The organism is Rhodococcus sp. IEGM 27, from assembly GCF_033142305.1.
In the GTDB taxonomy this organism is placed as follows: Bacteria; Actinomycetota; Actinomycetes; order Mycobacteriales; family Mycobacteriaceae; genus Rhodococcus_F; species Rhodococcus_F oxybenzonivorans.
In genome coordinates, this window is record NZ_JAWLSG010000008.1 from 115,013 (window position 1) to 170,083 (window position 55,071).

Annotated in this window: 64 protein-coding genes and 2 pseudogenes (2 of these 66 only partly in view); 16 read left to right on the forward strand and 50 right to left on the reverse strand. The window is 65.7% G+C overall.

Annotated elements, in window-relative coordinates; translation table 11 throughout:
* The 6 genes in view from tsaD to R4P95_RS25180 are tightly spaced (at most 50 nt apart) and all read right to left on the reverse strand, a layout consistent with a single transcriptional unit that may run on beyond the window.
* Positions 1-405 carry the 5' end (the start) of a tRNA (adenosine(37)-N6)-threonylcarbamoyltransferase complex transferase subunit TsaD gene (gene tsaD, locus R4P95_RS25155; protein ID WP_317746909.1) on the reverse strand. The gene continues 633 nt to the left of window position 1, outside the view, so 405 of the gene's 1,038 nt are visible here — the first part of the coding sequence; its start codon is at positions 403-405; its stop codon lies off the left edge, out of view.
* Positions 402-881 carry a ribosomal protein S18-alanine N-acetyltransferase gene (gene rimI / locus R4P95_RS25160; RefSeq protein WP_159925677.1) on the reverse strand — a complete coding sequence of 160 codons (480 nt, stop codon included), beginning with the start codon at positions 879-881 and terminating at the stop codon, positions 402-404. Before rimI ends, tsaD begins: the two co-directional genes overlap by 4 nt.
* Positions 878-1,537, reverse strand: coding sequence for a tRNA (adenosine(37)-N6)-threonylcarbamoyltransferase complex dimerization subunit type 1 TsaB (tsaB, locus tag R4P95_RS25165; protein WP_213577192.1), 660 nt, complete (start codon positions 1,535-1,537; stop codon positions 878-880). The genes rimI and tsaB overlap by 4 nt, the downstream gene beginning before the upstream one ends.
* Positions 1,538-1,587: 50 nt before the next feature.
* Positions 1,588-2,076 (reverse strand): tRNA (adenosine(37)-N6)-threonylcarbamoyltransferase complex ATPase subunit type 1 TsaE, encoded by a 489-nt coding sequence (gene tsaE, locus R4P95_RS25170; protein WP_317746910.1) that lies wholly within the window; start codon positions 2,074-2,076, stop codon positions 1,588-1,590.
* Positions 2,077-2,081: 5 nt separating this feature from the next.
* The gene (gene alr, locus R4P95_RS25175) at positions 2,082-3,281 is read right to left on the reverse strand and encodes an alanine racemase (protein ID WP_213577190.1); all 1,200 of its coding nucleotides are present in this window, start codon (positions 3,279-3,281) and stop codon (positions 2,082-2,084) included.
* 17 nt (positions 3,282-3,298) lie between these two features.
* Positions 3,299-4,780 carry an NAD(P)H-hydrate dehydratase gene (locus R4P95_RS25180; RefSeq protein WP_317746911.1) on the reverse strand — a complete coding sequence of 494 codons (1,482 nt, stop codon included), beginning with the start codon at positions 4,778-4,780 and terminating at the stop codon, positions 3,299-3,301.
* A gap of 53 nt (positions 4,781-4,833) precedes the next feature.
* Here R4P95_RS25180 and R4P95_RS25185 point away from each other — a divergent pair, with 53 nt between their 5' ends.
* Positions 4,834-5,205 (forward strand): cupredoxin domain-containing protein, encoded by a 372-nt coding sequence (locus tag R4P95_RS25185; RefSeq protein ID WP_213577188.1) that lies wholly within the window; start codon positions 4,834-4,836, stop codon positions 5,203-5,205.
* Between the two features lie 9 nt (positions 5,206-5,214).
* Here R4P95_RS25185 and glmS read toward each other — a convergent pair whose 3' ends face one another.
* The gene (gene glmS / locus R4P95_RS25190; RefSeq protein ID WP_213577187.1) at positions 5,215-7,077 is read right to left on the reverse strand and encodes a glutamine--fructose-6-phosphate transaminase (isomerizing); all 1,863 of its coding nucleotides are present in this window, start codon (positions 7,075-7,077) and stop codon (positions 5,215-5,217) included.
* 163 nt (positions 7,078-7,240) lie between these two features.
* Here glmS and R4P95_RS25195 point away from each other — a divergent pair, with 163 nt between their 5' ends.
* Positions 7,241-8,077, forward strand: a complete 837-nt coding sequence (locus tag R4P95_RS25195) for a chlorophyllase/cutinase-like alpha/beta fold protein (protein WP_213577186.1) — start codon at positions 7,241-7,243, stop codon at positions 8,075-8,077.
* Positions 8,078-8,108: 31 nt separating this feature from the next.
* On the opposite strand, the gene R4P95_RS25200 is transcribed toward R4P95_RS25195, so the two are convergent.
* From R4P95_RS25200 to ddaH, 8 genes are all read right to left on the reverse strand, one after another.
* A complete protein-coding gene (locus R4P95_RS25200) occupies positions 8,109-8,258 on the reverse strand; it encodes a hypothetical protein (protein WP_249354521.1) in 150 nt (49 codons plus the stop codon).
* Positions 8,259-8,344: 86 nt separating this feature from the next.
* Positions 8,345-10,522: a hypothetical protein gene (locus tag R4P95_RS25205; protein ID WP_317746912.1), complete on the reverse strand. Its 2,178-nt coding sequence runs from the start codon at positions 10,520-10,522 to the stop codon at positions 8,345-8,347.
* Positions 10,519-10,827, reverse strand: a complete 309-nt coding sequence (locus R4P95_RS25210) for a type VII secretion target (protein WP_213577185.1) — start codon at positions 10,825-10,827, stop codon at positions 10,519-10,521. Before R4P95_RS25210 ends, R4P95_RS25205 begins: the two co-directional genes overlap by 4 nt.
* Positions 10,828-10,912: 85 nt before the next feature.
* Positions 10,913-12,247 carry a phosphoglucosamine mutase gene (gene glmM, locus R4P95_RS25215; protein WP_317746913.1) on the reverse strand — a complete coding sequence of 445 codons (1,335 nt, stop codon included), beginning with the start codon at positions 12,245-12,247 and terminating at the stop codon, positions 10,913-10,915.
* A gap of 136 nt (positions 12,248-12,383) precedes the next feature.
* On the reverse strand, positions 12,384-12,920 hold the full coding sequence (rpsI, locus tag R4P95_RS25220; RefSeq protein WP_109331534.1) for a 30S ribosomal protein S9: 537 nt from the start codon (positions 12,918-12,920) through the stop codon (positions 12,384-12,386).
* Positions 12,917-13,360: a 50S ribosomal protein L13 gene (gene rplM, locus R4P95_RS25225; RefSeq protein ID WP_109331545.1), complete on the reverse strand. Its 444-nt coding sequence runs from the start codon at positions 13,358-13,360 to the stop codon at positions 12,917-12,919. Before rplM ends, rpsI begins: the two co-directional genes overlap by 4 nt.
* 168 nt (positions 13,361-13,528) lie before the next feature.
* Positions 13,529-14,755 (reverse strand): ornithine--oxo-acid transaminase, encoded by a 1,227-nt coding sequence (gene rocD, locus R4P95_RS25230; RefSeq protein WP_317746914.1) that lies wholly within the window; start codon positions 14,753-14,755, stop codon positions 13,529-13,531.
* A gap of 13 nt (positions 14,756-14,768) precedes the next feature.
* Positions 14,769-15,635 (reverse strand): dimethylargininase, encoded by an 867-nt coding sequence (ddaH, locus tag R4P95_RS25235; protein WP_317746915.1) that lies wholly within the window; start codon positions 15,633-15,635, stop codon positions 14,769-14,771.
* 116 nt (positions 15,636-15,751) lie between these two features.
* Between ddaH and R4P95_RS25240 the strand changes: the two genes are divergently transcribed.
* Positions 15,752-16,204 (forward strand): Lrp/AsnC family transcriptional regulator, encoded by a 453-nt coding sequence (locus R4P95_RS25240; protein ID WP_109331547.1) that lies wholly within the window; start codon positions 15,752-15,754, stop codon positions 16,202-16,204.
* An 86-nt stretch (positions 16,205-16,290) separates the two neighbouring features.
* Here the strand turns inward: R4P95_RS25240 and R4P95_RS25245 are convergent, their stop codons facing one another.
* The 4 genes and pseudogenes from R4P95_RS25245 to eccCb all read right to left on the reverse strand — a co-directional run.
* A complete protein-coding gene (locus R4P95_RS25245; protein WP_109331548.1) occupies positions 16,291-16,575 on the reverse strand; it encodes a WXG100 family type VII secretion target in 285 nt (94 codons plus the stop codon).
* A 48-nt stretch (positions 16,576-16,623) separates the two neighbouring features.
* Positions 16,624-16,941 carry a WXG100 family type VII secretion target gene (locus R4P95_RS25250; protein WP_159925651.1) on the reverse strand — a complete coding sequence of 106 codons (318 nt, stop codon included), beginning with the start codon at positions 16,939-16,941 and terminating at the stop codon, positions 16,624-16,626.
* A 134-nt stretch (positions 16,942-17,075) separates the two neighbouring features.
* Complete coding sequence (locus tag R4P95_RS25255; RefSeq protein ID WP_317746916.1) at positions 17,076-18,557, reverse strand: type VII secretion-associated protein; 1,482 nt, start codon at positions 18,555-18,557, stop codon at positions 17,076-17,078.
* A pseudogene (gene eccCb / locus R4P95_RS25260) lies at positions 18,539-19,978 on the reverse strand (type VII secretion protein EccCb); the annotation flags it as partial. The pseudogene eccCb and the gene R4P95_RS25255, both read right to left, overlap by 19 nt.
* A 126-nt stretch (positions 19,979-20,104) precedes the next feature.
* Here eccCb and R4P95_RS25265 point away from each other — a divergent pair.
* The 9 genes from R4P95_RS25265 to R4P95_RS25300 all read left to right on the forward strand — a co-directional run bounded on the left by R4P95_RS25265 (position 20,105) and on the right by R4P95_RS25300 (position 28,400).
* A complete protein-coding gene (locus tag R4P95_RS25265) occupies positions 20,105-21,244 on the forward strand; it encodes a tyrosine-type recombinase/integrase (RefSeq protein WP_317746917.1) in 1,140 nt (379 codons plus the stop codon).
* A 301-nt stretch (positions 21,245-21,545) separates the two neighbouring features.
* A complete protein-coding gene (locus R4P95_RS25270) occupies positions 21,546-21,737 on the forward strand; it encodes a helix-turn-helix domain-containing protein (RefSeq protein WP_317746918.1) in 192 nt (63 codons plus the stop codon).
* Positions 21,738-21,739: 2 nt separating this feature from the next.
* On the forward strand, positions 21,740-22,126 hold the full coding sequence (locus R4P95_RS25275) for a hypothetical protein (protein ID WP_317746919.1): 387 nt from the start codon (positions 21,740-21,742) through the stop codon (positions 22,124-22,126).
* Positions 22,120-24,549 carry an AAA family ATPase gene (locus R4P95_RS25280; RefSeq protein WP_317746920.1) on the forward strand — a complete coding sequence of 810 codons (2,430 nt, stop codon included), beginning with the start codon at positions 22,120-22,122 and terminating at the stop codon, positions 24,547-24,549. The genes R4P95_RS25275 and R4P95_RS25280 overlap by 7 nt, the downstream gene beginning before the upstream one ends.
* 374 nt (positions 24,550-24,923) lie before the next feature.
* Complete coding sequence (locus R4P95_RS25285) at positions 24,924-25,394, forward strand: hypothetical protein (protein ID WP_317746921.1); 471 nt, start codon at positions 24,924-24,926, stop codon at positions 25,392-25,394.
* Positions 25,391-25,750, forward strand: coding sequence for a hypothetical protein (locus tag R4P95_RS25290; protein ID WP_317746922.1), 360 nt, complete (start codon positions 25,391-25,393; stop codon positions 25,748-25,750). The genes R4P95_RS25285 and R4P95_RS25290 overlap by 4 nt, the downstream gene beginning before the upstream one ends.
* 227 nt (positions 25,751-25,977) lie before the next feature.
* Entirely contained in the window at positions 25,978-26,226 is a 249-nt protein-coding gene (locus R4P95_RS25295; RefSeq protein WP_317746923.1) for a hypothetical protein, read from the forward strand.
* A 230-nt stretch (positions 26,227-26,456) separates the two neighbouring features.
* Positions 26,457-26,969 carry an HNH endonuclease signature motif containing protein gene (locus R4P95_RS33665; RefSeq protein ID WP_397517792.1) on the forward strand — a complete coding sequence of 171 codons (513 nt, stop codon included), beginning with the start codon at positions 26,457-26,459 and terminating at the stop codon, positions 26,967-26,969.
* Positions 26,970-27,200: 231 nt separating this feature from the next.
* Positions 27,201-28,400 (forward strand): phage major capsid protein, encoded by a 1,200-nt coding sequence (locus R4P95_RS25300; protein ID WP_317746924.1) that lies wholly within the window; start codon positions 27,201-27,203, stop codon positions 28,398-28,400.
* 331 nt (positions 28,401-28,731) lie between these two features.
* Here R4P95_RS25300 and R4P95_RS25305 read toward each other — a convergent pair whose 3' ends face one another.
* Entirely contained in the window at positions 28,732-29,034 is a 303-nt protein-coding gene (locus tag R4P95_RS25305; RefSeq protein WP_317746925.1) for a hypothetical protein, read from the reverse strand.
* A gap of 352 nt (positions 29,035-29,386) precedes the next feature.
* Positions 29,387-32,032 (reverse strand): annotated as a pseudogene (gene eccCa, locus R4P95_RS25310) (type VII secretion protein EccCa); the annotation flags it as partial.
* 279 nt (positions 32,033-32,311) lie between these two features.
* On the opposite strand from eccCa, the gene eccD reads away from it, so the two are divergent.
* Together eccD and mycP are read left to right on the forward strand one after the other, a co-directional pair.
* Entirely contained in the window at positions 32,312-33,784 is a 1,473-nt protein-coding gene (gene eccD / locus R4P95_RS25315; RefSeq protein ID WP_213577179.1) for a type VII secretion integral membrane protein EccD, read from the forward strand.
* The gene (gene mycP / locus R4P95_RS25320) at positions 33,781-35,178 is read left to right on the forward strand and encodes a type VII secretion-associated serine protease mycosin (RefSeq protein WP_213577832.1); all 1,398 of its coding nucleotides are present in this window, start codon (positions 33,781-33,783) and stop codon (positions 35,176-35,178) included. Before eccD ends, mycP begins: the two co-directional genes overlap by 4 nt.
* Positions 35,179-35,243: 65 nt before the next feature.
* On the opposite strand, the gene eccB is transcribed toward mycP, so the two are convergent.
* Entirely contained in the window at positions 35,244-36,722 is a 1,479-nt protein-coding gene (eccB, locus tag R4P95_RS25325; RefSeq protein ID WP_213577178.1) for a type VII secretion protein EccB, read from the reverse strand.
* A 113-nt stretch (positions 36,723-36,835) separates the two neighbouring features.
* On the opposite strand from eccB, the gene eccE reads away from it, so the two are divergent.
* Positions 36,836-38,482 (forward strand): type VII secretion protein EccE, encoded by a 1,647-nt coding sequence (gene eccE / locus R4P95_RS25330; RefSeq protein ID WP_317746926.1) that lies wholly within the window; start codon positions 36,836-36,838, stop codon positions 38,480-38,482.
* On the opposite strand, the gene R4P95_RS25335 is transcribed toward eccE, so the two are convergent.
* The 11 genes from R4P95_RS25335 to infA all read right to left on the reverse strand — a co-directional run bounded on the left by R4P95_RS25335 (position 38,479) and on the right by infA (position 46,066).
* Positions 38,479-39,045 carry an NADPH-dependent FMN reductase gene (locus R4P95_RS25335; protein WP_159925642.1) on the reverse strand — a complete coding sequence of 189 codons (567 nt, stop codon included), beginning with the start codon at positions 39,043-39,045 and terminating at the stop codon, positions 38,479-38,481. The genes eccE and R4P95_RS25335 overlap by 4 nt on opposite strands.
* Positions 39,045-40,043, reverse strand: a complete 999-nt coding sequence (locus tag R4P95_RS25340; RefSeq protein ID WP_317746927.1) for a polysaccharide pyruvyl transferase family protein — start codon at positions 40,041-40,043, stop codon at positions 39,045-39,047. The genes R4P95_RS25335 and R4P95_RS25340 overlap by 1 nt, the downstream gene beginning before the upstream one ends.
* A gap of 102 nt (positions 40,044-40,145) precedes the next feature.
* Complete coding sequence (locus tag R4P95_RS25345; protein ID WP_317746928.1) at positions 40,146-41,264, reverse strand: hypothetical protein; 1,119 nt, start codon at positions 41,262-41,264, stop codon at positions 40,146-40,148.
* A gap of 58 nt (positions 41,265-41,322) precedes the next feature.
* Positions 41,323-42,135 carry a tRNA pseudouridine(38-40) synthase TruA gene (truA, locus tag R4P95_RS25350; RefSeq protein ID WP_317746957.1) on the reverse strand — a complete coding sequence of 271 codons (813 nt, stop codon included), beginning with the start codon at positions 42,133-42,135 and terminating at the stop codon, positions 41,323-41,325.
* Between the two features lie 71 nt (positions 42,136-42,206).
* On the reverse strand, positions 42,207-42,782 hold the full coding sequence (rplQ, locus tag R4P95_RS25355; protein WP_213577173.1) for a 50S ribosomal protein L17: 576 nt from the start codon (positions 42,780-42,782) through the stop codon (positions 42,207-42,209).
* Positions 42,783-42,812: 30 nt separating this feature from the next.
* Positions 42,813-43,874, reverse strand: coding sequence for a DNA-directed RNA polymerase subunit alpha (locus R4P95_RS25360; RefSeq protein ID WP_109331566.1), 1,062 nt, complete (start codon positions 43,872-43,874; stop codon positions 42,813-42,815).
* Between the two features lie 116 nt (positions 43,875-43,990).
* On the reverse strand, positions 43,991-44,596 hold the full coding sequence (gene rpsD, locus R4P95_RS25365; RefSeq protein WP_109331567.1) for a 30S ribosomal protein S4: 606 nt from the start codon (positions 44,594-44,596) through the stop codon (positions 43,991-43,993).
* A 22-nt stretch (positions 44,597-44,618) separates the two neighbouring features.
* A complete protein-coding gene (gene rpsK, locus R4P95_RS25370) occupies positions 44,619-45,032 on the reverse strand; it encodes a 30S ribosomal protein S11 (protein WP_213577171.1) in 414 nt (137 codons plus the stop codon).
* Positions 45,032-45,406, reverse strand: coding sequence for a 30S ribosomal protein S13 (gene rpsM / locus R4P95_RS25375; protein WP_109331568.1), 375 nt, complete (start codon positions 45,404-45,406; stop codon positions 45,032-45,034). The genes rpsK and rpsM overlap by 1 nt, the downstream gene beginning before the upstream one ends.
* 235 nt (positions 45,407-45,641) lie before the next feature.
* Entirely contained in the window at positions 45,642-45,755 is a 114-nt protein-coding gene (gene rpmJ / locus R4P95_RS25380) for a 50S ribosomal protein L36 (RefSeq protein WP_003938068.1), read from the reverse strand.
* Positions 45,756-45,844: 89 nt separating this feature from the next.
* Positions 45,845-46,066 (reverse strand): translation initiation factor IF-1, encoded by a 222-nt coding sequence (gene infA / locus R4P95_RS25385; protein ID WP_003418601.1) that lies wholly within the window; start codon positions 46,064-46,066, stop codon positions 45,845-45,847.
* A 217-nt stretch (positions 46,067-46,283) separates the two neighbouring features.
* Here infA and dtd point away from each other — a divergent pair, with 217 nt between their 5' ends.
* Positions 46,284-46,721 (forward strand): D-aminoacyl-tRNA deacylase, encoded by a 438-nt coding sequence (dtd, locus tag R4P95_RS25390; RefSeq protein ID WP_317746929.1) that lies wholly within the window; start codon positions 46,284-46,286, stop codon positions 46,719-46,721.
* Between the two features lie 8 nt (positions 46,722-46,729).
* Here dtd and map read toward each other — a convergent pair whose 3' ends face one another.
* From map to rpsC, 17 genes are all read right to left on the reverse strand, one after another.
* Complete coding sequence (gene map, locus R4P95_RS25395) at positions 46,730-47,527, reverse strand: type I methionyl aminopeptidase (protein WP_213577169.1); 798 nt, start codon at positions 47,525-47,527, stop codon at positions 46,730-46,732.
* A complete protein-coding gene (locus tag R4P95_RS25400) occupies positions 47,528-48,073 on the reverse strand; it encodes an adenylate kinase (protein WP_109331573.1) in 546 nt (181 codons plus the stop codon). It abuts the gene before it with no gap.
* Positions 48,070-49,383: a preprotein translocase subunit SecY gene (secY, locus tag R4P95_RS25405; protein WP_213577168.1), complete on the reverse strand. Its 1,314-nt coding sequence runs from the start codon at positions 49,381-49,383 to the stop codon at positions 48,070-48,072. Before secY ends, R4P95_RS25400 begins: the two co-directional genes overlap by 4 nt.
* Positions 49,384-49,571: 188 nt before the next feature.
* Positions 49,572-50,015 (reverse strand): 50S ribosomal protein L15, encoded by a 444-nt coding sequence (gene rplO, locus R4P95_RS25410; RefSeq protein WP_109331575.1) that lies wholly within the window; start codon positions 50,013-50,015, stop codon positions 49,572-49,574.
* A 2-nt stretch (positions 50,016-50,017) separates the two neighbouring features.
* Positions 50,018-50,197: a 50S ribosomal protein L30 gene (rpmD, locus tag R4P95_RS25415; RefSeq protein WP_005253859.1), complete on the reverse strand. Its 180-nt coding sequence runs from the start codon at positions 50,195-50,197 to the stop codon at positions 50,018-50,020.
* Complete coding sequence (gene rpsE / locus R4P95_RS25420) at positions 50,197-50,853, reverse strand: 30S ribosomal protein S5 (protein WP_213577167.1); 657 nt, start codon at positions 50,851-50,853, stop codon at positions 50,197-50,199. Before rpsE ends, rpmD begins: the two co-directional genes overlap by 1 nt.
* A gap of 31 nt (positions 50,854-50,884) precedes the next feature.
* Complete coding sequence (gene rplR, locus R4P95_RS25425; protein WP_317746930.1) at positions 50,885-51,292, reverse strand: 50S ribosomal protein L18; 408 nt, start codon at positions 51,290-51,292, stop codon at positions 50,885-50,887.
* Position 51,293: 1 nt separating this feature from the next.
* The gene (gene rplF / locus R4P95_RS25430; protein WP_109331583.1) at positions 51,294-51,833 is read right to left on the reverse strand and encodes a 50S ribosomal protein L6; all 540 of its coding nucleotides are present in this window, start codon (positions 51,831-51,833) and stop codon (positions 51,294-51,296) included.
* Positions 51,834-51,847: 14 nt separating this feature from the next.
* Positions 51,848-52,246: a 30S ribosomal protein S8 gene (rpsH, locus tag R4P95_RS25435; protein ID WP_005239657.1), complete on the reverse strand. Its 399-nt coding sequence runs from the start codon at positions 52,244-52,246 to the stop codon at positions 51,848-51,850.
* Positions 52,247-52,396: 150 nt separating this feature from the next.
* Positions 52,397-52,582 carry a type Z 30S ribosomal protein S14 gene (locus tag R4P95_RS25440; RefSeq protein ID WP_005239644.1) on the reverse strand — a complete coding sequence of 62 codons (186 nt, stop codon included), beginning with the start codon at positions 52,580-52,582 and terminating at the stop codon, positions 52,397-52,399.
* 4 nt (positions 52,583-52,586) lie between these two features.
* Positions 52,587-53,153 carry a 50S ribosomal protein L5 gene (gene rplE / locus R4P95_RS25445; protein WP_109331587.1) on the reverse strand — a complete coding sequence of 189 codons (567 nt, stop codon included), beginning with the start codon at positions 53,151-53,153 and terminating at the stop codon, positions 52,587-52,589.
* A 1-nt stretch (position 53,154) separates the two neighbouring features.
* Complete coding sequence (gene rplX, locus R4P95_RS25450; protein WP_109331588.1) at positions 53,155-53,472, reverse strand: 50S ribosomal protein L24; 318 nt, start codon at positions 53,470-53,472, stop codon at positions 53,155-53,157.
* Entirely contained in the window at positions 53,472-53,840 is a 369-nt protein-coding gene (gene rplN / locus R4P95_RS25455; protein ID WP_005239639.1) for a 50S ribosomal protein L14, read from the reverse strand. The genes rplX and rplN overlap by 1 nt, the downstream gene beginning before the upstream one ends.
* A gap of 202 nt (positions 53,841-54,042) precedes the next feature.
* Entirely contained in the window at positions 54,043-54,324 is a 282-nt protein-coding gene (rpsQ, locus tag R4P95_RS25460; RefSeq protein WP_109331594.1) for a 30S ribosomal protein S17, read from the reverse strand.
* Positions 54,321-54,557 carry a 50S ribosomal protein L29 gene (rpmC, locus tag R4P95_RS25465; protein ID WP_109331597.1) on the reverse strand — a complete coding sequence of 79 codons (237 nt, stop codon included), beginning with the start codon at positions 54,555-54,557 and terminating at the stop codon, positions 54,321-54,323. Before rpmC ends, rpsQ begins: the two co-directional genes overlap by 4 nt.
* Positions 54,557-54,973: a 50S ribosomal protein L16 gene (rplP, locus tag R4P95_RS25470; RefSeq protein ID WP_005239636.1), complete on the reverse strand. Its 417-nt coding sequence runs from the start codon at positions 54,971-54,973 to the stop codon at positions 54,557-54,559. The genes rpmC and rplP overlap by 1 nt, the downstream gene beginning before the upstream one ends.
* A gap of 3 nt (positions 54,974-54,976) precedes the next feature.
* Positions 54,977-55,071, reverse strand: partial view of a 30S ribosomal protein S3 gene (gene rpsC / locus R4P95_RS25475; protein WP_005239635.1) — the 3' end only. 712 nt of this gene lie beyond the right edge of the window; 95 of the gene's 807 nt are visible here — the last part of the coding sequence; its start codon lies off the right edge, out of view; it ends in the stop codon at positions 54,977-54,979.

A 55,071-nucleotide genomic window follows, 5' to 3' on the forward strand; every position in this document is an offset into this window, starting at 1 on the left:
CAGCAACGCGACGCACGACGGCATCGGTCCGTGTTCCAGGGTATCCACCGCAACATGGCCACCGAGGTGGTTCACCGCGTAGAACGGAATGTCCCAGGCGGCCGCGTACGCTTTCGCGGCGGCGACACCGACCAGCAGCGCCCCGGCGAGTCCTGGACCGATGGTGACGGCGAGTGCGTCCGGCTTGCTGATGTCCGCTGCGGCGAGCGCACGCCGCATCGTCGGGACGATAGCTTCCAGATGCGCGCGGGACGCGACTTCGGGCACCACCCCGCCGTAGCGGGCGTGCTGATCGACGCTCGAGGCCACCTCGTCGGCGAGGAGCTCGCACGTACCTTCACCGTTCCACCGGACGATACCGACTCCGGTTTCGTCACACGAACTTTCGATACCCATGACGATCATTGCACCGGCTCCTCACCCGCTCCGGCGCGACGCATGGTGTACGCGTCCGCGCCGCTCGGTTGGTAGTACTGCTTTCGGGTTCCCACGATGTCGAATCCTTCACGTCGATACAGTGCGATCGCCGCGTCGTTGTCGGTCCGCACTTCTAGAAAAACCGGTCCGCCCCGCGCATCGGCCAGTCGGAGAAGTTCGGCCAGAAGCGCTCCGCCGATCCCCCGGCGCATGTACTGCGGGTCGGTCCCGATCGTGTGCACCTCCGCTTCGGGATGTGAAGGATTGCCCAGCAGGGCCAGTCCGGCATATCCCACCACCCGGCCGGTGTCGGTGCGCGCCACCACGTACCGCACGTGCGGCGCAGCCAGCTCGGCACGGAAAGCAGCTGCGCTCCAAGGTCCGTCGCCCGCAAACAGCAGGCGCTCGAGCTCGGCGCACCGCTCGGCATCCGCGGCGACCATGGGTTCGATGGAGAACGTCACTTCGGGCGATCCGCCAATTCGACCGCATCCGGTCGTCGCAGATAGAGCGGAACGAGCGGCTCCGGCACGTCCCCACCGGCCAGCACCGACGCAGCAGCCTCGACCAGTCCTGCGGGCGAGGGTGTTTCGACGGGTTCGACCGGGAGATCGAAGAAGTCGACGTGCGACGGCGACCCCGCCACCGCCTCCGACGGCATCGGCTCGAGCTCGCGGGGCTTGATCACGCCGGGCCCTTCCACCCGCCGGCCCGCCGAGTAGCGGGCCCAGTAGACTTCACGGCGGCGCGCATCGGTGACGACGAGGAGGTTCCGCTCGTCGTGCACCTGCGCGGCGATCGCGTCGAGGCTGCAGACTCCGTACACCGGTGTGCCCAGGGCATCACCGAAAGCCGCTGCGGTAGCCATTCCGACCCGGAGGCCGGTGAACGGTCCCGGGCCTACCCCGACGACGATCGCGTCGAGATCAGCCGGCCTGTGACCCGACTCGGTAATGCACTCGAGGATGTGCGGCGTGAGGACCTCGGCGTGGGCGCGCGGGTTGACCGTCACGCGCACCGCGAGCGTGTCCACCGCGTCAGTGGGCGCGGATCCTGCCGAGAACCGGACGACTCCGGCGGTCACGGCGGGTGTGGACGTATCGATGGCGAGAACAAGCACGGTATCTGAGGGTACTCGCACGTCAGCACGGCTCCCGCCCCCCGGACCCGTCAGGAAATCCACTCCCACTCGGCGGTGCGCACATCCGACTCGGGCTCGCGGCTCAAGCGCACCCGGAGATGCCGGTCGGCCAACTGCTCGACGATGCCCTCACCCCACTCGACCACGACCACCGCTTCGGCCAGGTCGGTGTCGAGGTCGAGGGCGTCGAGTTCGTCAAAGGCGTGCGGACCGCTGCCTCCCAGACGGTAGGCATCCACGTGCACCATGCCCACCGGAGTCCCGCCGCCGGGACGCACCCCCGGACGATGCTCCCGGGCGATGACGAATGTGGGCGAAGTCACTCTCCCCTGCACACCGAGACCGGCGGCAATCCCCTTCGTGAGTGCGGTCTTTCCCGCACCGAGAGGTCCGTCGAGGATGATCAAATCCCCGGGTGCCAATCCCCGGGCGAGATCACGCCCGAATCTTTCGGTGTCGGCGGCTGTCGGCAACACCACGGTCCCGCTCACCGCCAGCACTCTATTTTCGGCCGACACGATAACTACCGCCCACCGACATAGGTCCGCACGGTACGCCCACGCACTCCGGTCACCACCTCGTAATGGATGGTATCGAGCTTGTCCGCCCACTCCTGGGCGTGTGGTTCACCGTGATCGCCGTTGCCGAAGAAGACAGCGGTGTCGCCCTCGCGGACGCCGCCGCCGTCCGGTCCGAGATCCACGACGACCTGGTCCATGCACACCCGTCCGATGCCCGGCCGACGCTCCGAACCGAGCAGGACTTCGAATCGTCCGCTGAGCGAACGGGGAAGCCCATCGGCGTACCCGAACGGCAACAGCGCCACCACTGTGTTCCGCGGCGCTATCCACTGATGGCCGTAGGACACGCCCTCACCTGCAGCCACCTTTTTCACCAGCGCGACACGCGAACGCAGAGTCATCGCAGGACGCAGCCCGAATTCGCCGAGTTCGGGGGCTGGCGACAATCCGTAGATCGCAATGCCGGGGCGCACCATGTCGAAACGAAGATCCGGGCGCGTGAGAGTGGCCGCGGAGTTGGACAGGTGCACCACCTCGGGAACCAGGCCGTGGCGTTTGGCGTCGGCCACCGCGCTCGACAGCCGGTGACACTGGGCGTCGATCACCGCATGATGCGGCTCGTCGGCGTGAGCGAGATGCGAGAAGATGCCTCGGAGCCGTACCGCACCCTCGGCCTGTGCACGCGCCAAGTCGATGAGAACCTGCGCCAACTCGTCGGGCGCGACGCCATTGCGGTTCAATCCGGTGTCGACCTTGATCGTCACGGTCGCCGGGGTGCCTACCTCCCGTGCCGCAGCCACGACGGAGGCGAGGTGCCGCGGTGACGACACCCCGAGCTCGACGTCCGCTCGAATAGCGGGGGCGAAGTCCGCGTCGACGGTGTGCAGCCAGGCGAGGATCGGTGCGCCGATACCTGCCCGGCGCAACGTGAGGGCCTCCGAGACCGTTGTCACGCCGAGTTCCGCCGCACCGGCCGCGAGCGCCGCGCGCGCCACGGGGACGGCGCCGTGGTTGTAACCATCCGCTTTGACAACGGCCATCACTGCCGCGTCGCCGGCTTTCTCGCGCAAAATTCCGACGTTGTGCGCAATAGCGTCCAGATCGACCACTGCTTCGGCCTGCGGGGCCGGCGTCGCGTGGGCGGAATCGGCGGGCTCGACCCGGCCGTGTTCGTCCGACGGTACTGCTTCGGCAAGCGTCATGCCTCCGATCCTGCCATTCACCGATGGATCGCCGTTTCCTCGGGTGACACACCTGCACGGAGAACTCTGATCGACTCCCTCAGATGAGCGAGCAGATTTCCTGCGGAGATCGGTGCCGTCCCGCGTCCCGCTGCGAGATCTCCCCGGCCACCGCGAGCCGCCACGTTCGCCGCGAGCGAGTGCGCGCGCGCCCCCATCGCAGCCGCCCGGTCCGGGACTGTCCCCGCGGCCAGCAAGGCACCCACAATGCCCGCCAGAACGTCCCCGGCACCCGCCGTGGCCGACCAGGAACCGCCCGCCTCGTTGACGAATACCTGCCCACCCGGCGCCGCGATCACCGTGGCGCGGCCCTTGAGGAGGATGTACGTCCCCCACTCCGCCGCCAGCGACCGGGCGGCCGCGACTCTGTCCGATCCGGGATCACTTCCGGTGATGCGTGTGAACTCACCTGCATGCGGGGTAAGGAGGGTGGGCGCCGACCGGGAGCGCACCAGACCGGGGTCCTCGGCCAGCAGGGTGAGACCGTCCGCATCAACGAGGACGGGAACGTCGGTGTCCAGCACGGTCCGCAGGGTGCGACGTGCCGCATCGTCGGTGCCCATACCGGGACCCACCACCCACGCCTGGACCCGTCCCGCTTTCGCGACGTCCGTCGTCGCGATCACCTCCGGCCAGTGAGCCAGCACCTCCGACGCGCCCGGACCTGCGTAGCGGACCAAGCCGGACGTGGCCGAGACGGCGGCCCCGGTGCACAACACTCCCGCGCCCGGATACTGCCCACTCCCGGCGACCACGCCCACGACGCCCTGCGAATACTTGTCGTCGTGCGGACCGGGCACCGGCCAGGCCCCTCCCACTTCGGTCGCATCGAGCGACGTGATCCCGGCATCACCGAGCGTCAACCCGATGGGTATCAACTCGACGCGCCCGCACTGTGCTGCAGCCAGGACATGTACCGGTTTCAGCGCACCGAACGCCACGGTGACCGCCGCCCGTACCGCGGGCCCCTCGACGGCACCCGTCACCGGGTCCACCCCGCTGGGCAGGTCCGCAGCAATGATCGGCGCCTCCATGGACGCGACCAGAGTCGCCGCGTCAGGGCGCAGGGCTCCCCTCCCGGATATCCCGACGATCCCGTCGATCACCAGGTCGGGCGTGCCGACATCTTCGATCGCGCGGGCTGTTCGTCCGCCTGCTCGCCGGAAGGCCGCCAGACCGCCCCGATGCGCCTTCTCGGGTTTCAGCAGCACGGCGGTGACCGCGACTCCGCGCTTGCGCAAGAAGGTGCCGGCCCAGAGCGCGTCGCCTCCGTTGTCCCCGGAACCGACCAGCAGCAGCACGGCCCGCCCGGCGACTCCCCCGGTCCGCGCGCGCAACTCCGCCACCACCACGCCCGCGAGTCCGTGCGCTGCGCGTCGCATCAGAGCGCCGTCGGGAAGGGATGTCAGCAGCGGCGCCTCGGCCGCTCGGATCTCGTCAGGGGTGTAGTAGCCCCGCATGGGCACTCCTCGTCCGGAACGGTCGGTACCGAGGCAAGACTACGCTCGACGGCATGCGTGAACGTGCAAGGTCCCGGATCGTCGGAGTCGCTCTGGCCGCAAGCATTTCGGCCGCGAGTGCGATCGCCGGCTGCAGTTCGGAATCCGCCGGGGTGAACGAGCAGCCCAGCGGTCCGGTCGTCGAGGTCGCCGGCATGGCCTTTTCGCCCGCCCGGCTCACGGTCCGGGTAGGTGAGACTGTCACCTGGAAATTCGACGATCGCGGCGTCACCCACGACGTGGCGGGCGTCGGTGAGGCGAAGGGCGTACTGCGCAGTCCCCTGATGCAGACGGGCAGCTTCACCTACAACTTCACCGAGCCCGGAACCTACGAGTACACCTGTTCCCTGCACCCCGACATGCGCGGCACCATCGTCGTCACCTGAGCGGAGCCGTTATTCGACCGTGACGGACTTCGCGAGGTTTCGGGGCTTGTCCACGTCGTACCCGCGCGTCTGCGCGACCTCGGCGGCGAAGACCTGCAACGGCACGGTCGACAGCAACGGCTGCAGCAACGTCGGCGCCGCCGGAATCTCGATCAGGTGGTCGGCGAACGGCCGCACGGCCTCGTCGCCTTCCTCCGCGATCACGACGGTCCGTGCACCGCGAGCCTGAATCTCCCGGATGTTGCTCAGCAGCTTCGAGTGCAGCACCGCGCGACCCTTGGGAGAGGGCATCACGACGATGACCGGCAACCCGTCCTCGATCAACGCGATCGGGCCGTGCTTGAGTTCACCGGCGGCGAAGCCCTCGGCGTGCATGTACGCCAGTTCCTTGAGCTTCAGCGCGCCCTCGAGCGCCACCGGGTAACCCACGTGCCGGCCGAGGAACAGCACCGTCGGCGACGACGCCAGTTCCCGAGCCAACGCCCGGACCGGACCCACCGTCCCGAGGACCCGACTCACCAGCTCCGGCATCGCCTCGAGATCGGCGTATTCGCGCGCCACCTCGTCCGGGTACTTGGTGCCGCGAGCCTGGGCCAGCGCCAAACCGACGAGGTAGTTCGCGGTGACCTGCGCAAGGAACGCCTTGGTCGACGCCACGCCGATCTCCGGACCGGCACGGGTGTAGAGAACGGCGTCGGCTTCGCGGGGAATCTGGGCACCGTTGGTGTTGCAGACCGCGAGGACGCGCGCCTTCTGGTCTTTGGCGTGCCGCACCGCCTCGAGGGTGTCGGCAGTCTCACCGGACTGGGAGATCGCCACCACGAGCGTCGAGCGGTCGAGGACGGGGTCGCGGTAACGGAACTCGCTGGCCAGCTCCACCTCGACAGGCAGCCGGGTCCAGTGCTCGATTGCGTACTTGGCGAGCAATCCGGAGTGGTACGCGCTGCCGCACGCGACGACGAAAACCTTGTCGACGTCGCGCAGCTCCTGGTCCGACAACCGCTGTTCGTCGAGGACGATCTTGCCGTCCGCAAAGTGCCCGAGGAGAGTGTCGGCGACGGCAGCCGGCTGCTCTTCGATCTCCTTGAGCATGAAGTAGTCGTGGCCACCCTTTTCGGCAGCAGCGAGATCCCAGTCGATGCGGAACGGTCGACCCACAGCGACCGTTCCGTCGAAGTTGAGGATCGAGTAGCCGTCCGCGGTAATGGTCACCACCTGGTCCTGGCCCAGCTCGACCGCATCCCGGGTGTGCTCGATGAATGCCGCGACGTCGGAGCCGAGGAAGGTCTCGCCCTCGCCGACACCGATGACGAGCGGAGTCGAACGACGCGCGGCCACGATGGTGTCGGGATGGTCGGAGTGAGTGAAGACGAGGGTGAATGCTCCCTCGAGGCGGCGGAGCACACTCAGGGCGCTCTCCACGAAGTCCCCGGCGGTCTCACCGGACGCATAAGCCCGCGACACCAGGTGCACCGCGACCTCGGTGTCGGTGTCGCTGGAGAGGTCGACGCCCGCCTGCTCGAGTTCGGCGCGCAAGGGCGCGAAGTTTTCGATGATGCCGTTGTGTACGACGGCGACGGTTCCGGTCGCGTCCCGGTGCGGGTGGGCGTTCCGGTCAGTCGGGCGACCGTGCGTGGCCCAACGGGTGTGCCCGATCCCCGTGTGTCCGGCGAACTTCTCGGCACCCACCTCGTCGAGTTCGGCCTCCAGGTTCGACAGGCGACCGGCCTTTCGCTCGACGGCCATACCGCCCTTCCCGTCGAGCACGGCGATCCCTGCAGAGTCGTATCCGCGGTATTCCATCCGCCGCAAAGCCTCCACCACAACAGACAGAGCCTGCCGGTGGCCGACGTATCCCACGATTCCGCACATGGTTCATCAGGGTACTTGGAGCGGACGGTGCGGCGAAGTCGGACACCAACGCGACGCCGGGAGCGGGGACTCCGTCCCTGTGTGGTCCGCGCGGGGACTTCGTCCCTGTGTAGTCGGCGCGGGGACTCCGTCCCTGGGGAGGTGATCGGATAACGTTCTCTCCGTGGCGCCGAAACTGAAGAACCTGGCCCGGGAACTGTCGAAGCGGGGACCGCACCGCGTGCTGCGGGGAGACCTCGCGCTGGCTGGACAGCCGGGAGTCGTCTATACACCCGAGTCCGGCTTCAACTTGCCTGCGGTGGCGTTCGCGCACGGGTGGATGACCGGAGCTGACCACTACCGGAACACGCTGGAGCACCTTGCGTCCTGGGGCATTGTCGTCGCGGCGCCCAACAGTGAGCGGGGCCCGGTGCCTTCACACCTGGGCCTCGCGACCGACCTGCGGGCCACTCTCGACATCTGTGTCGGTGTCCGGCTGGGACCCGGCCAGATCAGTGTTCAGCCGGATCGAGTGGCCTTTGCCGGCCACGGTATGGGTGCGGGCGCGGCGGTGCTCGCCGCCGCACAGCGTGACGTGACCGCGGTGGCCGCATTGTTCCCGGCGCCGACTGCCCCGAAGGCGGAGAAGTATGCGCCCAAGATCACAGTTCCGGGGCTGATCGTGGCGGGCGCGGATATCGACACCATGAACAGCAACGCCAAGGCCCTCGCCGAGGCGTGGGGCGGCGATTCCGTACTGCGAGCCGTGGACGGCGCAACCGATTCGGGGTTGACCGAGGGGCGTCGACTTCTCGGCGCACTCGGCATCGGTGGATCCGAGCGCAAGACGCAGCAGGTGACACGGGCGTTGCTGACCGGGTTCCTGCTCTACGAACTGACGAATGACAAGAAATACGCGGCCTTCGCGGACGCCGAGGCGCACATCCCCCGCACCACGGTCGTCGATCCGCAGGAGATCAATACGGACGCCGGCTTCCAGGGACTGATTCCCCACATCTGAGCGTTCTACGACGGCTCCGGCTGTTCCGGCGTTACTCGACGAGCCAGCTCCGTGGACGATAGAACTCGTCGTCGTCCTCGGCTGCGCTGCGACCGGGTGCGACCGCGTCCGCCGCCGTGCTCGTGTGTGCGGGGTGCCCCGCAAGCTGCCGTCGTCGCGTGGCTTCTGCCTCGTCTCGCACCCGCTGCTCCTCCAGTCGTCGTCGAAACAGCGAGAGTTCCGCCCTCATCTGCGCACGTCGAGCGCGCAACTGTGCGGCCCGCTCGCTCACAGCGGTCCGGCCTCGGCGAGTTCTGCGCCGCTGTCGAGCGCAGCCGACGGTCCGCTGGCAAGCTCTGGTGCAGGTGCAGGTGCAGGTGCAGGTGCAGGCTCAGGGACTGTGAGCGTTTCCGGAAGCGGCTCGTTCTGCATGGTCACGGGCTGCGGACCAGGTGCGGTGGTGGGCTCCGGTGGCGCCTGCTCGGCCTCGTGATGTTCAGGTTGGCTGACGTCGGGAGCGGCGGGCGGTCTGGCGTCGACAGCGCCGGTCTGCGGCACGTCAGTGTCGGACGCGGGCTCGGGCGCAGCTGCCGCCTGGTGCAGCGGGTCCTCCCCCAGACGGGTTTCTGCGAAAATCTGAGGCAGGCCGTTCGGACCGATCTCCACACCGAAGCGCGACGTGGCGCCTTGGCCGTCGATGATGTCGAGGTGAACTCCGGCACCGTCTTCGTCGACGACCAGAGTCCATGACTTGCCGTCGAGCTTCAGCTCGAGGCTCTTGTCGGGAGTGGTAGGCAACGCTTGTCCGCCCTCGCCGTCGACACCCGGATCGCGCTCGTCCTCGAGGTCGGGCTCCTCCTCCGCCCCCACATCCCCGTCATCGTCCCGTCGGGTGAGAGCCGACACCGCGTCCTCTATCAGTGGACGGATGAGGGACCCCAGGTCGCCGAGTCCACCGGCCAACCCCTGTACCGCCCCGGGGAGGTCACCGAATCCGGTCATACCCCCGATGCCGGGAACACCGGCAAGACCCGGCACACCGGCCAGACCTGGCACACCGCCGAGACTCGGCAGTACGGGAGGAGAGGCCGCGGGCAAGGACGTCGCGGGTTCGGTGTGTACATCCCGCGTTCCCACTCCTACGTCCCGAACTCCTAGGTCCCGGCCTCCGTTATCGGAACCGATCGGCGCCGTCATCGGTGCCAGGTGGGCGGTGTCACTCGGAGTCGTTCCCGTCGGCGAACTCCATCCCGCCGGTTGCCCAGCGAATCCCCGAGGCGCGGTGACAGTGGGTGCACCGGCAGGAGTTGTCGGCGCAGCGTCGACGGGAGTTCTCGGGGCGTCGAGAGGAGGCGGAGCGGGAGAGTGCCCCGGAGCGGTGCGATCCACGGAGCGAATATCGCTGTCCGACTGCAACATTCCGGCTTCGGCGATCACCGCCGCATACGACGCTTCCACAGTGTCTGCGCAGGCCTCGCACGCGGCCGCGAATTCGCGCTGTTTCTCTTCGTAGACGGGCCGGAAGTGCGCGTCGAGCCACGCGCGGGCGATACCTGCCGCTCGCTTCACGACGTCGTCTCGGTCGAGCCACCGCAGAGCGCCGCCTCCCCCGTCCTTGTACAAGCCGTTGATGTGCCGGTAGTCGTCGTCGGCAAGTTCGGGGAACCAGTACGACGCGTCTTCCATGCAATCCTTGGCGACGGAGTTGTCTCCATCCCGGCCGTGCACGGCGATGTCGGCCAGCACTGCGATTTGGGCTGCGCTGTATCCCGCGACAGTGGACTGGTGCAGCGACACCACCCTGTACGCCTTGTCCGTCACTGCGGCGCTGAGGGTGAGGTTCGCTTCGAACAGCACGTCGACCAGTCCGCGTAACCGGTCGACATCGGCCACTGCCCGGGCATTCCGGCGGCCCGAGGCATCGATCGCGGCGGCGGCTGCATCCCCACTCCACGCGGCGCTGACCGCTGCAACACACGCCTCGTGCTCCTCGAGTTCCCTGCGCGCAGAGTCGAGGGTGTGCTGCAGCGTGTCGATGTCCCGGCTCAGCACATGAAGGTTCATGCCCCGCTCGGCGTCGAACCGGGCGTAGTACTCGGTGATCGCGCGACCGTCGTACTGCAGCTGGTGCGCGGCAGGAAGGAACATCTCGAAGAACTCGAGCCCCCGTGCTCCGAGGTCCAGCATGTCGCCTGGGACATTGAGCGAATCAGGTCGCAGACAATCCTCCAAGTGGCGGCGGTCGGCGGCAGCAGATCGGGCATCGCTCCCATCCGCGAGGAGTGCGATGTAACGCTCGTCGGCGGACGGCGTGCGTTCGCGTCTGTCGATGCCGTACGCGTCGAAGTAGGGCTGCCACAACGCCACATCCTCTTCGCGAGACGAGGCCCAGGCCTGAAGGAGCTGCTCCTTGTAGTCACGGCTCAGCGTCGGATCGTCCATCAACGAAGCCGCATCCGTCGTCACGGAAGCACCCGGTCGAGGCCGTCGGCAAAGGCACCTTCCGTGCCTGCATAACGCGTGGCGCCGGCTCGGAAGTTGTGACCGACGGCCTCCGTGTCGGTTGCCCACTCGTCGAGTGCCACGGACACGACTGCGAGCGCGTTCCGTAGCTCGTCGCCGAGTGCACAGTAGTCGCGTCCGGCCTGCACACCGCCGAACTCCAGCCGGCCGGCGTCGATTGCCTGCTGCCTCAGCACCTGCGCTGAGCGCACCATCCGCGCGCCAACGCTCGCCACCGCCCTGACGTCGACCTCGAGTCCATCGCTCATGCCCCCACCCTCTCTTCACGACCTACTGCTTTAGACGCGCCGGCGCGCCGATCGGTTCCCCACACCGACCGATACGCTGCGCCACTCAGACCGAGGCGACCGTACCTGCCAGCTTGTCGGCGAGGCGTTGAGCCAAGTCGAGGTCCGCTGCCTCCACCATCACGCGCACGAGCTGTTCGGTTCCGGAAGGTCGCAGCAGAACACGACCCTGATCACCCAGCGTCCGCTCCGCCGCCGCCACGGCATCCAGAACGACGGGGGATGCGGCCACGGCACGCTTGTCGGCGACTCGCACATTGACCAGCACCTGGGGAAGGGTCGTCATCGCCGATGCCAGTTCCGCGATCGGCCGCCCCGTCTGTGCCATTCGGCCCATCAATCGCAGGCCGGTCAGAATCCCGTCACCGGTGGTACCGAACGCGGGCAACACGACATGCCCCGACTGCTCACCGCCGAGAGTGAAACCGCCCGCCCGAAGTCCTTCGAGCACGTAGCGGTCACCGACTGCGGTGGTGATCAGCGAAATACCCGCCTCGCGCATTGCGATGTGTAACCCCAGATTGCTCATCACAGTCGCGACCAGCGTGTTGTCGACCAACTCGCCGGTGTCGCGCATGCCGAGGGCCAGGACGGTCATGATGGCGTCACCGTCCACCAGGGAGCCACCGGCGTCGACCGCAAGGCAGCGGTCCGCGTCCCCGTCGTGCGCGAGGCCGAGGTCTGCGCCATGCTCCACCACGGCCTTCTGCAGGCTCTCGAGGTGCGTGGAGCCGCAGTTGTCGTTGATGTTGAGCCCATCCGGCTGGGCGTTGATCGCGATGACGTTCGCGCCGGCGGCGCGGTAGGCGGTCGGCGCCACAGCCGAGGCGGCGCCGTGCGCGCAGTCGACCACGACGGTGAGGCCGTCGAGGCGGTAAGACAGGGCCGTGGCCAGGTGTTGCAGATACCGATCGGCGGCGTCCGACACCACTCGCACGCGCCCGATGCCGGCTCCGGTGGGCGCTCGCTTGGTCGTCGTGCCGACGGCGACCGATTCGATACGGTCCTCGACCTCGTCGTCGAGCTTGTGCCCACCCGCGGCGAAGATCTTGATTCCGTTGTCGGGCATAGGGTTGTGCGAGGCGGAGATCATCACACCGAGTGCAGCGTCGAGCTCTGCCGTGAGGTACGCCACCGCAGGAGTGGGGAGAACGCCGACGTTCAAGACGTCGACACCCGCCGACGTCAAACCGGCGACAACGGCTGCTTCGAGCATCTCGCCGCTGGCCCGCGGGTCACGGCCGACCACAGCGGTGGCACGCCCCGAATCCGCTGATGCCAGCACCGTGGCAGCGGCAGATGCGATCTGCAACGCCAATTCGGCGGTCAGCTCCGTATTCGCCAGCCCGCGAACCCCATCCGTCCCGAACAACCGCCCCATAGACCAGACCCCTCGTACCTCGGAAACCACTACATCTCGGATAAAGCGCGAGAGCAGGCGTCCGGTAACGATGGACGCCTGCTCTCGGGAAGAACAGGTGCCGAAGCCGTCCCCGGAGGGCGGCTTCGGCGACACATCAGCGCTTGGAGTACTGAGATGCCTTACGGGCCTTCTTCAGGCCGTACTTCTTGCGCTCGACGGCGCGGGCGTCACGGGTGAGGAAGCCGGCACTCTTGAGCGCCGGACGGTCCTCGGGGGTGACCTCGATGAGCGCGCGGGCAATGGCGAGACGCAGTGCGCCGGCCTGTCCGGACGGTCCGCCACCGTGGAGCAGGGCGACGATGTCGAACGACTCGGCACGCTCGACCGTGACGAGCGGAGCCTTGATCAGCTGCTGGTGCACCTTGTTCGGGAAGTAATCCTCGATGGTGCGGCCGTTGAGCTTGAACTGGCCGGAGCCCGGGGTCAGACGGACGCGGACAACCGCTTCCTTACGACGACCGACGGTCTGGATGGGCCGATCGATCACGATCGGGGCCTGCGGAGCAGCAGCGGCCTCGATGTCCTCGGCAACCTCGGGCTCCTCGACGGACACGTACTCGTCCGCCGCGACCTCGACAGCCTCGGTGATCTCTTCGGGATTGGACACGTTCTGCTCCTCCGGCGCCGTCACTGGGCCACCTGCTTGATCTCGAATGGCACCGGCTGCTGCGCGGCGTGGGGGTGGTTGGGGCCCGCGTAGACCTTCAGCTTGCTGCTGATGGCGCGACCCAACTTGTTCTTGGGGAGCATGCCGACGATGGCCTTCTCCACGAGGCGGTCGGGGTTCTTGTCGAGAACCTCGCCGACGGAGCGGGACTTGAGACCACCGGGATGTCCGGAGTGGTGGTAGAGGAACTTGCCGTCACGCTTGTTGCCGCTGATGGCAACCTTCTCGGCGTTGATGATGACGACGAAGTCGCCGCCGTCAACGTGCGGTGCAAAGGTGGGCTTGTGCTTGCCGCGCAGCAAGTTGGCTGCTTGGACGGCAAGGCGGCCGAGCACCACGTCAGTGGCGTCGATGACGTGCCACGTGCGGGTCACATCTCCGGCCTTCGGGGTGTACGTAGACACAGAACTTCCTCGTCTTGTTCAATCCGCTGCTGGCCATTGCGTATCGTCGAGCGATTCCCGGCGGCCAGTTGAGACCCGAGAACCGCCAGCCACTGTGACATGAAGACACAGCGACGCACGGCACGCCAACGGAGAACGATACCGGTCGCGGCGCCTCCGGGTCAAAATTCACTCGGCGAGCGCATCAGCAAGCTGTTCGACCGCCCAGGTCAGCTCGTCACGTTCGACCACCAGCGGCGGGGCGATACGAATCGTCCCCTCGTGCGCGTCTTTCGCGAGCACACGGCGCGCGAGAAGGCGTTCACACACTTCCCTCGCGGAAGGCATCCCCTCAGCCAGTTGCACACCGGCCCACAGCCCACGCCCCCGTACTTCTGCAACATGGCGGCCAGGCAGCTCGCGCAGCATGCCGTGCAGGTAGGCACCCAACCGGCGGCTGCGCTCCTGATATTCGCCGGTTTCGAGCAGCGCCACCACGGCACTGCCCACAGCGCACGCGAGGGGGTTGCCACCGAAAGTGCTTCCGTGTTGCCCGGGCCCGATCACGCGCATCACCGGCCAATCGGCGACGACCGCCGAGACGGGGACGAGGCCACCGCCCAGCGCCTTGCCGAGAACGTAGATGTCGGGTGTCACATTCTCGTGATCACAGGCAAAGGTCTCCCCCGTCCGGCCGAGTCCGCTCTGGATCTCGTCCGCGATCATGAGGACGCCGCGACGCGTGCACACCTCGCGCACCGCCGCAAGGTAGCCCGCCGGGGGCACGAGGACGCCTGCCTCCCCCTGGATCGGTTCGAGCAGCACCGCTACGGTGTCGTCGGTTATCGCCGACTCGAACGCGTCGACGTTCCCGTATTCGACGGAGACGAAACCTGCGGGATACGGCCCGAACCCGGTGTACGCGTCCGGGTCGGAGGAGAATCCCACGATCGAAATTGTGCGGCCGTGAAAGTTGCCGGAGCAGGTGACCACCTCGGCTCGCCCCGGCGGCACCCCCTTCACGTCGTACCCCCACTTGCGGACAAGCTTGAGCGCCGTCTCGACCGCCTCTGCGCCGGTATTCATCGGCAGCACGGTTTCTTTGCGACACAATCGGCTCAGGTCTTCGCAGTACTGCGCGAAACGGTCGTGCTGGAACGCACGACTGGTCAAGGTGAGTCGGCCCAGTTGTTCGCGAGCGACGCGCACGAGAGCAGGATGTGCGTGGCCGAAGTTGAGGGCCGAGTACCCCGCGAGGACATCGAGATAGTCGACGCCGTCGACGTCCTTGACCCAGCAACCTGCGCCCGACTCGATCACGACGGGCAAGGGTGAGTAATTGTGCGCGCTGTGGTCCTCCGCCCGGTCCAGCTGCTCACGCGTGGCGCCGGATACCGACACGACACTGTCCGACATTGGTCCTCACCCCTCAGCTTCCCATCTCGCAGAACTGGCGATACCCGCGCAGTTCCATTGTGCTGCATTTGATTCCGCCGCCAGATTTCAGAAATTCCGAATAGTCCACCGGTACCGGGTCGTAGCCGCGGTCCACCAGCTGATCCGACAGCCGCGTCGCCTGCGCGGGCAACACGACATGAAGTCCGTCGCTCACCAGGTTGAGGCCGAGCCACTGCGTATCACTCTCCTCGGCGATCACCGCGTCCGGAAACATCCGGCGCAACAGGAGGAGGCTCTCCGGAGAGAAGGCGGCGGGAAGGTAGGCGATTGTCGCATTGTCGAGTACTCCGAGGGCGGTGTTGAGGTGGTAATAGCGCGAATCCACCAGAGTCAGCGGAACTACAGGACGCCCGAGATGCGCGGCAGCCTCCGCATGGGATCGAGGGTCGGACCGGAAGCCGGTACCCCCGAGAATCACGTCACCGACCACGAGGAAATCGCCCTCGCCCTCGTTCACGAAACGCGGCAATCTAGGTTTGAGCAGTCCGTTCTCGCGGAACCATCGAAGAACGTGGCCCGCTTCCGCTCGCCTCTGAGCACATCGGTAGCGGGCGCCGAGAGCGACACCGTCGACCACCACGCCACTGTCGGTGACGAACACCATGTCCGGGAGCCCCTCGACGGCATCGATGACCACGACCTCGTGACCCAGCGCTCGATACGTGTCCACCAGGGTGTGCCACTGCGCGAGCGCCCGGGGCCGATCGACCTGCTCGCCCGGACTCATCCAGTCGTTGATCGCGTAGACGACATCGAAGTAGGTGGGCGGACACATCAGGTAGGTGCGGGGGTAATCGCGCCGGTCGGCACTCGCCACAGGCCCGGTCGCGTCCCGCACCGCGCTTCCCGGGCCGCTATCCACAGTCGGTGGCACGTTCCCCCCGTTCTCCGATGGTGCTGAGAGAAAGTATCCGCCCTCCCTCAGCGACAAACAATGCGCTAGCGTTGCTCTATATGGACGATTCGTTGCGCCTGGACACCTTGGACCGACTGATCGTTGCGCAACTGGAGCGCAACGCGAGGTCGAGCTTTGCCACCATCGGCGCCGAGGTGGGCTTGTCCGCTCCGGCGGTGAAACGGCGCGTCGACCGACTGGTCGACTCAGGGGTCATTACCGGTTTTCACGCGTCACTCGACCCGCAGGCACTCGGACACGGTGTGGAGGTCTTCGTCGAGTTGTACTGCGACGGTCGTACCTCCGCGGTCGAGATCGCGCGCATCGTCTCTCGACACGCCGAAGTGCAGGAGGCGTACACCATCACGGGTGACGCGAACGCACTGCTGCGCGTCCGGACGACCGACACCGCTCACCTCGAGAGGACGCTCGAGAATCTCCGGTCGGAACCAGCGGTACTCCAGACGAAGAGCAGCGTGGTGTTGAGCAGATTGATTCCACCGGCCGGCTGACGCCACCGAGATATTTCGCCGCACCTCTGACGACAGTGCCCCAGCATCCGTCGATTGCTGAGGCACTGTCGTACATCACAGGATTGTCAGAGCCAGGCAGCAGCGTTCCTGTCCTCGGCGCTCTGCATGTCGACAGCGCCGTCCTGGACGACCTTGGCGATCGTCTGGAGGACCTGGAGCAGGTCGTTGTGTGCGCCGTCCCACTTGGCCTGCACCGCTTGGTAGTTCTGCTGGGCACCGCTCTCCCACTGCGCGACCAGACCCTGCACGTAGCCCTGGAGCTCGTCGTGGGTTTCGCGCAGCTTGCCCTCGTTCGACCTGATGTCGCTCGCCAGGGCCTGCAGCTCGGCAAATCCGTACTTCAATGACATTCCATGCTCCTTGTTGTTGTGTAACCGGTGTCGAACTCGGAACGCATGTCAGAGATCGAGCGATCCCGAAGCTCCGGCAGAATGGATCGCATCCTGGTTGGCCTGCTCTGCGGCGTCGTACCCCTTGCCGTTCTCGCGAATCTTCACGGCAATTTCGGCGAGCGAATCCTGCATCCGACGGGACGCATCGTTGTAGCGGACCATGAGTGCCTGGAACGCATCCTGCGCGCCACCCGCCCAAGCCGAGGACGATTCTTCGCAACGCCCCTTGAGGCCGGCGATAGTGGCTTGCAGCTGCCCATTCACCGTCTCCACATGGTTAGCCGCGGCCTCCATCTGGCCGACATCGGTAACAACTCCCGCCATGGGAACTCCTTCTGATCGTCTGGTGTGGCGGCCCCCACTGGACTGCCCGATCCACCCCTACACATGATTGGACGCATCAACCGTCCAATCGGTTCCACCACTGTGGAAGTTTTCGGCTCTGTCGCCCGTCGGGTTCACTCATCGACTTCCAGTGACCGCACGACGTGCTCACACTCGGCTTCGATTTCGGCCCATTCCGCCGACAGGAACTGACATCCCACGCTGACCTGGAGGTCACGTTCGACGACGACGTGCCACCTCACCGCGGAGTTCTCGTCCGGGAATTCGCTGTACGTGATACCCGGTCTCCCACCGAACACGACGTCCTTCTCCAGTTCGGCGAACAGCTCGGGTCTGCCGCGCTGCGCGATTTTCGCCGCAAGCGTGACCGCGACCTCGTCGTACCCGGCACCGCCCTGGAGGTTGTTCTGCATCACGATGATTCGTCTGTCCGCGCCACCGTCGGGCACCAGTTCGATCCGGAACGGTGTCGCCGACTGTGGCCGCTCCCGCCATCGGTCGGGCGCCGTGAGACGAACTCCCCCGACCGACACTTCCCGTCCCGTGCCCGCCGCCGTCGAGGGAATCGTGGACTGCGATGGTGCAACGGACGACGACGCCGGAGCCGAAGGCGACTGTGATTCTGCAACAACACCCTCGACGGTCGACGTCGAGACGGAATGGAGGGTTGATTGGATGAAGGCAACTCCGGCTCCGGTCACCACCGCCAGGGCCGCTGCGACCGCGACGAACGTCGGCCACGACCTCCTCGTCCGTTCCTGTTGCTCCCGCTGCAGAACCGGTTGGAGCCAATTCCTCTGAGGTATCGCGACGATCGATTGCTCGTGTACCCCATCGCTGCGCGGCATTGCGAGCGCGCGAACGATGTCCATACCCGACACGCTCTCGACCGGTACCTCACGGCCGAAGGCAGCCACGACCGCACGCCGTACAGGTGCCAGATCATGCCGGGTGTCGATGTGGTCCGTCACCAGGATGCCGTCGAGCGCCCGGCCTCGGCAGACGCGCCCGACCAGCTCCGTGATTGCCTCGGCCTGCCGATCGAGATCGTCGACGACCAGCGAGGATTCGTGCTCGACTTCCACCACGCGGTAGTCACCGGATGTTGCCGCCACGTAAGTGGAAGTGGTGCCCGTCGCCCGGCATTCGACGACCGCCCAGGTGCTGTCGCGCTCGGCCAGGCCGGCGACTGCGGCTACGGCAACCGCCACGGGCTCAAGCACGGTGTCGGCGGCGATCGCCGAGCCTGCGTCGGCCAGAACCTGCTGTCGCGCCGTGCCCCACTCGGTCGGGTATGTCAGCACCGCACCGACGGACGGCCCGCCCGCCACAGCCTCGACCGCGCCACGGAGAACGGCAGCGAGCACGTCCGGGACCGGAGCGATACCACCGCCCACATCGATGTACTCGTCGTCGATAGAGCACAGCGGTGACGACTCGGTGGAAGAAGTCTCGCGCACCGAAGTGATCAACGAACCGTCGGTTGCGACACGGACCGAGGGCAGCCCCTCCACCGCCCTGTCCTGACAACACGACCACATGCCGGATTCAGTGAGGTGAATCGCGACCGCGGACCTCACTGCGGTGGCATCCATGCGAGCTGGATCAGTCCGCTGCCGCCGCGCGTCACCAACGTGCCCCGCCCGGGGGGCATGGCACTTGCCCGTACGGTTCCGATGAGGTTGCCTTCGTCTCGGTTTCCACTCATCACCAAGCCGGCGGATGCCAGATCACGCATGCGTGCAATGACCGGTTCGTACAGCGCCCGTGCCGCGCCACCGGAACGGCGCGCGATGACGAGGTGGAATCCGATGTCCTTCGCATGGGGAAGGTACTCGACGATCGCGGCCACCGGATTGCCGCTCGAGGTCACGACGAGGTCGTAATCGTCGATGACAACGAAGATGTCCGGCCCCGTCCACCAGGAACGCTCTCGAATTTGTTGCTGGCTGATCTGCGGGTGCGGCATCCGCGATTCGAGCACAACCGCGAGGTCATTCATGTTCTTGGTCAGCACGCCCGACGACGGCGCATAGGCGGCGAGGTGCTCCGATTCCACCACCCCCAGCATGGTGCGCCGATAGTCACCGAGGATGATCTTCGCCTGTCCAGCGGTGTTGGACGCCATGATGCCCTCGCAGATGTTGCGCAGCAGCGTCGTCTTGCCGCATTCACTGTCCCCGAATACCAGGAAGTGTGGTTGCACGGCGAAGTTGAGAAATGTGGGCGCCAGTTCGGCCTCGTCGAGTCCGATCGGAATCTGGAGGCACTTCTCGGTCGGGTCCAGGTAGGAGGGCCACGAACCGGCGGCGTCGAGAACCGCCTCGCGAGTGATCTGTCCCGGCAACATGCGTACGGCAGGAGCATGGCGGCCATGGGTGGTGGCAGCGATCGACGACACGGCATGCGCGACACCGGACGCAAGGTCGGCGGGGTCAGAGTTCCCGTCGATCCGGGGGAGGCCGACCAGCAGATGCAGACTGTCGCGCGTCATGCCTCGACCCGGCCTGCCTTCCGGCACGAGCGCAGCGGTCTTACGACCGAGGTCGGAGTCCGCGGGATCACCCAACCGGAGTTCGATGCGAGTGCCGAGCTGGTCCTTGAGGGCCGGCCGCACTTCGCCCCACCGAGACGCCGTGATGACGACGTGGACGCCGTACGACAGGCCCTGTGCCGCAAGGTTGATGATCTGTTGTTCCAGGGTTTCGAAATCCTGCCGGATGCTACCGAAGCCGTCGACGACGAGGAACACGTCGCCGAAAGGATCTTCGGCGACCCCGGCGGCAGGGGCGCCGCTGGACGGATCGGTAGCGCGTAGTCGCCGGAATTCGGCCATGGATTCGACCCTGAGGTCGCGAAATCGGGCTTCACGCTGTCGCACGATCGTGTTCATCTCGGCGACGGTGCGGCGAACCCGGTCGACGTCGAGACGGTTGGCAACCGAACCGACATGCGGCAGGCCCGATAGTCCGGCAAGCGTGCCACCGCCGAAGTCGAGGCAATAGAACTGAACCTCCCAGCGCTGCGAGTGGTCCGGTGGCCTCGTGCGTTGCCCTGTCCCACAATGTTTCCGCTCGGAGCATCGTGGACAATGACGGACACGATGGTACAGGATTGAACAGGTGGATTGCACGAGTAGTGCATGAACGAGAAGGGCACAAAGATGGCCGGACGGAAGGGACGGAGGAGCTGGGGGCGTATTCGCAAGCTCCCCAGTGGTCGCTACCAGGCGGGCTACGTAGCCCTGGACGGGACGAGCTGGAACGCCCTGACGACGTACACGACCAAGCTGGGGGCGGAGGCATGGCTGGCCGATGAGCGCCGCCTCCTCGAGTCCGGAGCCTGGACGCCGCCACCGGAGCGGGCGGCGGCGCGCACGGGCCGGGCCCTCACGGTGGCGGCGTACGTGGAGCGCTGGCTGGACCAGTCCGCCTCCCGGCTCAAGGCGTCCACGATGGACGGATACCGCCGTTACGGCCAGCTCATCGTGGAGGGCCTTGGCCCCGTCGCGCTGGCCACCCTCTCCCCGTCCCAGGTCCGCCAATGGCTGGCGGACCTGGACCCGAAGTATCCGACACGCAACGCCGGGGCCTACTCACTCCTCCGTACCGTGATGAACACCGCCGTGGAGGACGGACTCATTCCGGCCAACCCGTGCCGCGTCCGGGGCGGTGCCACCAAGCACCGCAAACACGAGCCGGTAACTCTGTCCCCCAGTGATATTCGAGCCGTCGCCCGGTCCGTCCCGGTGGAGCGGTGGCGAGCGCTCGTCCTTCTCCTGGGCTTCTCCGGCCTCCGTTTCGGAGAAGCGAGAGCGCTCCGGCGGCGGGACCTAACACTCACCGACGCGGAGTGTTCCGTCCACGTCCGCCGCGCCACGGTACGGGCCGGAAAAGGGTTCATCACGGACCGGCCCAAGACGCCCGCGGCGTTGCGGACCGTCCCGCTCCCCCACGAGCTCCGGCGGGTCCTTGAGGACCACATAGCGGAGTATGCGGAGGCCGGGGCGGACGGGCTGGTGTTCCCGGCTCCTGGCGGTGGCCATGCCCACCGCCAGCCGTTCGCCAACGCGCTCCGCAAAGGGGCGGAGTCGGTGGGCTTCCCGACGTTGCGGGTCCACGACCTCCGCCACAGCGCTCTTACCAACTGGGGACGGGCCGGAGCGACCCTGGCGGACCTGTTGGCCCTGGGCGGGCACACCACCGCGGCTCTGACGGCCCGCTACACGCACGCCGCCCCGGAGCGTAACGCCGCGCTGGCTGCCAAGCTCTGGGCGGAGTAGGCCGGGGCGGAGAACACCAGCTCACGAGGGCGGACCTGGCGGACGGGACCGCCCTCGTAGTGGTCCTGGCGGAGAGTGATAAGGGCAGTCACGGGACAGTCATTCCGTTGTGCCCCTTCGGCATTCAGAGGGTAGTCATTTGACGCTATCCGCGGACAACATGTACCTTGGCGGACAGCAGAGGGACTGACGCCTCCCTCAACATCTCCACCCGCGAGGGAAGTCACCACGGGCCCCTCCCGAACGAGTCACGGAAACGGATCTACCCGTCCTATCCGTACTTTCGTTCCGGGAGACTCCCATGACCATCTCTACCAAGGCCGGTACTCGAAACCTCGTCACCGTGAACGAGGCCGCCGCCTACCTCAAGTGCAGTTCACGGACAGTCCGCCGGTATATCGCGGCGGGCAAGGTCCCAGCGGTCCGGATGCCTGGCGGGACCGCGCTCCGCGTCGATATGGCCGCGCTGGACGCCATCCTGAGCGGTGCGTGACCATGACCGGACACGAAAAAGGCCCCGCCCTTGCGGACGAGGCCCTTCCCGTGGATGACCTGTTGGAGTCGGTTTCCGAGTCTACCCGTGCCTGCCCGGATTGCGGCCAGGCGGAACACGCGGAGACCTGCCCCATCCTCATGGGACTCCGTGGTGAGTCGGAAGTGGACCGAGAGTGGTTTGAGATGCATCCGCTCGCCACCGAGTACCGCCGGGACCTCTCCGCCCGTGAGGAGTACCTCCTCCGCCGCCTCCTGGACCTCCCGGCGGACCTCGTCCCTTACGGACGGGTCCACGTCATCCAGGTCCGCCCCGGGCTCCGCATACGAGATTGGCGGGCCATCAACTGGTACTTGCCCATCTCCGTTGGCGGTGAGCGTTCATGCTGAACACGGCTGGTAACCCGCTCGAGTCCGTGATGAAGAACATCACGGAGCGCACGCCCCGCCTGGACGCCGCCCTGGCCTACGCCAAGGTGGGCGCGTCTGTGGTGTTCGTGGAGACGCGGGAGGGAGAGGACCGGAAGAAACCACTGGACCTCCGGACCGCCCGGGAGCGCGCCAACGACGACAAGGCCGCGCAGAAAGCCGCCCGGGAGGCCGGTAACCCGTTCTGGGAGGCGATGACCTCCGGGTCCGGACGCCAGACGGCTACGGACAATCCGGTCCGTCTCCGGAAGTACTGGGACAAGTACCTCCAGGACTCCGGTGGGCTGGAGCCGAACGTCGGGCTGGACCTCGAGGGCTCCGGCGTCGTGGGCATCGACGCGGACCATGCCTACGAGGTCCGGGACGTCCAGGAGCGGGCCACCGCCGGGACGGACACGCCTCCGGAGCGCTATCCGATGACCACCGCCTCTCCCGGCCAGACGGACGCCGCGGGTAAGCCCGTCCACGAGGACGGCGGGCACTTTCTCTACGTCAACGACGTCCCGGACCTCCCGCTGGTGGAGGAGTTCAAGCTCCCCGGTGGGGCGGTGGTCTCCATGGCCAAGCGGTACATCATGGTCCCCCCGTCGCGCCGGCCGGAGGGTCCTTACATCAATGTCGGACCCGTGCAACGCCTTTCGGAGAATCCCTGGCTGGTGGAGCTCATCCGCGCCCAGGCCGCGGAGAACGAGGTGGCCCGGGAACGTAGGGCGGAGGCGGCGGAGGAACGGGCGGAGCGTCGGGCCTCCGGGGAGGACACGCTCGGGGAGACCGTGGCGGCGTGGAACGATGCTCACCCGTGGGCGGAGCTCCTCGAGCCCCACGGATGGACCCCTTCCCCGCGGAAGAAAGACGGGGAGTGCAAGTGCCCGGTCTGGAAAGCTCCCGGTGACCATGGGTCCGACAAGAGTGCTACCGCTCACGAGGCTGGTTGCACCAACAAGTGGGTTGACCTCGAGGACGGCTCCGGTCCCCTTCACTTCTGGACCTCGGACGTCCCGCCGGAGCTGGCGGAGCACGCGGCAAGGTCCACCGCCCAACATCTCCGGGTCTCCAAGCTCCAGTTCGCGGCGGCCATGCGCGGACAGACGGACGCGGAGTTCATGGTGGCGGAGGGCATCCTCGGACCGGCTCCAGCGGCGTGGGACGTCTCGGAGGCGGTCCTGGAGGGGCCGGAGGACGATATGTCCGCCGCTCTCAACGCAATCGTGGCCATGGCTGGGCGGAGCGGTGGGTCTCGTGAGCAACGCCGGACGCGGCTGGACGAGGCGTTCCTCTCCCGTGAGGACCTCCGGAACTTGCCTCCGCTCACTCCCGTGGTGGACGGATACCTCTACCTGGACACCCTGGCCCAGCTCAACGGGGAGCGGGGGACATACAAGACGTTCCTGGCCCTGGACTGGGCGGCGTCCGTGTCAGTGGGCGCTCCGTGGCAGGGCCGGAGCGTGAAGCCCGGTCCGGTCCTCTACTTCGCCGGGGAGGGCGTGGCCAAGTTCGATGACCGGCTCTCCGCGTGGGAGGCGGAGCGCAACGGAGGTGAGCTCTCCGGGGTGGAGGTGTTCCGTGAGCTCGTGGACTTTGCCGCGGAGCCGTCCGTGGAGACGGACTGGGTCTACGTGGCCGCCGCTCTGGCCGCGCGAGAAGACAAGCCCGCCTTGATCGTGGTGGACACGCTGGCCCGGTACACGCCGGGTCACGAGGAGAATTCCGCCAAGGACATGGGCCAGCTCATCACGAACCTGGACGTGGTGAGGCGTGTGACTGGGGCGTGTGTCCTCACCCTCCACCACACGGCCCGCGGCACGGACCACGGACGCGGCTCCACCTCCGTGGAGGGCGGTATGCAATCGGTATTCCTCATGCGCAAGCCGCGGGACGGGGAGGTGGCCCTCCACACCACGAAACAGAAGGACGGGCCGGAGCTCGAGCCGATGGCGCTCGCGGTCAAGCCGGTCCCGGCCACTGGGTCCATCGTGCTTGCGTCCGCCGCCACGGACCCGTTCGTGGTGGAGGGCCGTCCGACCATCGGCCAGCACAGCCCGAACTACGTTCGTGTGGCCGCCACCCTGTTCCGGACGTTCGGGGAGGGCACCTCCGGCGGCACCCGGGCGGAGGTCAAGGCGGTCCTCCAAGGGGACGAGGTGCTCAAGTTCGGAGGCAAGCCTGGGGCGGTCTCCAAGGCGTTCTTCAACGCCTGGGGGACGCTCGAGCGCAAGGGAGCGCTGGTCCCGGTCAAGGGCAATCGCTACCTCCTGGCGGAGGAGGCCGCGGTGGAATACGGCCTCCTGGAGAGCGTCACTCCGGACGAGGAGGACGAGGCCACCGCCCCACCCGACGAGGACCCGGAAGAGGGCGGAGCCTCCGCCGCGGAGGTGGCTCCGTGAGCGCCCGGAAACCGTTCCGATGGCCGTTCCGATGGCGTTCCGATGGCGTCCGTTCCGATGGTGTTCCGATGCGTTCCCATGGCTCCTCCGCCGCCCCGCATATGTGCTGGTCATTGGCAGTATTCCTATGGATTCCGATGACCTATTTCCATAGGAATTCCGATAACCGTTCCGATGGGGGCCCTATAGAGGGCCCCTCCATCGGAATATCCGGCTCTGGAGCCTGGCGGAACAGAGCTCTTTACGGCTCCGGCCGGCCCGTGGGGCGGTGGCCTCCGTAACCGGGACGCGCCCACTGGGCTGGGCGGCGGATACCAGTCCCGGCTACGGCGTTCCCGGACCCCATCACCAAACCACCACGAGAGGACACCACCATGACGAACACGAACCGAGCGGCGGACGCCGCAGTCCGAGAACTGTTGTGTGACAAACACGGGGCCAGGTACCACCGTGGCAGGTCTGGAATCGACTTCTACCGTCTCCGGCCCGCGCCGGAGATGTACCCGGGCCTGGTGCTGACAGTCGAGGTCCACCTCGTGGGGAGCGTGACGACGTTCATCGTCATGAATCGGGACGAGGCCATGCCGACACCGGACGGGGCGGCGGAGTGGCTTACGGCCAATGTCCACCCGTTCATGGAGCCCTGGCTCCAGCACACGCGCCGGGGAAGTCCAGTCCCGTCCGGCGGGTGGACCGATGCCATGTTCGTCCTCACCTCGGACGCGGTGGACCTCCTGGCGCTCTGGATTCCGAAAGAGTTCGGGTGGGCGGAGGAGGAGGCGCGGAAGCTCACGGCCCTCGTGGAGTCGGACCAGGCGGGGGAGAACGCGGAGGCGGTGGCGTGACAGGCCGCCCGTCCCCATGGAAGGACAGGACGCCCTGGCCCCGCGAGGACACCACCAAACGTGGCCGGGACGAGGCGGCGGCTGCCGCGCTCCTCGTTGCCCGCGACGTCCCGCCTCCATGCTCGCGGGCTCCTCACCTGTTCGATGGGCTCCACTCCAGTGAGCGGGTCCGGGAAGCGGCGGAGCGATGGCAGGAGGCGGAGGCCCTCTGTAAGGATTGCCCGCTCCTGGAGGACTGCCAGGTGGTGGCAGACGGGTTCACAGGCGTGGCCGCGGGCGGTATCTACGGCATCCGTTCCGTGCCCAACGGCACGCCGCCGTCCCGGATGCACGCGGCACGACGTCGGGCCTCATGACCGGCCAGGGGGTGGGGGCCTCCAAATCGCTCCAGCCTGGGGCGATGGACACCGGCCGGGCAACTGCGCACGCGCGTGCTCAGATCAAACAATCAGGCTTTGACTACCCTTCCGGCGAAATCCGTTCTAAATCAACACTATTGGGATAGCGCTCCATTCGGCCCGCCGCCGGCCGGAGGTAAAGGCCCAGTTCACACCCTGAAAATGCTACGAAAGGAACGAAAATCATGACTAACACTGAGAGCACGCTCAACGAGGCCCGCCGTCTGGCGGCGCTCCTCGTCATGGCCACCGTGGAAAACGACGCGGAGGCCCAACAGGAGACGATGGACGAGGCGTACGCCTCCATTGGGCTCCCGGCCCTCGTGGCCGGTCTCACAGAAGGGCTGGCGGAGCTCCTCGTAGGCACGCTGGGCCCGGAGGGAGCGGTGGCCAACCTCAACATGGCCGTGAACGCCGCGGAGATGAACCGATGACGTGGGACGTGGCGGTGGCCGCGATAGCCGGACCGGGACTCCCCGGCTTCCATCTGGGGGAACGCTTCCAGGCGGAGCTGAGAGCCGCCCCGGAGCCATACGGGACGACGCCCGACCAGCTCTACGTGGCGGAGCGGGTCATCTGGGACCCGTGGGAGAGCCACTGGATATGGGCTCCCGCCCTGGCCAGGGACGGATACGGGAAGGCTTATCGGAACGGCAAGGACCGGATGGCCCACCGCGCCGCCTATGAGGCGTTCCGCGGGTCAATTCCGGACGGGATGACTCTGGATCACCTCTGTGAGCGCCGGTCATGTGTCAATCCGTGGCACACGGAGCCGGTCACCAATCGCGAGAACATTCGGAGGGGGCGGAGGTCCGACACGTCCGAAACGTGCGGAGCGGGCCACCCGTGGGCAGAGTTCGCACGATGGCAAACGTTGGCCAACGGGAATAGTTACCGGAAGTGTCGAGAATGTCACCGCCTCCGCGACAGAGACCTATTCAGAGGGGCCCCTCTGACGGTTCCCAAAAGGGTGGCCGATACCCACTGTTCTAGTGGTCACGAGCTGGACGAGGCGAACGCCTACCTCAACCCGGATGACGGAGTGATTCGGTGCCGCACGTGCCAACGGGGGAACGAGTCTCGCTCTAAGTCAGCCCGCCGCCTCGAGGAGCTCACGTACCGCGCCGCTCTCCTGGACCGGCTGGCCGTGACAGAGGGTAGTCCGCGGGTAGCCTAATCCCGCTCCTGCCCAACGGGTTCCGGCCGGCGGTCCGGTATTGTGGGCGGCGGAAGTAACCCGCCGCCCCGTGAGTGTCCGTCTGGAGACGTCCGGGCCAGCATTCCGGGGCGGTGGGTCCCTTCCCAAGGCCAGCGATTGGTGGGCCGTCCCCGGTGGCTATCTCCGGCGGGCCATACACCTCGTCCGCTTTGAGTCGATGAAGTCACTCACTCGAAACGGAGTATTCCCATGAGTACCAACAAGATTGAAGCTCTCCGCAAGACCGCCGTAGCGGCCACCGAACGGGCCAAGGCCGCCATGGCGAAGGCCAAGGCGGAAGGCCGGGAGATGACGGCCAGCGAGAACGCCGCCTACAAGGCCGCCATGGACGAGGGTCACGAGGCCCTCGAGCAGATCAAGACACTCAAGGCGGACCAGGCTCTCCAGGACCAGGCCAGGGCCCTCGAGGCGGAGATTGGCGCTCCCGCCGGTAGTAGTGGCGGGGCTCCGGGAGCCAAGCGGCGGGGCCTGCCCATCACCCGGAAGGCAGGAGCGTCCCGGGTTGCCGCCAAGCTGGCGGAGAAGATGACCCAGACCGGCTCCGCGGACAGCCAGAAGGCCCTGGCCCCGTCCGGCGCGGTGGTCACCGGGACCCCGATGGACGCCGCGGTCCAGTCTCTGGCGGACCCGGGCGTGTCCATTCTGGACGCGCTCTACTCCATCCCCAACTCCACTCCCACCTACCGCTACCTCCGCCAGACCGCCCGCGACAACAACGCCGCGGTGGTCCCGGTCGGAGGCACCAAGCCCACCTCCGTCTACGGCATGGAACAGGTGGACGGGGAGCTCAAGATCGTGGCCCACCTTTCGGAGGGCATCCACGAGTACTGGCTCCGGGACAGCGCCAGCGTTCAGCAGTTCGTGGAGACGGAGATGTTCCAGGGCCTCCTCCACGCCATTGAGAACGAGGTGGTCAACGGAGACGGGATCGGGGAGCGCTTCACCGGCCTGTTGACGGTCTCGGGAAGCCAGACCCAGGCGTTCGCCACGGACGCCATCACCACTGTCCGTAAGGCGATCACCAAGCTCGAGGCCCAGGGACACGCCGCGGGGCTCATCATCCTCAACCCGGCGGACTGGGAGACCATCGAACTGTCCCGGACCGACACCGCCGGCCAACTGGAGATGACAGCCTCCCCGGTGGACCGCGCGGCCCGCCGCCTCTGGTCAACCCAGGTGGTCCCCTCCACGGCGGTGGCGGCGGGAACGGGCATCGTCCTGGACACCACGGCGGTGGCGCTCCGGACGGACTCCGCCGTGGACCTGCGGTGGTCGGAGTCGGATGGCTTGTTCGAGAAGAACGAGCTCCGGGCTCGTATCGAGACCCGCGCGGAGCTCGACGTCTACCAGCCGCTCGGCATTGTGGTCACGGACGTGGCCGCCGCGTAACAAGCCCCCGGCCCGCGTTTCCTCTGTTGCGCGCGGGGCCGGGAGGGTCCCGTTCCGGCTTAGCGTGGTGGCAAGGCCGGTCCTGAGAGCGGGAGCCGAGAACGCCCCGTCCTGGTTGAGCCCCAGGGCGGGGCGTTCTCGTGTAACAGCCGTCAATCCGGGAGCGCTACACCAAGTAGGCCGGGGAGGCAGAGGAGGCGTTCCATGATGATGCCTGGCTACGAGTGGCTCTATTGGTTGGTCGCATGGTGGCAGTCCGTGACGTGACGGACACGAGGAGGCCCCGCCCGGAATGCTCCGGAGCGGGGCCTCTCTATGTGTGGGGCGGTGGTTACTCGGAGGGGGCCAGCTCGTCCGCCTTGGCCATCAACTCGTCCACGGTCTCCGCAATCTCGACGGGAATGTGGGGCGGAATGAAGAGGACCACCTCATTGACCGCCACGTCCACGGTAATCCGGGTCTGGAGGGCCTTCTCCACAATCTCGTCCAGCTTGTGCTCCACGCCCAGGAGGGCTCCCACGAGGAGGGTCTCCCGCTCCGCGCCCCCATCCATCGGGGACTTGGTGGAGACACGGACGTACTGGCCGATGTGGGCGGCGGTGAGGTCCGCCGGGTCAATCAGATGTTTTGCCATGGGGAGACCGTAGCCGCGGTGGCCGACAAAGAACCGTGACGCGGACGTGTCACCGACAAACGGGACGGGCCTGGCGGCCCGTGCTGTTCCGGACCGAACGGAGCACCCAAGGGTGCCGGTGTCGAATCCCCTCCCCCAAGGTCGCCCGGTAACCATGCCCCGATATACCGTCTCGGCCAACACTTCTAGCCCGTCCTCCTCGAGGACGAGCTGGGCTGGACCGCCACGTTCCGGGCCCTGGAGCTCGTAGCGGTGCCGCGTGCCGTTCACGCGGACGATGGTGACTCCCGGTCCCTCTTGGTTCCCAGCGGAGAGGGCAGCAACGCCGCCGCCCCGGATGGGGCGGAGATTGCACGGACCCGGACCGGGCGGCCCCAATAGGGCCTTTCACCTGGGCCGGAGCGCTCTCCATACCCAGGCAATAGAACTGCACCTGCTCGGCCGAATGAGTGGCGGCGAGCGACATGATCACCGTTCGGATCGCCGTCGATTTCCCCGACTGCGGGCCACCGACCACCGCCATGTTTCCGGTGGAACCGGACAGGTCCACCACAAGCAGGTCCCGCCGCTGATCGTAGGGCCTGTCGATGATCCCGATCGGTGCACGCAGCGCACTGAGCGCCGGGACTGGTTCGGTGAGTATCGACCTCGGCAGCAGCGCGTCGAGAGTCGGTGCCGCGTCGAGCGGGGGAAGCCACACCTCGTGCGCTCTCGAACCGCGGTTGCGGATGCGTTCGACGACGACGTCGATGGTCGTCCGAGTTTCCGCATGTTCCTCGTTGATGTCGAGGGAGAACGGTTCTTCCGGTATGTCGACGACGTCGACGGCGACGGGGGCGGCGGTGAAAATTTTCGGGCGCAGCTCGACGGGCGCCTCGCCCGGCCGTCGGACGCTGTCGACGTGACCGCCCTCGTAGGTTCCCGACACGTAAGAGGCCTGGAAGCGCACGATTTCGGCCGAGTCACACTTGAGGTAACCGGCGCCGGGAGTGGCGGGCAGATGATAGGCGTCCGGGACACCGAGCACTGTGCGCGATTCGTTGGCGGAGAATGTCTTGAGCCCGATCCGGTACGAGAGGTGGCTGTCGAGACCGCGAAGCTTCCCTTCCTCGAGTCGCTGGCTCGCCAGGAGCAGGTGGATGTGCAGCGATCGACCGAGTCGTCCTATGGCCACGAAGAGATCAGCGAATTCGGGCTGCTGACTGAGCAATTCCGAGAATTCGTCGACCACGATGAAGAGCGCCGGCAGCGGGTCGAGGTCTGCGCCTGCCTGACGCGCCTTTTCGTAGTCGGTGACGTTGGCGAAGTTTCCGGCCGAGCGCAGCAATTCCTGCCGGCGATTCATCTCCCCGGCCAGCGCGTCGCGCATTCTGTCGACCATGGCCAGTTCTTCGGCAAGGTTGGTGATCACCGCGGCGACGTGGGGAGCCTCCTCGAGGCCGAGGAAGGTGGCGCCACCTTTGAAATCGACCAGTACGAGGTTGAGTGCATCGGGCGAATGAGTAGCGATGAGACCCAGCACCAGCGTTCGGAGGAACTCGGACTTTCCCGATCCGGTAGCTCCGATGCACAGCCCATGAGGCCCCATGCCGTTTTCCGCGGACTCTTTGAGGTCGATCTCGACCGGATTCCCGTCGACTCCTACGCCGATAGGGACGCGTAAGCGGGCGCGACCCTGCCGGGGCAGCCACGCGTGATCGGGGTTGAGCCGGCCGACGTCGCCGACACCGAGCATTTGGCTCCATGTCTGTGCGGGTTGATCGTCGTCTCCCGTGTCGACCGATGTGTGCGACGTCGTACGGTACGGCGCGAGGCGACGCGCAAGAGTTTCCGCCTGATGCGCGCTGACGAGGTCGGCCGTCGCGAACATCTCGACACCGGTACCGCTGCGGGCCCCGAGCGACCCGTCCTGTGCCACCAGCTGGAGACCGCGGGTGGCCGTCAACCGCGGGCAGAATCCGGCGATGTCGAGGACGGTCACCGAATCCACTCCCCCGTCGGTGATCATGCCCGACTCGCCTTCGAGGATTCCGCCGTCGATGACGAGGACGAACTGGGGCACGCCCGGAGCAGCCGGAGCATTGCGGGAGAAGCGATTCCGCATGGCCAGCTGCGGGCCGAGCGCGGACTCGAGTTCGAGAATCGATCCGTAGATCATCCGGGAAGAACCCACGCCGTCGGAGGAATCCGGGTGCTGGGCGTGCGGCAGCCACTTCGCCCAGTCCCACTCGTGTTGGGTGTCGGGACCGCACACGACCGCGACGAGCAGGTTGTCGGGACCGTGGAAGGCGCACAACTGCATGAGCATCGACCGGACCAGGGAACGGGCCGCCCCACGCTCACCCTCGACGGAGATGGCGGCGAACCCCCGCAACGAGACTGCGGTGGGCAACTCCTGGACCACCGAGTGCGCGCGGACGAATCGGCGAAGAGACACGGCGGCAACGGGTTCGAGATCTTCCACCGGGCCCGTTTCAGGCGCGATGAGACGAGTGGCGAGCCGCTGACTGCCCCGCCCCACGCGCACATGACAATAGTCCGGGTCGGTGACACGGCGCTCCCACATGCGGGCCGTTCCCGCGATGGTCCAGAGCAGGCCGGGTTCGGGATGGCTCCAGTCGAGCGCCTTGCGCTGTTGCTCGCCGGTCTCGGCGACATCACGCCGTAATTGATCGAGGTAGCGCAGGTAGTCCTTGCGGTCTTCGTTCGCTTCCGCTGCCTTGGGACCGCTGCGACCGCCACCCGCCAGCATGCCGAGCATCGAGACCATCATCATGAGGGGGAACAGCATCGACATGGGGTTGCGAGCCATACCCGACGTGAACATCAACGCCATCATGCCGACCATCGCGACGACCATCACGAGCGGGAGAAGCTTTGTGAGCAGATTTCCCGGGACCAATCTCGGGATTTCCGGCGGAGCCTGCAGACTCACCTCGCCGCCCGGAATACGCGGAACTTCTCGCCGCGCTTTACGCACGAAGCGAATAGTGCTCACTGCCCGTCCCCCCATGACGCCAACCGACCCGAACCGTGCATCAGATCCGATCCGGAACTTCCGGTTGCCCCCCTGGGCTCGGCCCGCGAAGTCAGAGATTAACCCATTCCGAGGGATCCGGCATACAGGAGGCATTTTCGCCGGATGCCCACTGGAGGCTGCGGCCCGGCTCACGTAGTGTTCCCGTGATCGAATCGGACGACGGCCTCCGAGTGGTCGTCGATCAGTGCCGTAACGACGCAGGGTGGGATGTGCGTCGCAAAGTGGGGGGAAATCGTATTGTCCATCGCCCATGACGAGTCGCGCGCGTCCGCGCCGTCCACGCGTCCGAGTGCCGCAGCAGACCTGTGCCGGATCACCGTGCTCTCGACCCATTCACAGGTCGACATGGCGGTGCCGTTCGGTGTTCCGATCGCCATCCTCGTTCCGGGGATCGTCGACACGATCCGCAGCCATCGCAGCACCAATGACTTCGACGATTCACTCGAGCAGTACGAACCGAGCGAGTGGGTTCTCGCGAAAATCGGTCAGTCCCCGCTCTCGACCACGCTGACGTTGCACGAGCACGGTATTCGCGACGGCGACCTCCTGGTCCTGCAGAGTGTGCAGGACAGTGCCCCGCCGCCCCTGTTCGACGACATCATGTACAACGTCGCCATCGCCGATGCCGATGCGGACCGCGAATGGACGCGCGGCTCCGCACGGGTCGTCGGTTCGGCCGCCGCCGGGCTCGGAACGGTGATCGGCTCGTTCGCGCTGCTGTGGTCCGAATCCGGGACGGACGGGTTCGTCGGTGCAGGTTGCGCACTGACATCGGCCCTCCTCTTCCTCGTCGCCGGTGCGGTCACCGGCCGCATCTACGGTGACGCAGCCAGTTCCGTCGTTCTCAGCGGGTGCGCCGTTCCGCCGGCCTTCGCCGCCGGGATGCTCTTCGTCCCCGGCGACTTGACCGCTGCCCACCTGCTCCTCGGGCTCGCACTGTCGGGCACCACCGCGGTCCTCGCGCTGCGACTCGGTGGTGTGGGGCTGAGAGTCTTCACGGCTCTGGCGGTAGCCTCCCTGTTCGGCACCCTCGCCGCGTTGGTATCGGCGACGACCGACACCGCAGCGCCCGCGGTGGCCGCCGGCGTCGTCGCCGCCGCATTGACAGGGCTCGCCTCATCGGCTCGCGTGGCGATACTGCTGGCGAAGCTGCCACTGCCGCCTGTTCCCGCACCGGGTACCTCGGTCGATCCTTCCGAGGACGATCCGGACGACGAGACCACGATGCCGTCGTTCGATTCCCTTGCCCAACGCGCCACACGTGCGCGCAGGTATCTCACCGGACTCGTCACCGCCATGACCATCCTCGCGGTCAGCGGCGCACTCCTGGCCGCCCAGCCCACCCTGCACGGCGAGATCTACTGGCCCGGTTTGTGTCTGGCCGTTGCAACCGCGACCGTCCTGATGTTCCGGGGACGCACCTACAGCAGCGCCGAGCAGGCCGTTCCGCTGATCGGCGGCGGCGTGACGATCCTCGTACTGCTGCTCACCGCAGCTGCGGTCGCCGTCCCCGACTACGCGATAGTTCTGTTCGCCGTGGCAATGCTGTTCGCAGCGGGCGGGCTGGTCCTCGGCATCATCGCCCCGCGGCAGACGTTCTCGCCCGTCATGCGACGCGTCGCCGAATTGATCGACCTCGCCCTGATCACGTCGATCATCCCGCTGGTGTGCTGGGTGACCGGCCTCTACTCGCTGATGCGCGGGCTGTGATGCGGCGGCTGGGTCGCCTGGTTCTGGCCACCGCGGTGGTGGCCCTCATCGCAGCACTGGGTGAAGGCAACGCCGTGGCAGTGGTACCCGCACCCATCGACGTGGGACTGGTTCCGCCGAAGGACGGCACCAAAGTGGAGAAGCGAAGACCGTGCAAAGATGCCGTACGGGTGCCCGATGGTCCGGAAGTCCCGGTGGCTCAGCGGGACCTCGATTTTCGTTCGGTGTGGCCGATCAGTCGGGGCGCCGGGCAGCTCGTCGCGGTCATCGACACCGGGGTGGCGCGGCATCCGCGACTTCCCGGTCTCGTCGATGGTGGTGACCTGGTCGGGACCGAGACCGGGACAACCGACTGTGACGCTCACGGAACGCTCGTCGCAGGCCTCATCGCCGCACGACAGGTTCCCGGGTCCGGTTTCTCCGGCGGCGCTCCGGACTCCCGCATCCTCGCAATCCGGCAATCGAGCAGTGCCTACAGTCCCGCAGGGCAGACCGATCAGGTCGACAACGCCGGCAACTCGGTCGGTGGATACGGCAACGTCGCGACCATGGCCGCCGCTGTCCGGCGCGCCGCCGACATGGGTGCCAACGTCATCAACATCTCCGAAGTCGCCTGCAAGACTGCGGCAGAAGGAATCGGCGGCGGCGACCGCTATCTCGGCGCAGCCGTCAAATATGCGGCGACGGTGAAGGACGTCGTGGTGGTTGCTGCCGCGGGCAACTATGGATCCGCGGAATGCAAGATTCAGAATCCGGCGGCCGACCCGCTCCGACCCGGAGCCGACCTGTGGGATTCGGTGAGCACCATCGCCAGCCCGGCGTGGTACGACGACTACGTCCTGACCGTCGGGTCGGTCGAGTCCGACGGTCGGGTGAGTGACTTCAGCCTCGCGGGCCCCTGGGTCGACGTCGCGGCCCCGGGATCGGGCCTTACCTCACTGCATCCGACGACGGGCGATCTGACGAATACCGTGTACAGCGCTCAGGGAAGCGCAGAACCCGTCAACGGCACCAGCTTCGCGGCCCCCTATGTCTCGGCCACCGTCGCCCTGGTTCGCTCCAGGTTTCCTCAATTGTCGGCCCAGCAGGTCATCGCGCGTATCGAGGCCACGGCGCATGCGCCCGCGGAAGGGTGGAATCCGTTTGTCGGGCACGGCGTCATCGACCCGCTCGCAGCCGTATCTGCGAATGTTCCGACGGGCGGCGCAGCAACCGACGGCGCCGCACGCTCGGTCCCCCTGGAGGCCCTTCCTGCAGTTACTCAGCCCGATCACCGCCCTCGCGATGTCGCGTTGGTAGCGGTCGGCTCGCTCGCTGCACTGCTCACCCTCGGAGTGCTGGCGTCATTCCCACTCAGGCGGAAATTGCAGTCCGCGACGCAGCACCGAAGCTGACTCGTTCTCCGAGTCAACCCGGGCCGACGCGAATGTGCGTCGGCCCGAGTTGGCAGTTCGGTGTTTCAGTTCGAACCGGAGGCGACTGCGGCCGGGTCCGGGTCGGGCGCCACCCCGTCGTGTGCGACGAGCGCGGAGGACTTCGCGAGCGTGGGGCCCGGCGCGAGGAGTCCGAGTATCTGCCACGGAGCGAGCGGCGGCTCGGCTGTCACCCCCAGTGCTTTCGCGGCGTCTGCGTCGGGAACGCCGAACCGTACTCCGGTGTCAGCCACGAAGAACGTGCTGTCTCGCCGGGTGCTGTGGGGTTCGATACCGGTCGCTTGCACGAATCCCCCCGAACCGGGTTCGACGTAGACGAAATCGGCACTGTCCCCGCCGCCGTCCGCCTGCGCCAGCTTCACCGTGTGCGCACCATCGGGGATGGGGAGACTACGTCCTGCAATAAGGGACAACTCGGCGGCCGGACCACTCGCTGCGGTCTCGTCCTGTCCGCGCAAAGGTTTCCAGATCAGGCAACTCACCGGACTCGAGATGGCGTCGACGATCTCGGGTGCCGACTCCGGGAAGCTCGACACGGCGATCTGCTCCACCGAAGGAATTCGGTTGGTGGCGTCCGGCGAGACACTCGACATCTCGATATCCCCGTGCGAATCCGAAAGGAAGATGAGGTTTGCCACAGCGGAACTGATCTTCTGAATTCCGTCCCGCAACACGACGTAGTGGGTGGTTTCCGATCCGATCACTACCTGGAACACCGACCCGATCACTTTGTCGCGCAGAGTAAACCGTGGCTGGCTCCCTGCTCCCGGGATGCTGGGCGCGACCAGCGGCGGCACTTCGGGAACCGCGTTGACGAATCCGAGGCTTACCGGTCGTGGCGTGGCATTCTCGAGGCCGAGGGCACGGGTGATCGCAGGGTCGTGCAGGTCGATCTTCGCGCGGGTGCCGTTATACATCAGATAGGCGGCGTCCGAGGTGGACACCAGCAGCGCCTGGTCGCGGGCGAGGCCTCCCCCGCCCTCGATCGGGTCCGGCTCACCGACCACTACGGAGGTCGTGACCGCACGATGTCCGTCCGCCCCGACCGAGTCGCATACGGCCCACGGTGTCTTTGCTGCTGCGTCACCCGGCGGGAGCGCCGACGGCGCACCGGGGATTCCGACCAGCGCCCCGCGGGGCCGAGTGTCGATCTCCGATTCTTTGACGATTACCGGCTTCTCGGCCTGCCCCACAATGAGGCGGGCAGACGACAGATTGAGCACCGGGCGCAGCGTGTCCCCCATGACCACGAACATCGCACCGGAATCCTTGCCGACGACGATGGACGCGTCACCGATTTTGTCCTGGGGCCGGAACAGCGCCAGCGCTGCACACCCCGCGAGTCCTAGCGAGGCGATCACCACCCCCACCGCGAGTGCGCGCGACTGTGACCGCATAGGGTCGTGCAACATTCGTACGTCACGCCGCACCAGTGCGTGTTCCATCCGTCTGACCAGAAAGCGATACCCGTTGACCTGCCACCGAGTGGTGGGTGTTACAGCCATTGTTCCTCCCCCGTGCTGCACAGCGCTCGGGGTGACACAGTACAGTTCGGATCACAGTCGTCACGGCGGACGGGTACGGGTCTGCCTGGGTTCAGGTATTCGGGGGAGGCACCGTGGACCGTTCGCGCGTCACAAGCTGGCCGTTGGCACATCGCGTTTCGGCGACCGAGGTCGTTGTCGCGCAAATTGTGGGAGTTCTGGCCGGGGCACTGGCCTCGGTGTGCGGAGTGGTGTGGTGGTGCGCCGTCATACTCGCCGTCGTCGTCGCGCTCCTGGCGGTCGTACCCATCGGCGGGTGGTCGACCCTGGTCTGGGCGCGAACGGCGTTGCGCTACTTCACGACACCGAAGGTCCCGCGCTCCCGCACCGTCAGTTTCGCCGGTCCGACAGGACAGTCCGTCGGTTTGCGGTGGGACGGCGCAAGCGTGGTCGCGGTGGTCGAGGTCCTTCCGCCGGCGGGAAGCCTGACCCAGATCACCCGGGACGGCTTCCAGTCGACGCACGACCTTCCCACCGAGGCGCTCATAGGATGCATTGTCCAGCACGATATCTCGCTCAGCGGCATCGATATCGTCAGCCATGGGTATCGCGCCGCCGCGGGCACGCCGGCCACCGATGTCTACGACCGCCTGGTCGGTCCCCTTCCCGCGACAGCCACCCGGACGGTGTGGGTCGCCCTCCGATTCGACGCGACCGGCAGTGTCGAGGCCGTCGCGCGCCGCGGCGGTGGTGAGCACGGCGCCTCTCGCGCCATTACCATCGCGGCAAGTCGCGTCGTACGCGCACTCGCCGACGCGGGATGCCGGGCCCGAATTCTCACAGCACCCGAGATCGATTCCGCAGCACTAGCCGTCAGCCGCGGTGTCGACCCGAGATCTCTCACTCAGACGTGGAAGCATGCTCTGTTGCCGGGGGTATGCAATACCGGATACAGCGTCGATCCGCGCTTTCTCTCCAAAGATTTGCTCGCGAAACTGTGGGTGCCGTCCAGTCTCGGCACCACCGTGACCATTCGGCTACGACCGAGCGCCAACGACGGGCAGGTACTGATCGGCGCCGGATGTCGGATCACCACCCGGACGATGCCGGAACCATTCGCTGTGCACGGGCTCGTCTCGATGCGAGGCCGCCACAAAGAAAGTTTGCTGTCCAATCTTCCTGTGGCAGTGTCTGATCTGAACGCTGTGATGCCTATGGCCGATGTGCCGGTCGACGCAGTGCGACACCTGCAGTTGCCGCCGGCGGGGTGTGGCCAGTTGATCGGATCCGACGACTACGGTCATGGGATAACAGCACGCATCTTCGGCCCGGGCGTCGGCATGGTGTACGTCGCGGGCGAGTTGTACCTCGCCCAGCAACTCGTGTTCCGTGCCGTCGCCACTGGGGCCCGGGTCCTCATCCAGACAGATCGGCCCGATGCATGGTCGTCCCTGATCGACTCGATCGCCACGCCCGACCGCCTGCGCGTCGCGGGACATTCCCAATCCGACAACAGGTTCAACACCGTAGTGTTCGACGGTGTCGAAGCTTCGACCCCGCGGGCCGGCGTCACTGCTCTCTACCTTTATGCCGAGCCCAGCCAGTGGCCGGGCGCCGAACCCGACCTGTCCATTGTCCAGCCGAGCGCGATGGGTGATCGGATTCTCCTGTCGACCGGCGGGACGAGTATCGAGTTGATGCTGGTCACCATTTCCTCCGAAACGGCATTCATCGGACGGCCCCGCGCGGTAGACGATTACCAGCCGGCCTACCAGTCCTAACCGGGGTAGCTCTCGGTCGCACGCTGGAGTCGCACAGCACGGGCCCACCAGACCAACTGCGCGAGCATCCGATCCGCCGAGTCGACGGCGGCGCCATCAGTGGTGCGACCGTTGTCGTCGAACTTCTTGCGCACTTGGTGGAAGCTCACACTTTGACGCACCGAAACCATGTGTAATTCCGCCACGACCTGGCGCAGTTGCTCGGTCGCACGCAAGCCGCCCGACACTCCCCCATACGACACGAAGCCGATGGGCTTTGCGCGCCACTCATGTTTCACACTGTCGAATGCGGTCTTCAAGGCGGCCGGATACCCATGGTTGTACTCGGATGTGACGGCCACGAATCCGTGGGCGCGCCCCACCCGTGCCCGGAACGCGTCGGTGGCGGGAGAATCGTCGAGGTTCTGAGGCAGCGAGGTTTCGAGCAAGTCGATGACGCCCAGTTCCACGTGAGGATATGTGCGAGCGCGTTCGACGAACCAGTTCGCCACGACGGGGGCAATGCGCCCGACCCTGGTCGATCCGATGATGAGTTCTAACCGGACCGGCTCGATTTCGCTCATCAGGAAACGAGCTGCCCGGCAAGTTCGGCCGCGTGATCGAAATTCTCGGCGAGGTGGGTATCCGGGAAACTGCTCAGATAGTCGCCATGAATTCTGGACACCTTCTTGTTGGCATTGTCGACCAGGACGACAGGCTTGCCCATCAGTACGGCAAGGATTCCCGCATGCAGCCGATCGGTGACCACGAGCCGCCCCTGCGACAAGATCGCCACTGCATTGTCGACCACCATGTCCGCTTGCCAGTCGAAGGCACGGCGCGTCAGCGGGTACATACGGGACCGAACACCCGGCAGCTTGTTCAGTAGCAGAAGTCCGAGCGTCGTGGGCCACCACTGGGCGTTGTCGGCGGCACTGACGTGCCAATCCGTCATGTACGCCGACGCGAGTGAGGCCGGAAGGCTCTTCGCGGACTGAACGGATTCGGGGTCGCGGCGTTTGAGAAGCACGATATCGCGCGTGGGTTCGGCGGAGGGCGCGATCCTTCCGACTCCCAATGCTGCATCGGCACAGAAGACGACGGTGTTCTCGGGAAATAGTTCACGGGCTAGTTCATAGCCGCGCCGGTCCCGCATCAGCAAAGTGAGATCGGGATGCTGCGCATAGATTCGCTGCGCCCTCGCCAGCGCTGCGTCGTCGTGGAACTCGATGGTCTGTGGCATCTGAACGATTTTTCGTTCCGGATGCTCCGCGATCACGCGCTCACGGAACTTTTGGTAGCCGAACCATCGATCGCCGAAATTCCCGCCGCCATTCAACAGCAACGGTCCTTCGGGAACACACGCGGACAGAACCTTCGTGTCATAGGTGTGCAGCGCGCAGACGTAATCCACGCTCGCACCCATCCTGGCCAGATAGCTGAGCGTCCCCTGGTAGATCAGAAGGTCACCCGCGTTGAAATGCGCCGGATAGTCGAGGAGAGCGACCGACTGTCCATGCTGCACAGTGGGTGCGAGCGCAGCGATGGTTGCTCGTTGCAGATCGTCCAAAGGGTCGTTCATGAAATCCTCACGGCTGGGAACTTCCTCGGGGCATCCTGCACGTTACTGCACCATCGCGATACCCGCCGGTATACGAACGACGCCTAGCCACGCTGCTGACACCTATCCCTTCGTCATACCCAGCCAGCGTCGGGTGATTCCACCGAGAACCTTGTCCCGCGTACGCCCTCGCCGAATGGCGCGCTCGAGTGCCGTCTCCAACTCCAGGTCCCGGACCCGGGACTCTCGTAACGCGTTCAGATTTTCCAGGGCGAAGAGCGTGCCGGTGCCGCTGAGCGACAGACGGTTCACTGCCTCCGGTGTCACACGGTGAGGGAGAGTGCGGGATGCGCCGTCGGCGGCACGAAGGCTGACCATTGTGCGAACACACTTCTCACACCGGCCACAGTTGAACTTGCCGTCACGGTTCTTCCAGCAGACCCTCAGATTGTCCATCGCGACGTCGTTTCGCGCGAGGAACGCAATTTTCTCCGTCCGCGTCAACGACGTGCCGTAGTGCTCCAGCCGCACCGCACTACTCGACCACAACGGGTCCAGATCCGGATGCGTACCCCAGGGATGCAGATCAGCCTCCTGAAAGGAGGACGGAATGAGCGCGGTGTGGATGTGATCCGACAACGAGTGCGCGACGGTCGCCAGCGCTGCTCCGTGATAGTCGGTGCCCCACAGACACCTCGCCTTGTCCGAGAGCTGCCTGAGATTCGTCCTGACGACGACAAGCGTCTTGCCGAGCGCATCCGCCGCGTTTCGCGCTCCCGCCTCCGCCTTCGCCGCCAACTCGACATCCGAAAGCTTGATGTCGAACCCGTGAACGAAAATCAGATGCGTAATGCGTTCGCTCGCTGCGATTGCCGAGTGAAAGGAGTCGACACCTCCACTGAAGAAGCAACCCACTCCCCGCTGCGAACCAGCATCCGACCCGGCTACCTCGTCTGCCTCCACCCTTACCGACGAATACCGTCTCGGGTACCAATCGCGCAGAATCCGCTGAGCATGCGGAAGATTCGACAACGCGAGAGCGTCGACTGGATCCGAGAAGATCAGATCGGAATGAAGACGCATCGCGACAACCGACAGCGCAGGGAGCCACGGTGTGGCCGATCTATCGACGTCGACGTTCGCGTCGACGTGCAACTCGAACGGCCCCTTGGGGGTCGTAACCCCGACCTTGGCTGTGCGGCTGCGTGCATCCTCCACTCGAACACGAATTTCTGATGGCATGATGCGGATTCTTGCACAGCCCGATTGGCTTCGTCGGCCGCGAGTTTTTCCGCCTCAGTCAGTCGCCACAGCAACCTTCGGGCAGAGTGCGAAGGTCACGGGTGACTTCATTGCGCGCCGCAAGATCGGCGTCGTCGGGATAGTCGACCCGAACCAGCGACAGACCGTGCGCGGGTGCCACCAGGATCGAACTTGCCCTCGACCGCTCTCGCAGCAACTCGTCCACCCACCCGAGGTCGCGGCGGCCCTCCCCCACGGCGAGTACGGCACCGACGAGGCTGCGAACCATCGACCAGCAAAAGGCATCGGCGCTGACGAATGCGGTGAAGATCTCCTCGTCACGTTCCCAGTCGAAGCGTTGCAGATCGCGAACGGTGGTGGCCCCTTCTCTGCGCTTGCAGAACGCGGCGAAGTCGTGCAGCCCTATCAGTCTGGCGGACGCCGAGCGCATTACGTCGAGGTCGAGCACCTTCGGATGCGACACGATGTCGCGGGCACGCAGGGGATCCGCTCCGTACTCCGCGGTGGTCAGGCGGTACTCGTAGTGTCGGCGCATCGCCGAGAATCGCGCGTCGAAATGCTGCGGCGCACGTGAGATGCGGGTGATTCGTACATCTTTCGGAAGGAAGCGGGCGAGTCTGCGGACGAGTCGGGAGGGATCGTCCGGCAGCGACTCGGCGGGAACGTCGACGTGCGCGACCTGACCTGCCGCGTGGACCCCTGCGTCGGTTCGTCCCGCCACCGTCAGTTGCAGGGGGGTACGCAGGACGGCTCCGAGTTTCTCCTCGATTTCCCCGCAGACCGTGCGCAGCCCGTTCTGGCGAGCCCACCCGGAAAACTCGGTTCCGTCGTAGGCGATGTCCAGCCGCAATCGAACGAGCCCGTCGCCCCGAGAGGGGGTGACGGGCTCGTTCGATTCAGCGTGTGCCGAAACCAAGTGGACTAGTCCTTCTTGGCCTCGTCGGCCTCTGTCGCATCTGCGGCGGTGGCGGACTCGTCTTCGATGGCGTCGACGACGGCGTCAGCGTTCGCGACCTCGGCGGCGGTGGCCTCGGCCTCGACTGCGTCGACAACGTTCTCGTCCGACGCGGCGGGGGCCGCGACCGGAGCATCCTTCGACGCCTTCACGCGACGTGCGCGGTCGGCCTCGGAGGTGACGGTCTTTTCCTTGACGAGCTCGATGATGGCCATCGGAGCGTTGTCACCCTTGCGGGGAACCGTCTTGATGATGCGGGTGTATCCACCGTCACGGTCCGCGTAGAACGGGCCGATCTCAGCGAACAAGGTGTGTACGACATCCTTGTTGCGGATGACCTTGAGAACCTCGCGGCGGTGCGCCAGGGTTCCCGCCTTGGCGTGCGTCACGAGCTTCTCGGCGTACGGCCGCAGGGCCTTCGCCTTGGACTCGGTGGTGGTGATGCGACCGTGCTCGAAGAGCGCGGTAGCCAGATTGGCGAAAATCGCCTTCTGGTGCGAAGCCGACCCGCCGAAGCGGGCACCCTTCTTGGGCTTGGGCATGATGATCTCCTAGTAAAGGACCGGAAGCGGCTACAGCTGTTCGGTCTCGGCGTAGTCCTCGGTACCGTCGGCATCGCCGAAGGAACCGGCATCCGTGTCACTCCACGTTCCGGTGGCGGCGTCGTAACCGGCAACGGTGGTGGGATCGAAGGACGCGGGGCTGTCCTTGAGGGACAAGCCCAGCGAATGCAGCTTGACCTTCACCTCGTCGATGGACTTCTGTCCGAAGTTGCGGATGTCGAGCAGGTCGGACTCGGTACGGCCGACAAGCTCACCGACGGTGTGAACACCTTCGCGCTTGAGGCAGTTGTAGGAACGGACGGTGAGGTCCAGGTCCTCGATGGGCAGTCCGAAGGAAGCGATGTGATCGGCCTCGGCGGGCGAGGGTCCGATCTCGATGCCTTCTGCTTCGACGTTCAGCTCACGGGCCAGGCCGAAGAGCTCAACCAGGGTCTTGCCCGCAGAAGCGAGCGCGTCCCGAGCGGTGATGGAGTTCTTGGTTTCCACATCGAGCACGAGCCGATCGAAGTCGGTGCGCTGCTCGACGCGGGTGGCCTCCACCTTGTAGGTGACCTTGAGCACCGGCGAGTAGATCGAGTCGACCGGGATGCGGCCGATCTCTGCGCCGGACGCCTTGTTCTGGACGGCGGGGACGTAGCCGCGACCGCGCTCGACGACGAGCTCGATCTCCAGCTTTCCCTTGTCGTTCAGGGTGGCGATGTGCAGATCCGGGTTGTTCACGGTGACGCCGGCCGGGGGCACGATGTCGCCTGCGGTCACAGCGCCGGGGCCCTGCTTACGGACGTACATGGTGACCGGCTCGTCCTCTTCGGAGCTCACGACGAGGCCCTTGAGGTTCAGGATGATGTCGGTGACGTCTTCCTTCACACCGGGGACCGTGGTGAACTCGTGCAGAACGCCGTCGATGCGGATGCTGGTGACAGCAGCGCCGGGGATCGAAGACAGCAGCGTGCGGCGGAGCGAATTGCCGAGGGTGTACCCGAAACCTGGCTCGAGGGGCTCGATGACGAACTTCGAGCGGTTGTCAGCGATGACCTCTTCGGTCAGCGTGGGTCGCTGAGAAATGAGCATTGGATTTCCTCCTGTACGGGCGTCCGCTATTTGACGCCCACGATGGGAAAGGCACTGCGCGCCCGTGCGCCTTTCTGGTAGTGGGAACTACCAGAAAGGCGCACGGGCCGGAGGCCTTACTTCGAGTAGTACTCGACGATCAGCTGTTCCTGCAGCGGGACATCGATCTGCGCACGCTCGGGAAGCTGGTGAACCAGGATCCGGAGCCGTCCGCCGACAACCTGCAGCCAACCCGGGATCGGGCGATCGCCCTGGGTCTCACGCGCCACCTGGAAAGGAAGCGTCGACAGCGACTTCTCCTTGACATCGATGATGTCGTACTGCGAGACGCGGTAGCTGGGGATGTCGACCTTCTTGTTGTTCACAAGGAGGTGACCGTGCGTGACCAGCTGACGTGCCTGGCGGCGGGTGCGAGCCAGTCCGGCGCGGTACACGACGTTGTCGAGACGCGACTCCAGGATGCGGAGCAGGTTCTCACCGGTCTTACCGGGGCGGTTGTTCGCCTCCTGGTAGTAACGACGGAACTGCTTCTCCATGACGCCGTAGGTGAAGCGAGCCTTCTGCTTCTCCTGCAGCTGGAGCAGGTACTCGCTCTCCTTGATCCGCGCACGGCCGTGCTGGCCCGGCGGGTAGGGACGACGCTCGAACGCCTGGTCGCCTCCGACGAGGTCGACGCGCAGACGACGCGACTTGCGGGTGATGGGTCCGGTATAACGTGCCATTTTTTTCTACCTATCCTTCCCGCTAGACCCGACGCCGCTTGGGCGGACGGCAGCCGTTGTGGGGCTGGGGGGTGACATCGGAGATGGTGCCGACCTCGAGGCCTGCAGCCTGAAGCGAGCGGATCGCGGTCTCACGGCCGGAGCCGGGTCCCTTGACGAAGACGTCGACCTTCTTGACACCGTGCTCCTGCGCCTTGCGGGCTGCGTTCTCTGCAGCGAGCTGAGCGGCGAACGGGGTCGACTTACGCGATCCCTTGAAGCCGACGTGTCCCGAGGACGCCCAGGAAATGACATTTCCGGCGGGGTCCGTGATGGACACGATGGTGTTGTTGAAGGTGCTCTTGATGTGAGCGGCGCCGTGCGGGACGTTCTTCTTGTCCCTGCGACGCGTCTTCTGGGTCTTCTTCGGACCGGTGCTACGTGACTTGGGGGGCATTACTTCGCCTTCTTCTTGCCGGCAATGGTGCGCTTGGGGCCCTTACGGGTGCGGGCGTTGGTCTTGGTGCGCTGACCACGCACGGGCAAGCCACGGCGGTGGCGCAACCCCTGGTAGGCACCGATCTCGATCTTGCGCCGGATGTCGGCCTGGACCTCGCGGCGAAGGTCACCCTCGACCTTCAGCGACTCCTCGATGTACTCGCGGAGCTTGGCCAGATCCTCGTCCGAGAGATCCTTGCTCCGCAGATCCGGGTTGACGCCGGTGGCGCCCAGGATCTCCTTGGAGCGGGTACGGCCGATGCCGTAGATGTAGGTGAGTGCGATCTCCATCCGCTTTTCGCGGGGCAGATCGACACCTGCTAGACGTGCCATGTGGCAGTTCCTATCGGTGAGCGGAGGTCTGCTCCCAGTCCATCCCCTGTGCCTCTTCAAACTCCGGCGGTCTCGCGACCGAAGGGGTCTCAACTAACTCAGTGGGGCCCCGGCCTCCGTGCCGGGGGTGGACCAGTACCTGCCGTGGGTGGTGAAACCCGGTGGCCGAAAGTACTGGCTGGTGCTGGGAGGTCATCTTTGCTTGTTGCCAAGCAGATCCTCGAAAAGCGGAGATCTAGCCCTGACGCTGCTTGTGACGCAGGTTCTCGCAGATCACCATGACCCGGCCGTTACGACGGATCACCTTGCACTTCTCGCAGATCTTCTTGACGCTCGGCTGAACCTTCACGTCTTCTGATCTCCTGTTTTGTGGCAGCCCACTACGCAGTTCCGCGGCGGACGTACTTCTCCCCGACCTGGTCAGAGCGGGGAAGCTTTTTACTTGTACCGGTAAACGATGCGTCCGCGCGACAGGTCGTAGGGCGAGAGCTCCACGACTACGCGATCTTCCGGGAGGATGCGAATGTAGTGCTGACGCATCTTTCCGCTGATGTGGGCGAGAACCTTGTGGCCGTTCTCGAGCTCAATGCGGAACATCGCATTGGGCAGCGGCTCGACTACTCGTCCCTCGACCTCGATGGCCCCGTCTTTCTTAGCCATATCCTCCGCGATCCATGTTGTTTGACGTGCTTCTTGCATCTGTTTCCGTTACCGTGGCGCCCAATGGCTTCTTCACCGGCCGAAACATGAACATTCCGGATCGAAACCGGCACTGAGCACGCAAACAACCGGCACGCATAGCGCACCGCTGATCCATGTTACGGGAAATTGCTTACCAGGCCAAATGCACTCGGCGAGGCGAAGGATGGTGTTGCGCGTGCGTGCGCTGGTGCAGAGAGTCTCGGCCGCATCCGTCCGGGTCGACGGAGTCGTGGTCGCACGCATCACTCCCCCGCCTGCCGGCCACGGACTTCTCGTCCTGGTCGGCGTCACCCACACGGATGACGCGGCGAAAGCAGCGCTCCTGGCAAAGAAGGTGTGGACGATGCGAATCCTGGAGGACGAGCAGTCGGCCGCCGACCTCGATGCCCCGATCCTCGTGGCCAGTCAGTTCACGCTGATGGCCGACACACGACGGGGGCGACGTCCCTCGTGGTCCGCGGCCGCGCCCCGGCCCGTGGCGGAGCCGCTGGTCGAATCCTTCACGGACGCGCTACGACAGCTGGGCGCGTCGGTCGATACGGGCGTGTTCGGCGAGCACATGCAGATCGATCTCGTCAACGACGGACCGGTCACGCTGCTGATCGACGTGTAGCGGCGCAGTCACTCCGGGCGCAGCGTGAGAATCCGCGGACCATCCTCGGTGACGGCCACGGTGTGCTCCCAGTGGGCAGCACGCGTACCGTCCGCGGTAACCACCGTCCAGTCGTCTTCCAGGACAACGGTGTCGGTGGTGCCGAGCGTCAACATCGGCTCGATCGCCAGCACGGATCCGACCACCAGCTGGGGACCCTTACCCGGAGCGCCCTCGTTGGCGAGGAACGGTTCCATGTGCATTTCCCGGCCAATCCCGTGCCCGCCGTAGCCGTCGACGATCCCGTACTTCCGGCCGTGTGTTACTTCCGCCGCGCGGGTTCCCAGCTCGATCGCATGGGAGATGTCGGTGAGACGGTTCCCGGGCAGCATGGCTGCAATTCCCGCGTCCATCGACAACCGCGTGGCTTCGCTCAGATCCTGATCAGCCTCGATGAGTTCGCCGACACCGAACGTCCAGGCCGAGTCACCATGCCACCCATCGAGAATTGCACCGCAGTCGATCGAGACGAGGTCTCCCTCGGCGAGGATGTCCTGCGCCGAGGGAATCCCGTGCACCACACGGTCATTGACGGACGAACATATCGATCCGGTGAACCCGTGGTACCCCTTGAACGACGGCACCGCACCTGCGTCGCGGATTACCGACTCGGCTACCTCGTCGAGTTCGAGCGTGCTCACACCAGGCTTGGCCGCATCACGCACCGCCACCAGCGCTGCACCGACGATGGCGCCCGCGGCCGCCATCGCATCGAGCTCACCGGCAGTCCGGAAGGGAACAACTTTGCGCTTGCGCCCGAAACCCATTTACTTGCCCAACGCTGCCAGTGCGCGCGAGTTGACTTCGTCGACCTCACCCAGTGCGTCGACGGTGAGCAGATCGTTCTTGTAGTAGTCGAGCAGCGGCGCCGTCTCCTCGCGGTATACCCGGAGCCGGTTGCGGATGACGTCTTCCTTGTCGTCGGCGCGACCACGCGCCAGCATCCGTTCCACGACGATGTCCTCGTCCGCCACGAACGAGAGAACGCCGTCGAGCTTGGTGTCCAGATCAGCCAGGATCGCCTCGAGTGCCTGCGCCTGATCGACCGTGCGCGGAAAACCGTCGAGAAGGAAACCGTTGGCGGCATCCGGCTCCGCGACGCGAGCCTTCACCATGTTGTTGGTGATTTCGCTGGGAACGAGATCTCCGGCGTCGAGGTACTTCTTCGCCTCGAGACCGAGCGGTGTCTCCTGGCCGATGTTCGCCCGGAACAGGTCGCCGGTCGAGATGTGCGGGACACCGAGCTTCTCGGAAAGAATCGCGGCCTGGGTGCCCTTGCCTGCACCGGGAGGACCAAGGAGGACAAGTCTCACTTGAGGAACCCTTCGTAGTTGCGTTGCATCAATTGACTTTCGATCTGCTTGACCGTGTCCAGGGCGACACTGACGAGGATCAGCACTGCCGCGCCACCGAAGATGCTGCTGGTGGTCTGGCTCCCGGACAGGAAGAAGTGGGGCAACACTGCGATCAGGCCGAGGTAGATGGACCCCGGGACCGTGATGCGGTTGAGCACGTAATTCAGGTAGTCCGCGGTGGGGCGCCCCGGTCGGATGCCGGGAATGAACCCACCGAACTTCTTCATCTCGTCGGCGCGCTCTTCCGGGTTGAACGTGATCGCGACGTAGAAGAACACGAAGAACACGATCAACGCGAAGTAGATGGTGATGTATACCGGATTGTTCGGGTTCACCAGATACTCGTTGATGATCCGCTGCCACCAGCTCGGATCTGCAGCCGACGTCGCCCCGGTGAGCTGCGCGATGAGGTTCGGCAGATACAGCAGAGACGACGCGAAGATCACCGGGATGATGCCGGCCTGGTTGACCTTCAGCGGCAGGTAGGTGGACGAACCGCCGTACATCTTGCGTCCGACCATGCGCTTGGCGTACTGGACGGGGATACGGCGCTGGCCCTGCTCGACGAAGACCACGCCGGCGATGATGGCCAGAGCGGCGACACAGATGATCGCGAAGATCAGCCCGCCGCGACTGTCGAGAATGGCCTTGCCCTCCGACGGCAGCCGGGATGCGATACCCGCGAAGATCAGCAGCGAGAAGCCGTTACCGACACCGCGTTCGGTGATGATCTCGCCGAACCACATGACGAGCGCGGCACCCGCCGTCATCACGAGGACGATGATGACGAGCCCGAAGATGCTCTTGTCGGCGATTATTTCTTCCTGACAGCCCTGCAACAGCTGACCGCGCGCTGCGAGCGCGACGATGCCGGTGGCCTGCAGAATCGCCAGCGCGATCGACAGATATCGGGTGTACTGCGTCATCTTCGCCTGGCCGGACTGGCCTTCCTTCCGAAGCTGCTCGAACTTCGGGATGACGACCGTCAACAGCTGAACGATGATGCTTGCCGTGATGTAGGGCATGATGCCGATCGCGAACACCGAGAGCTGGAGCAGGGCTCCACCGGAGAACAGGTTGATCAGCGAATAGATACCGGCGGAATCGCCGCCCGACAACTGGTCGACACAGGCTCGGACGTTGGCGTAGTCGACGCCGGGTGAGGGCAGCACGGCACCGACGCGGTAGAGCGCGACGAGGCCGAGCGCGATGAGGATCTTCCGCCTCAGGTCCGGGGTCCTGAGGGCCGAGACGAAGGCGGAAAGCAAAGATCCTCCTGGCACGACGGTGGGTGGACGAGTCACTGGGACTTTGTCCGTGAATGAACTCTAGAACTCTAACAGTGGCGACTGAACGTGCAGTTGGGAGACCTGGGGCCGACCCGGTGCACAGCGGCAAATGGCCGCAGTACAGCGCGAAGCTGTACTGCGGCCATCTACTGGCTAGCGGTGATTGCTCACAGCTCGGTGGCGGTACCACCGGCAGCAGCGATCTTCTCCTTGGCGGAGCCGGTGAACTTGTCGACCGTCACCTGGACGGCGACAGTCAGGTCGCCGTCGCCGAGAACCTTGACGAGCTGGTTCTTGCGAACGGCGCCCTTGGCAACGAGATCCTCGACCGTGACCTGCCCACCCTCGGGGAACAGACGGGCGATGTCGCCGACGTTGACGACCTGGTACTCGGTGCGGAACGGGTTGGTGAAGCCCTTGAGCTTGGGCAGACGCATATGCAGCGGCATCTGTCCACCCTCGAAGGCGACGGGCACGTTCTTGCGGGCCTTGGTGCCCTTGGTGCCGCGACCCGCAGTCTTACCGCGCTTGCCGCCCTCGCCTCGACCGACGCGGATCTTGGCTGACTTGGACCCGGGCGCGGGGCGCAGGTGATGCAGTTTGATGGTCATGGTTAGACCTCCTCAACTGTGACGAGGTGGCGCACCACGTTGATCAGACCGCGGTTCTGCGCATTGTCCTCGCGGACAACCGTCTGCCGGATGCCCTTGAGACCGAGGGTGCGCAGCGAGTTCCGCTGGTTCTGCTTGGTACCGATGGTGCTCTTGATCTGAGTGACCTTGAGTTCGGCCATTACTTCACGCTCCCAGCCTGTGCACGCGCACGCAGCATGCCGGCGGGGGCCACATCCTCGAGGGCGAGACCGCGACGAGCGGCAACTTCCTCGGGACGCTGCAGACCCTTGAGCGCAGCAACGGTCGCATGGACGACGTTGATGGCGTTGTCGCTACCGAGCGACTTCGACAGGATGTCGTGGATACCCGCGCACTCCAGCACGGCACGCACCGCGCCGCCGGCGATGACACCGGTACCGGCGCTCGCAGGACGCAGCATGACGATGCCGGCAGCGGCTTCACCCTGGATGGGGTGCGTGATGGTGCCGCCGATCATCGGAACGCGGAAGAAGCTCTTACGAGCCTCCTCGACACCCTTCTGGATGGCCGCAGGAACTTCCTTGGCCTTGCCGTAGCCGACGCCGACCAGTCCGTTGCCGTCGCCCACGATCACCAGTGCGGTGAAGCTGAAGCGACGACCACCCTTGACGACCTTCGACACGCGGTTGATCGTGACGACCCGCTCGATGTGGTTCGACTTCTCGGCTGACTGTCCGCCGCGACGATCGTCGCGACCGCCACCACGACGGTCGCCGCCGCCGCGGTTGTCCCCCGTGTTGGGTCCATTCTGTCCGGCGGGTCCGCTTCCGCCGTCACGCCTCTGACGTCCCGGCATCAGGCTGTCCTTCCGTTCGAAATGATGGTCATCAGAACTTCAACCCGCCTTCGCGAGCTGCGTCTGCCAGGGCCGCGATGCGACCGTGGTAGCCGTGTCCGCCGTGGTCGAAGACCACAGTCTCGACTCCGGCAGCCTTCGCGCGCTCGGCGATCAGCTGACCGACCTTCGCGCTGAGGGTCTTCTTGTCGCCGTCCGCAGCGCGCACGTTTGCCTCGGTGGTCGACGCCGCGGCCAGCGTGTGGCCCGCGAGGTCGTCCACCAGCTGGACGTGGATGTGGCGCGAGGACCGGTTGACGACCAAGCGGGGACGCTCGGGCGTGCCGGACACCTTCTTGCGGAGACGGAAGTGACGACGCACCTTCGACAGGCGACGCTTCGTGGACGCATCCTTGCCCAGCGGAATCCGCTTGGCTTTCTGGTTTGCAGTCTGGCTCATATCACTTACCCGTCTTTCCGACCTTGCGGCGGATCTGCTCACCCTCGTAACGCACGCCCTTGCCCTTGTACGGGTCCGGACGGCGGAGACGACGGATGTTGGCCGAGATCTGCCCGACCTTCTGCTTGTCGATGCCCGACACGGAGAACTTGGTGGGCGACTCGACCGCGAAGGTGATGCCTTCCGGAGCCTCGATCGGGACCGGGTGGCTGTATCCGAGCGCGAACTCGAGGTCCTTGCCCTTGAGAGCAACGCGGTAACCGACGCCGTGGATCTCCATTTTGGTGGTGTAACCGTCGGTCACACCGGTGACCAGGTTCTGCACCAGCGTGCGAGAAAGACCGTGCAGTGCACGGCTACGACGCTCGTCGTCCGGACGGGTGACGCTGAGCGTTCCGTCCTCGTTCTTCTCGATGGTGATCGGCTCTGCGATGGTGAGGCCGAGGGTGCCCTTCGGCCCCTTGACCGTGACGTCCTGGCCGTCGATCGACACGTCGACACCGGCGGGGACGGTAACGGGAATCTTTCCGATACGCGACATTGTGGTGGCCTCCCTTACCAGACGTAGGCGAGGACTTCCCCGCCCACTCCTTGATTGGCCGCCTGGCGATCGGTGAGCAGGCCGGTGGACGTGGAAATGATCGCCACGCCGAGGCCGCCCAGAACCTTGGGCAGGTTGGTGGACTTTGCGTACACACGCAGACCGGGCTTCGAGACACGACGCACGCCGGCAAGGCTGCGCTCACGGCTCGGGCCGTACTTGAGGTCGACGATGAGGGTCTTACCGACCTCGGCGTCCTCGGTGCGGTAGTCGGCGATGTAACCCTCACGCTTGAGGATCTCGGCGATGTTCGCCTTGATCTTCGAGTGGGGCAACTTCACCTCATCGTGGTACGCCGTGTTGGCGTTGCGCAGACGTGTCAAGAAGTCTGCGATGGGGTCGGTCATGGTCATGAGGTTGACCTCTACCTTTCTCACAACGGTTCCCTCTGCCGTGTCCGGCGCAGGCCTATCGCGAAGTAGGTCTTACGTTTCCCGGCCCGAGATTACGAACCGGAAGTCTGTGGTGGGTGACGTCATCGTCGAGGCGACGACGTCACCGGATCACCAGGAGCTCTTGTGAACGCCGGGCAGCTCGCCGGCGTGCGCCATCTCGCGGACGCAGATTCGGCACAGGCCGAACTTGCGGAACACCGAGTGCGGACGACCGCACCGCTGGCAGCGGGTGTAGGCGCGCACCGCGAACTTGGGCTTCTTGTTGGCCTTGTTGACCAATGCCTTCTTAGCCATTAGCTCAGTTCTCCTTGAACGGGAAGCCGAGGTGCTTGAGCAGGGCACGGCCTTCTTCGTTGTTGGTCGCGGTGGTCACCACGGTGATGTCCATGCCGCGCGGGCGGTCGATCTTGTCCACGTCGATCTCGTGGAACATCGACTGCTCGTTCAGGCCGAACGTGTAGTTGCCGTTGCCGTCGAACTGGGTTCCCGACAGGCCACGGAAGTCCCTGATGCGGGGAAGGGCCACGGACACGAGACGGTCCAGGAATTCCCACATGCGGTCGCCACGAAGCGTGACGCGGGCACCGATCGGCATGCCCTCGCGAAGCTTGAACTGCGCGATGGACTTACGTGCCTTGCGGATCTCGGGCTTCTGACCGGTGATCAGGGCGAGGTCGTTGACGGCACCGTTGATGAGCTTGGCGTCGCGGGCGGCGTCACCGACACCCATGTTGACGACGACCTTGACGACGCCCGGGATCTGCATCACGTTGGCGTAGTCGAATTCGCTGTTCAGCGCAGCCTTGATCTCTTCGCGGTAGCGAGTCTTCAGGCGCGGCTGGATCTTGTTCTCAGTGGAGGTCATGTCAGATGTCCTTCCCGTTCTTCCGGGAAATCCGAACGCGCTTGCCGGACTCTTCGTCGGTCCGGTAGCCCACGCGGGTGGGGTTGCCGTCCGAGTCGATGACCGCGACGTTGGAAACGTGGATCGGGGCTTCCTGCGTCACGATGCCGCCGGAGGAAGCTCCGCGCTCGTTCGCGGAAACCGCGGTGTGCTTCTTGATGCGGTTCACGCCTTCGACGAGGACCTTGTTGGTCGCGGGGTAGGCCTGAATGACCTTGCCCTTCGCGCCCTTGTCCTTGCCGGCGATGACCAGCACGGTGTCACCCTTGTGCACCTTCATCACAGCACCTCCGGGGCGAGCGAGACGATCTTCATGAACTTCTTCTCACGCAGCTCACGGCCGACGGGGCCGAAGATGCGGGTGCCACGGGGATCGTTGTCCGGCTTGATGAGGACGGCGGCGTTCTCGTCGAACTTGATGTACGACCCGTCCGGACGGCGACGTTCCTTCGTGGTGCGGACGATGACGGCCTTGACGACCTCGCCCTTCTTGATGTTTCCACCCGGGATGGCGTCCTTGACGGTGGCGACGATGATGTCACCGATCCCGGCGTAGCGGCGTGACGAACCACCGAGAACGCGGATGCAGAGAATCTCCTTGGCACCCGTGTTGTCGGCGACGCGCAGCCGCGACTCCTGCTGAATCACTTACTTCTCCTTGACCTGGTGTTTTCGACTGGAGCGACCAACTGGCGATCACTCTGTCGTGCACGGCAGATTTCCGACCCGACGTGCGCGGTCCGTACCCGTACCCTGCATGAGGCCGCCCTGACGGACGGCACAACGGTGGGGTTGCCGTGCATCTGTCGCAAGGCAACCCCACCATCATACTGGACACATTTTGTGGTTCTTACTTGGCCTTCTCGACGACCTCGACGAGGCGCCAGTGCTTCGTCGCGGACAGCGGACGGGTTTCCATCAGCTGCACGAGGTCACCGACACCGGCGACACCGTTCTCGTCGTGGGCCTTGACCTTGCTGGTCCGGCGGATGATCTTGCCGTAGAGCGGGTGCTTGACCCGGTCTTCGAGCTCGACCACGATCGTCTTCTCCATCTTGTCGGAGACGACGTATCCGGTGCGGACCTTGCGGCTTCCGCGCTCTGTAGTGCTCACTGCTTTTTCCTCACTCATGCCGCGTCACCTGCGTCCGGACCAACGGCCAGCCCGAGCTCACGCTCACGCAGAACGGTGTAGATACGCGCGATGTCGTGACGGACGGTCCGAAGCCGGCGGTTGTTGTCCATCTGGCCGGTGGCCATCTGGAAACGAAGGTTGAACAGCTCTTCCTTCGACTCACGAAGCCGGGTGACCAGCTCTTCTTCGGTGAGCTCGCGGAGCTCTGCGGCTGGGGTTCCAGTAGCCATCAGAACTGCTCCTCCCTTGTCACGATCCGGCACTTGCAGGGGAGCTTGTGCATCGCGCGACGCAGGGCCTCGCGTGCGATCTCCTCATTGGGGTAGCTCATCTCGAACATCACGCGACCAGGCTTGACGTTCGCGATCCACCACTCGGGGGAACCCTTACCGGAACCCATGCGGGTTTCGGCCGGCTTCTTGGTGAGGGGGCGATCCGGGAAGATGTTGATCCAGATCTTGCCGCCACGCTTGATGTGCCGGGTCATGGCGATACGAGCGGACTCGATCTGCCGGTTGGTGATGTAGGCAGGCTCGAGAGCCTGGATGCCGTAGTCACCGAAGGTCACCTGGGTTCCACCCTTGGCGGCACCCGAACGGCTCGGATGGTGCTGCTTGCGGTGCTTGACCCGCCGTGGGATCAACATGCGTCAGCCCTCCTTCTGTTCAGTCGTAGCGGGTGCATCGGCGGTGGCGGTCGCTGCGCGACCGGCCTCGGTGCTGGTCGCGGTGGTGCCGGTGGCAC

Coding starts and splice junctions, on each gene's coding strand:
- alr (WP_213577190.1), bottom strand. CDS start 3,281: ATGACGCTTGCCGAAGCAGTACCGTCGGACGAACACGGCCGGGTCGAG.
- R4P95_RS25180 (WP_317746911.1), bottom strand. CDS start 4,780: ATGCGGGGCTACTACACCCCTGACGAGATCCGAGCGGCCGAGGCGCCG.
- R4P95_RS25185 (WP_213577188.1), top strand. CDS start 4,834: ATGCGTGAACGTGCAAGGTCCCGGATCGTCGGAGTCGCTCTGGCCGCA.
- glmS (WP_213577187.1), bottom strand. CDS start 7,077: ATGTGCGGAATCGTGGGATACGTCGGCCACCGGCAGGCTCTGTCTGTT.
- R4P95_RS25210 (WP_213577185.1), bottom strand. CDS start 10,827: ATGAGCGATGGACTCGAGGTCGACGTCAGGGCGGTGGCGAGCGTTGGC.
- glmM (WP_317746913.1), bottom strand. CDS start 12,247: ATGGGGCGGTTGTTCGGGACGGATGGGGTTCGCGGGCTGGCGAATACG.
- rocD (WP_317746914.1), bottom strand. CDS start 14,755: ATGTCGGACAGTGTCGTGTCGGTATCCGGCGCCACGCGTGAGCAGCTG.
- R4P95_RS25240 (WP_109331547.1), top strand. CDS start 15,752: ATGGACGATTCGTTGCGCCTGGACACCTTGGACCGACTGATCGTTGCG.
- R4P95_RS25245 (WP_109331548.1), bottom strand. CDS start 16,575: ATGTCATTGAAGTACGGATTTGCCGAGCTGCAGGCCCTGGCGAGCGAC.
- R4P95_RS25250 (WP_159925651.1), bottom strand. CDS start 16,941: ATGGCGGGAGTTGTTACCGATGTCGGCCAGATGGAGGCCGCGGCTAAC.
- R4P95_RS25255 (WP_317746916.1), bottom strand. CDS start 18,557: ATGGATGCCACCGCAGTGAGGTCCGCGGTCGCGATTCACCTCACTGAA.
- R4P95_RS25265 (WP_317746917.1), top strand. CDS start 20,105: ATGAACGAGAAGGGCACAAAGATGGCCGGACGGAAGGGACGGAGGAGC.
- R4P95_RS25270 (WP_317746918.1), top strand. CDS start 21,546: ATGACCATCTCTACCAAGGCCGGTACTCGAAACCTCGTCACCGTGAAC.
- R4P95_RS25275 (WP_317746919.1), top strand. CDS start 21,740: ATGACCGGACACGAAAAAGGCCCCGCCCTTGCGGACGAGGCCCTTCCC.
- R4P95_RS25280 (WP_317746920.1), top strand. CDS start 22,120: ATGCTGAACACGGCTGGTAACCCGCTCGAGTCCGTGATGAAGAACATC.
- R4P95_RS25285 (WP_317746921.1), top strand. CDS start 24,924: ATGACGAACACGAACCGAGCGGCGGACGCCGCAGTCCGAGAACTGTTG.
- R4P95_RS25295 (WP_317746923.1), top strand. CDS start 25,978: ATGACTAACACTGAGAGCACGCTCAACGAGGCCCGCCGTCTGGCGGCG.
- R4P95_RS33665 (WP_397517792.1), top strand. CDS start 26,457: ATGGCCCACCGCGCCGCCTATGAGGCGTTCCGCGGGTCAATTCCGGAC.
- R4P95_RS25300 (WP_317746924.1), top strand. CDS start 27,201: ATGAGTACCAACAAGATTGAAGCTCTCCGCAAGACCGCCGTAGCGGCC.
- R4P95_RS25305 (WP_317746925.1), bottom strand. CDS start 29,034: ATGGCAAAACATCTGATTGACCCGGCGGACCTCACCGCCGCCCACATC.
- eccB (WP_213577178.1), bottom strand. CDS start 36,722: ATGGCTGTAACACCCACCACTCGGTGGCAGGTCAACGGGTATCGCTTT.
- R4P95_RS25335 (WP_159925642.1), bottom strand. CDS start 39,045: ATGAGCGAAATCGAGCCGGTCCGGTTAGAACTCATCATCGGATCGACC.
- R4P95_RS25340 (WP_317746927.1), bottom strand. CDS start 40,043: ATGAACGACCCTTTGGACGATCTGCAACGAGCAACCATCGCTGCGCTC.
- R4P95_RS25345 (WP_317746928.1), bottom strand. CDS start 41,264: ATGCCATCAGAAATTCGTGTTCGAGTGGAGGATGCACGCAGCCGCACA.
- rplQ (WP_213577173.1), bottom strand. CDS start 42,782: ATGCCCAAGCCCAAGAAGGGTGCCCGCTTCGGCGGGTCGGCTTCGCAC.
- R4P95_RS25360 (WP_109331566.1), bottom strand. CDS start 43,874: ATGCTCATTTCTCAGCGACCCACGCTGACCGAAGAGGTCATCGCTGAC.
- rpsD (WP_109331567.1), bottom strand. CDS start 44,596: ATGGCACGTTATACCGGACCCATCACCCGCAAGTCGCGTCGTCTGCGC.
- rpsK (WP_213577171.1), bottom strand. CDS start 45,032: ATGCCCCCCAAGTCACGTAGCACCGGTCCGAAGAAGACCCAGAAGACG.
- rpsM (WP_109331568.1), bottom strand. CDS start 45,406: ATGGCACGTCTAGCAGGTGTCGATCTGCCCCGCGAAAAGCGGATGGAG.
- infA (WP_003418601.1), bottom strand. CDS start 46,066: ATGGCTAAGAAAGACGGGGCCATCGAGGTCGAGGGACGAGTAGTCGAG.
- map (WP_213577169.1), bottom strand. CDS start 47,527: ATGGGTTTCGGGCGCAAGCGCAAAGTTGTTCCCTTCCGGACTGCCGGT.
- rplO (WP_109331575.1), bottom strand. CDS start 50,015: ATGACCATCAAACTGCATCACCTGCGCCCCGCGCCCGGGTCCAAGTCA.
- rpmD (WP_005253859.1), bottom strand. CDS start 50,197: ATGGCCGAACTCAAGGTCACTCAGATCAAGAGCACCATCGGTACCAAG.
- rpsE (WP_213577167.1), bottom strand. CDS start 50,853: ATGCCGGGACGTCAGAGGCGTGACGGCGGAAGCGGACCCGCCGGACAG.
- rplR (WP_317746930.1), bottom strand. CDS start 51,292: ATGAGCCAGACTGCAAACCAGAAAGCCAAGCGGATTCCGCTGGGCAAG.
- rplF (WP_109331583.1), bottom strand. CDS start 51,833: ATGTCGCGTATCGGAAAGATTCCCGTTACCGTCCCCGCCGGTGTCGAC.
- rpsH (WP_005239657.1), bottom strand. CDS start 52,246: ATGACCATGACCGACCCCATCGCAGACTTCTTGACACGTCTGCGCAAC.
- R4P95_RS25440 (WP_005239644.1), bottom strand. CDS start 52,582: ATGGCTAAGAAGGCATTGGTCAACAAGGCCAACAAGAAGCCCAAGTTC.
- rplE (WP_109331587.1), bottom strand. CDS start 53,153: ATGACCTCCACTGAGAACAAGATCCAGCCGCGCCTGAAGACTCGCTAC.
- rplX (WP_109331588.1), bottom strand. CDS start 53,472: ATGAAGGTGCACAAGGGTGACACCGTGCTGGTCATCGCCGGCAAGGAC.
- rpsQ (WP_109331594.1), bottom strand. CDS start 54,324: ATGAGTGAGGAAAAAGCAGTGAGCACTACAGAGCGCGGAAGCCGCAAG.
- rpmC (WP_109331597.1), bottom strand. CDS start 54,557: ATGGCTACTGGAACCCCAGCCGCAGAGCTCCGCGAGCTCACCGAAGAA.
- rplP (WP_005239636.1), bottom strand. CDS start 54,973: ATGTTGATCCCACGGCGGGTCAAGCACCGCAAGCAGCACCATCCGAGC.